This is a genomic window from Devosia faecipullorum (genome assembly GCF_015158295.1).
Taxonomy (GTDB): Bacteria; Pseudomonadota; Alphaproteobacteria; order Rhizobiales; family Devosiaceae; genus Devosia; species Devosia faecipullorum.
Map to the genome: position 1 here is coordinate 257,501 of NZ_JACDXV010000002.1, position 57,671 is coordinate 315,171.

Annotated in this window: 48 protein-coding genes (1 of these 48 cut by a window edge); 14 read left to right on the top strand and 34 right to left on the bottom strand. The window is 62.2% G+C overall.

Features of this window, described 5'->3' with window-relative positions; translation table 11 throughout:
- Window positions 1–1,275: 1,275 nt before the first annotated feature.
- The 10 genes from H0482_RS07100 to H0482_RS07145 form a co-directional block, all read right to left on the bottom strand.
- Complete coding sequence (locus tag H0482_RS07100; protein WP_193729349.1) at window positions 1,276–1,635, bottom strand: RidA family protein; 360 nt, start codon at window positions 1,633–1,635, stop codon at window positions 1,276–1,278.
- Window positions 1,636–1,710: 75 nt separating this feature from the next.
- Complete coding sequence (locus tag H0482_RS07105; RefSeq protein WP_193729350.1) at window positions 1,711–2,088, bottom strand: DUF427 domain-containing protein; 378 nt, start codon at window positions 2,086–2,088, stop codon at window positions 1,711–1,713.
- A 78-nt stretch (window positions 2,089–2,166) separates the two neighbouring features.
- Window positions 2,167–3,720 (bottom strand): ABC transporter substrate-binding protein, encoded by a 1,554-nt coding sequence (locus H0482_RS07110; protein WP_193729351.1) that lies wholly within the window; start codon window positions 3,718–3,720, stop codon window positions 2,167–2,169.
- Between the two features lie 31 nt (window positions 3,721–3,751).
- Entirely contained in the window at window positions 3,752–4,738 is a 987-nt protein-coding gene (locus H0482_RS07115) for an oligopeptide/dipeptide ABC transporter ATP-binding protein (protein ID WP_193729352.1), read from the bottom strand.
- Window positions 4,735–5,706 (bottom strand): ABC transporter ATP-binding protein, encoded by a 972-nt coding sequence (locus H0482_RS07120; protein WP_193729353.1) that lies wholly within the window; start codon window positions 5,704–5,706, stop codon window positions 4,735–4,737. The genes H0482_RS07115 and H0482_RS07120 overlap by 4 nt, the downstream gene beginning before the upstream one ends.
- Entirely contained in the window at window positions 5,699–6,562 is an 864-nt protein-coding gene (locus H0482_RS07125) for an ABC transporter permease (protein WP_193729354.1), read from the bottom strand. The genes H0482_RS07120 and H0482_RS07125 overlap by 8 nt, the downstream gene beginning before the upstream one ends.
- Window positions 6,563–6,567: 5 nt before the next feature.
- Window positions 6,568–7,524: an ABC transporter permease gene (locus H0482_RS07130; RefSeq protein ID WP_193729355.1), complete on the bottom strand. Its 957-nt coding sequence runs from the start codon at window positions 7,522–7,524 to the stop codon at window positions 6,568–6,570.
- Window positions 7,525–7,798: 274 nt separating this feature from the next.
- Window positions 7,799–9,016, bottom strand: coding sequence for an MFS transporter (locus H0482_RS07135; RefSeq protein ID WP_330998221.1), 1,218 nt, complete (start codon window positions 9,014–9,016; stop codon window positions 7,799–7,801).
- Between the two features lie 28 nt (window positions 9,017–9,044).
- The gene (locus H0482_RS07140; RefSeq protein ID WP_193729356.1) at window positions 9,045–10,601 is read right to left on the bottom strand and encodes an aromatic amino acid lyase; all 1,557 of its coding nucleotides are present in this window, start codon (window positions 10,599–10,601) and stop codon (window positions 9,045–9,047) included.
- 105 nt (window positions 10,602–10,706) lie between these two features.
- Entirely contained in the window at window positions 10,707–11,900 is a 1,194-nt protein-coding gene (locus tag H0482_RS07145; RefSeq protein WP_193729357.1) for a LysR substrate-binding domain-containing protein, read from the bottom strand.
- Between the two features lie 280 nt (window positions 11,901–12,180).
- Here H0482_RS07145 and H0482_RS07150 point away from each other — a divergent pair, with 280 nt between their 5' ends.
- Window positions 12,181–12,573, top strand: a complete 393-nt coding sequence (locus H0482_RS07150) for a VOC family protein (protein WP_193729358.1) — start codon at window positions 12,181–12,183, stop codon at window positions 12,571–12,573.
- A gap of 154 nt (window positions 12,574–12,727) precedes the next feature.
- On the opposite strand, the gene H0482_RS07155 is transcribed toward H0482_RS07150, so the two are convergent.
- The 6 genes from H0482_RS07155 to H0482_RS07180 all read right to left on the bottom strand — a co-directional run bounded on the left by H0482_RS07155 (window position 12,728) and on the right by H0482_RS07180 (window position 21,950).
- Window positions 12,728–14,392, bottom strand: coding sequence for a urocanate hydratase (locus H0482_RS07155; protein ID WP_193729359.1), 1,665 nt, complete (start codon window positions 14,390–14,392; stop codon window positions 12,728–12,730).
- A 34-nt stretch (window positions 14,393–14,426) separates the two neighbouring features.
- Complete coding sequence (locus H0482_RS07160) at window positions 14,427–15,515, bottom strand: DUF917 domain-containing protein (protein ID WP_193729360.1); 1,089 nt, start codon at window positions 15,513–15,515, stop codon at window positions 14,427–14,429.
- Window positions 15,515–16,804 (bottom strand): Zn-dependent hydrolase, encoded by a 1,290-nt coding sequence (locus H0482_RS07165; RefSeq protein ID WP_193729361.1) that lies wholly within the window; start codon window positions 16,802–16,804, stop codon window positions 15,515–15,517. The genes H0482_RS07160 and H0482_RS07165 overlap by 1 nt, the downstream gene beginning before the upstream one ends.
- Window positions 16,801–18,156 carry a dihydroorotase gene (locus H0482_RS07170; protein ID WP_193729362.1) on the bottom strand — a complete coding sequence of 452 codons (1,356 nt, stop codon included), beginning with the start codon at window positions 18,154–18,156 and terminating at the stop codon, window positions 16,801–16,803. The genes H0482_RS07165 and H0482_RS07170 overlap by 4 nt, the downstream gene beginning before the upstream one ends.
- A 259-nt stretch (window positions 18,157–18,415) precedes the next feature.
- Window positions 18,416–19,396: a zinc-binding dehydrogenase gene (locus H0482_RS07175; RefSeq protein WP_193729363.1), complete on the bottom strand. Its 981-nt coding sequence runs from the start codon at window positions 19,394–19,396 to the stop codon at window positions 18,416–18,418.
- A gap of 169 nt (window positions 19,397–19,565) precedes the next feature.
- Window positions 19,566–21,950 carry a transketolase gene (locus H0482_RS07180; RefSeq protein WP_193729364.1) on the bottom strand — a complete coding sequence of 795 codons (2,385 nt, stop codon included), beginning with the start codon at window positions 21,948–21,950 and terminating at the stop codon, window positions 19,566–19,568.
- 114 nt (window positions 21,951–22,064) lie between these two features.
- On the opposite strand from H0482_RS07180, the gene H0482_RS07185 reads away from it, so the two are divergent.
- Window positions 22,065–22,553 carry an Lrp/AsnC family transcriptional regulator gene (locus H0482_RS07185; protein WP_193729365.1) on the top strand — a complete coding sequence of 163 codons (489 nt, stop codon included), beginning with the start codon at window positions 22,065–22,067 and terminating at the stop codon, window positions 22,551–22,553.
- A gap of 134 nt (window positions 22,554–22,687) precedes the next feature.
- Here the strand turns inward: H0482_RS07185 and H0482_RS07190 are convergent, their stop codons facing one another.
- From H0482_RS07190 to H0482_RS07200, 3 genes are read right to left on the bottom strand one after another with little or no spacing between them, the layout of a single operon-like run.
- Window positions 22,688–23,068, bottom strand: a complete 381-nt coding sequence (locus tag H0482_RS07190) for a response regulator (RefSeq protein WP_193729366.1) — start codon at window positions 23,066–23,068, stop codon at window positions 22,688–22,690.
- Complete coding sequence (locus H0482_RS07195) at window positions 23,065–25,368, bottom strand: sensor histidine kinase (protein ID WP_193729367.1); 2,304 nt, start codon at window positions 25,366–25,368, stop codon at window positions 23,065–23,067. The genes H0482_RS07190 and H0482_RS07195 overlap by 4 nt, the downstream gene beginning before the upstream one ends.
- Window positions 25,349–25,780, bottom strand: coding sequence for a MarR family winged helix-turn-helix transcriptional regulator (locus H0482_RS07200; protein WP_193729368.1), 432 nt, complete (start codon window positions 25,778–25,780; stop codon window positions 25,349–25,351). The genes H0482_RS07195 and H0482_RS07200 overlap by 20 nt, the downstream gene beginning before the upstream one ends.
- Window positions 25,781–26,038: 258 nt before the next feature.
- On the opposite strand from H0482_RS07200, the gene H0482_RS07205 reads away from it, so the two are divergent.
- Window positions 26,039–26,926, top strand: coding sequence for a DUF3592 domain-containing protein (locus tag H0482_RS07205; RefSeq protein ID WP_193729369.1), 888 nt, complete (start codon window positions 26,039–26,041; stop codon window positions 26,924–26,926).
- Window positions 26,927–26,975: 49 nt separating this feature from the next.
- Here the strand turns inward: H0482_RS07205 and H0482_RS07210 are convergent, their stop codons facing one another.
- A complete protein-coding gene (locus tag H0482_RS07210; protein WP_193729370.1) occupies window positions 26,976–27,620 on the bottom strand; it encodes a hypothetical protein in 645 nt (214 codons plus the stop codon).
- A gap of 25 nt (window positions 27,621–27,645) precedes the next feature.
- Window positions 27,646–28,818 carry an SEL1-like repeat protein gene (locus tag H0482_RS07215; RefSeq protein WP_193729371.1) on the bottom strand — a complete coding sequence of 391 codons (1,173 nt, stop codon included), beginning with the start codon at window positions 28,816–28,818 and terminating at the stop codon, window positions 27,646–27,648.
- 319 nt (window positions 28,819–29,137) lie between these two features.
- On the opposite strand from H0482_RS07215, the gene H0482_RS07220 reads away from it, so the two are divergent.
- Genes H0482_RS07220 through H0482_RS07250 form a run of 7 tightly spaced genes read left to right on the top strand, consistent with a single transcriptional unit; the run spans window position 29,138 to window position 37,759 of the window.
- A complete protein-coding gene (locus H0482_RS07220; protein ID WP_193729372.1) occupies window positions 29,138–31,306 on the top strand; it encodes a NosR/NirI family protein in 2,169 nt (722 codons plus the stop codon).
- Between the two features lie 20 nt (window positions 31,307–31,326).
- The gene (nosZ, locus tag H0482_RS07225; protein WP_193729373.1) at window positions 31,327–33,249 is read left to right on the top strand and encodes a TAT-dependent nitrous-oxide reductase; all 1,923 of its coding nucleotides are present in this window, start codon (window positions 31,327–31,329) and stop codon (window positions 33,247–33,249) included.
- Between the two features lie 3 nt (window positions 33,250–33,252).
- Entirely contained in the window at window positions 33,253–34,581 is a 1,329-nt protein-coding gene (locus H0482_RS07230) for a nitrous oxide reductase family maturation protein NosD (RefSeq protein ID WP_193729374.1), read from the top strand.
- Window positions 34,547–35,446: an ABC transporter ATP-binding protein gene (locus H0482_RS07235; protein ID WP_193729375.1), complete on the top strand. Its 900-nt coding sequence runs from the start codon at window positions 34,547–34,549 to the stop codon at window positions 35,444–35,446. The genes H0482_RS07230 and H0482_RS07235 overlap by 35 nt, the downstream gene beginning before the upstream one ends.
- The gene (locus tag H0482_RS07240; protein WP_193729376.1) at window positions 35,443–36,264 is read left to right on the top strand and encodes an ABC transporter permease; all 822 of its coding nucleotides are present in this window, start codon (window positions 35,443–35,445) and stop codon (window positions 36,262–36,264) included. Before H0482_RS07235 ends, H0482_RS07240 begins: the two co-directional genes overlap by 4 nt.
- Window positions 36,261–36,842 (top strand): nitrous oxide reductase accessory protein NosL, encoded by a 582-nt coding sequence (locus tag H0482_RS07245; protein WP_193729377.1) that lies wholly within the window; start codon window positions 36,261–36,263, stop codon window positions 36,840–36,842. The genes H0482_RS07240 and H0482_RS07245 overlap by 4 nt, the downstream gene beginning before the upstream one ends.
- Window positions 36,839–37,759 (top strand): FAD:protein FMN transferase, encoded by a 921-nt coding sequence (locus tag H0482_RS07250; protein WP_210319105.1) that lies wholly within the window; start codon window positions 36,839–36,841, stop codon window positions 37,757–37,759. Before H0482_RS07245 ends, H0482_RS07250 begins: the two co-directional genes overlap by 4 nt.
- Window positions 37,760–37,818: 59 nt before the next feature.
- Here the strand turns inward: H0482_RS07250 and H0482_RS07255 are convergent, their stop codons facing one another.
- The 11 genes from H0482_RS07255 to H0482_RS07305 all read right to left on the bottom strand — a co-directional run bounded on the left by H0482_RS07255 (window position 37,819) and on the right by H0482_RS07305 (window position 48,955).
- Window positions 37,819–38,508 carry a hypothetical protein gene (locus H0482_RS07255; protein ID WP_193729378.1) on the bottom strand — a complete coding sequence of 230 codons (690 nt, stop codon included), beginning with the start codon at window positions 38,506–38,508 and terminating at the stop codon, window positions 37,819–37,821.
- A gap of 19 nt (window positions 38,509–38,527) precedes the next feature.
- A complete protein-coding gene (locus H0482_RS07260) occupies window positions 38,528–39,496 on the bottom strand; it encodes a Gfo/Idh/MocA family protein (protein ID WP_193729379.1) in 969 nt (322 codons plus the stop codon).
- Window positions 39,493–40,476 carry a Gfo/Idh/MocA family protein gene (locus H0482_RS07265; protein WP_193729380.1) on the bottom strand — a complete coding sequence of 328 codons (984 nt, stop codon included), beginning with the start codon at window positions 40,474–40,476 and terminating at the stop codon, window positions 39,493–39,495. Before H0482_RS07265 ends, H0482_RS07260 begins: the two co-directional genes overlap by 4 nt.
- A complete protein-coding gene (locus H0482_RS07270) occupies window positions 40,476–41,237 on the bottom strand; it encodes an ABC transporter ATP-binding protein (RefSeq protein ID WP_193729381.1) in 762 nt (253 codons plus the stop codon). Before H0482_RS07270 ends, H0482_RS07265 begins: the two co-directional genes overlap by 1 nt.
- Window positions 41,234–42,073 (bottom strand): ATP-binding cassette domain-containing protein, encoded by an 840-nt coding sequence (locus H0482_RS07275; RefSeq protein WP_193729382.1) that lies wholly within the window; start codon window positions 42,071–42,073, stop codon window positions 41,234–41,236. Before H0482_RS07275 ends, H0482_RS07270 begins: the two co-directional genes overlap by 4 nt.
- On the bottom strand, window positions 42,070–43,500 hold the full coding sequence (locus H0482_RS07280) for an ABC transporter substrate-binding protein (RefSeq protein WP_193729383.1): 1,431 nt from the start codon (window positions 43,498–43,500) through the stop codon (window positions 42,070–42,072). The genes H0482_RS07275 and H0482_RS07280 overlap by 4 nt, the downstream gene beginning before the upstream one ends.
- A gap of 96 nt (window positions 43,501–43,596) precedes the next feature.
- Window positions 43,597–44,466, bottom strand: coding sequence for an ABC transporter permease (locus H0482_RS07285; RefSeq protein ID WP_193729384.1), 870 nt, complete (start codon window positions 44,464–44,466; stop codon window positions 43,597–43,599).
- Window positions 44,463–45,392, bottom strand: a complete 930-nt coding sequence (locus tag H0482_RS07290) for an ABC transporter permease (RefSeq protein WP_193729385.1) — start codon at window positions 45,390–45,392, stop codon at window positions 44,463–44,465. The genes H0482_RS07285 and H0482_RS07290 overlap by 4 nt, the downstream gene beginning before the upstream one ends.
- Window positions 45,392–46,309, bottom strand: coding sequence for a dihydrodipicolinate synthase family protein (locus H0482_RS07295; protein ID WP_193729386.1), 918 nt, complete (start codon window positions 46,307–46,309; stop codon window positions 45,392–45,394). Before H0482_RS07295 ends, H0482_RS07290 begins: the two co-directional genes overlap by 1 nt.
- Window position 46,310: 1 nt before the next feature.
- Window positions 46,311–47,924 carry an FAD-dependent oxidoreductase gene (locus H0482_RS07300; protein ID WP_193729387.1) on the bottom strand — a complete coding sequence of 538 codons (1,614 nt, stop codon included), beginning with the start codon at window positions 47,922–47,924 and terminating at the stop codon, window positions 46,311–46,313.
- Window positions 47,921–48,955, bottom strand: coding sequence for a LacI family DNA-binding transcriptional regulator (locus H0482_RS07305; protein WP_193729388.1), 1,035 nt, complete (start codon window positions 48,953–48,955; stop codon window positions 47,921–47,923). Before H0482_RS07305 ends, H0482_RS07300 begins: the two co-directional genes overlap by 4 nt.
- A gap of 280 nt (window positions 48,956–49,235) precedes the next feature.
- On the opposite strand from H0482_RS07305, the gene H0482_RS07310 reads away from it, so the two are divergent.
- The 3 genes from H0482_RS07310 to H0482_RS07320 are packed head-to-tail and all read left to right on the top strand — an operon-like array spanning window position 49,236 to window position 53,033.
- Window positions 49,236–50,264: an extracellular solute-binding protein gene (locus H0482_RS07310; protein ID WP_193729389.1), complete on the top strand. Its 1,029-nt coding sequence runs from the start codon at window positions 49,236–49,238 to the stop codon at window positions 50,262–50,264.
- Between the two features lie 31 nt (window positions 50,265–50,295).
- A complete protein-coding gene (locus tag H0482_RS07315) occupies window positions 50,296–51,381 on the top strand; it encodes an ABC transporter ATP-binding protein (RefSeq protein ID WP_193729390.1) in 1,086 nt (361 codons plus the stop codon).
- Window positions 51,378–53,033 carry an ABC transporter permease gene (locus H0482_RS07320; protein ID WP_210319106.1) on the top strand — a complete coding sequence of 552 codons (1,656 nt, stop codon included), beginning with the start codon at window positions 51,378–51,380 and terminating at the stop codon, window positions 53,031–53,033. The genes H0482_RS07315 and H0482_RS07320 overlap by 4 nt, the downstream gene beginning before the upstream one ends.
- A 114-nt stretch (window positions 53,034–53,147) precedes the next feature.
- Here the strand turns inward: H0482_RS07320 and H0482_RS07325 are convergent, their stop codons facing one another.
- Window positions 53,148–54,602, bottom strand: coding sequence for an exopolysaccharide biosynthesis polyprenyl glycosylphosphotransferase (locus tag H0482_RS07325; RefSeq protein WP_193729391.1), 1,455 nt, complete (start codon window positions 54,600–54,602; stop codon window positions 53,148–53,150).
- Window positions 54,603–55,030: 428 nt separating this feature from the next.
- On the opposite strand from H0482_RS07325, the gene H0482_RS07330 reads away from it, so the two are divergent.
- Window positions 55,031–56,413, top strand: a complete 1,383-nt coding sequence (locus H0482_RS07330) for a TolC family protein (protein WP_193729392.1) — start codon at window positions 55,031–55,033, stop codon at window positions 56,411–56,413.
- A 10-nt stretch (window positions 56,414–56,423) separates the two neighbouring features.
- Here H0482_RS07330 and H0482_RS07335 read toward each other — a convergent pair whose 3' ends face one another.
- On the bottom strand, window positions 56,424–57,671 hold the end of the coding sequence (locus H0482_RS07335) for a type I polyketide synthase (RefSeq protein ID WP_193729393.1). It continues 5,133 nt past the right edge of the window; 1,248 of the gene's 6,381 nt are visible here — the last part of the coding sequence; the start codon falls outside the window, past its right edge — the gene reads right to left on this strand; it ends in the stop codon at window positions 56,424–56,426.

The window sequence follows — 57,671 nt, forward strand, 5'->3', positions numbered from 1 at the left end:
GCCTATCGCCGGGCTGGGGTTTCGGCCCGGGTTTCACCAAACATATCGGCACTTTGGCTGTGCTATTGCGTGATCTGGCTGGTCCGCCCATCGAACTGCTGCTGTAACTCGGCAAGGGGTATCTCGCCCTTGAGTGCCGCCAGCGCCACGTTCACCTTGAACGCCGTCCAGACTTTGCAAGGACGGTTTCAAATGATGTGGTGCTGTTCCGATCAGGCGCGCTATCGTCGATCACGGTCAGCGATCCGATTGGCAGGTTAGTGTCGATGTCAAAACGGCCGACACAAAGGCTACGTTCGACATGGTGTCGGCCAGGAGGCTGCTGATCATTCACATCATCTCTCTTGCCTGCTTGCAGGTGCCGCCTCCGGCTCTTGGTGGGTGGGCCGGCACGTGCCTCCACACCGACCAAGAGCGCGCCTCCAGGAGGCTCAGAGAGGCGGCCGCCGAAACGCAAAACCGGTTCCCTTTCGCCAGACGCTTGCCGCAACAGATCCAGCGTCTCATGTATGATCCAGACGCTGACGTCATGGGGCTGAGCGAAGGCGCGAACGGTCTGGTCCCTGATGCTCTGCTGATCGGCGGTTTGCTTCCCGCCAACGACTTGACGTCGCGTCCTTCGAATTTAGCCACGGGAAGATGCTCATCACCGGTCGCTGTCCCATGATTCACTCCCTCCTGGGAGCAGCGTGGGAGACTGTAAACGATGGGATCTATACCCCGCGACCAACCATCGTCAGCGCCGGACTGGGGGGCGGCATCTACCTCTCCGCTGCGCAAGGTGGTTATTTGATCGTGGTAGTCGTTTGCGCGCCACTGAATGGATGACGACTACGGGGATCAATTCAATGGAAATTGAGCTCTGCCAATGGCGCGCAGATTCAGCGATTGGCTCAAGCTGGTTGAGCGTCGGATTGCGCGTGCCGCTACCAAAAACTTAAAAGGTCGTAGAAAAGGTGTCGTTCTCTGCTTCGGCCGGTTTGGCCTGCGCGTTTTGCCTCGTGCGCTTTTTATTACGTACACGCGCTCTTACGGAGAGTTTGCACTCCGTGCGAGACTTTCCACCAGTCGATCTGTTTCAAATTATTGATAATGCTGCTGTTTTTATGAACTCAGATCAGCAGGTCGTTTGCCACAGGCCTTAGGCGGCCATGTGGCGTGAGTGTCTGGCTCTGGCAAGGAATTGAGCGTTTCGCATCCCTGGGTTGTCCCCTGGACCTCGGCCAGAGCGTGGGGGCGCCGGCGTGGTCATCCCGCCCGCCCGGCGAGGAAAGCTCAGTCCCCGACGAGGGCGAAAACCTGAATCTCGACGCGAATGTCGGGGGCAGCCATGCGCGCTTCGACGCAGGCGCGAGCCGGTGCGTTGCCGGGCGAAACCCACTTGTCCCATTCGCTGTTCATCAGATCGAAATCGGCAATGTCACGCAGCCAGATATAGGCATGGGTGATCCGGCTCTTGTCTGTACCGCCGGCAGCCAGCAAGCGGTCGACCTTGGCCAGGACATCCCTGGTCTGGCCAGGCACGTCGAGGCTGCGATCATCGGGAACCTGGCCGGAAATGACCACAATGCGACCATTGGCGGGATAGGTTACGACCTGGCTCATGCGGGGGCCGGGCTGAATACGTTGAATCATTGTCTTTCCTAGCGACGATGGCAATCGGGAAACGGGGAATACGGCTCTTTGTCGAGTGCGTCCAGACCGGAAGGGCTATTCCTCAATGGAGATGGAATCGACGCGGTCGGGATAGAAGGCCAATCGACCCTTGATCGGTGCGACGGCCTCATAGGGATTTTCATAGCTCCAGACCGCGTTGATCGCGCCCTCGCCGCCCATCGGGATGCTGTAATAGCTGGCGTCGCCCTTATAGGCACAATGGGTCTCATGGGTGCTTCGAACCAGCAGGTCCATCCTGACATCCTGGCGCGGAATATATTGCACCGGGCCGTATTTGCTTTCGCGCAGCGTCAAGGCGTTCCGCGTGTCGGCGATAACGACCCCATCCAGCATCACAACGACGCGGCCCGCGTTCTCCTCGATCGCGATCGGATGGTCGGGACCAGGAATCTTGACCAGCTTTTCGGCCATTTCCAACACCTCAATTGCCGTGTGCCTATCGGAAAAGGCTCCTGCCGGCGCAGTCGGCAGGAGCCCGGGAATTAGCGGTCAGACCGCCTTGAAGTAGTTGAACTGCCAATTGTTGCCGTCGGGCAGGAAGGCGGGCTCCACCGAGCTGCGGTAGCCGAGGGCGAACACTTCATTGGTCAACCAGACCATGGAAGCCGTTTCATCCATAAGCTTTTGCAGTTCAATGATCTGCTGCACGCGGCTGTCGCGGTCGAGATTGCGGCCGCTTTCTTCCTGGATACGAGCAAATTCCGGGCTGTCCCAACGCTGCCAGTTCCAGTCGCCGATCTGGTTGGGCAGGAACCAGCGGGCATTGTAGGTCGGGTCTGGATTGGCATTGAAGCGCAGGATGAACAGTTCGAGCTGTTCCCCCGATTCCGCCTTGCCAGACGACCAGAAGGTGCCGGCCTCACGCTGATCGATTTCGACATTGATGCCCACCTCTGCCAGAAGAGCCTGGGCGACCAGGGCCATGTTCTGGAAGGCCGGCTCGTTGAGAATGGTGAGCTTGAGCGTCATGGGCATCGTGACGCCGGACGAGGCCAGCAGCTGGCGCGCTTCCTCGACATTGCGCTCATAGACCGGGGCGTCGGCCCAGTGACCGAGCAGACCCGGCGGCAACATGGTATTGAGACGCTGGGCATTGCCCTGATAACCCGCCAAAACCATCTGCTCGACATCGAGGGCGGCACGGATCGCCTGGCGCACTGCCAGATTGTCGAGCGGCGCCTTCTGCATGTTCATGCCAAGCCAGACAAAGCGCTGGCCCGGGCGCTTGTCCACCACGACACCCTCGATGCCGGCCAGTTCATCGGCGGAATCGACGGACAGTTCGGTGAACTGGATTTCGTCAGCCCGCAGCGCCAGTTCGGCAGTTTTCTGGTTGGCGATATAGACCAGGTTGCAGGTTTCGAAATCCGGCGTATAGGCGGTGAATTCGGGGTTGCGCTTCAGGGTTACACCACGGTGCTCCTCAAACGCGGACACCATATAGGGGCCCGAACCGATCGGCCTGCGGCTATGTTCAGTTCCCAGTTCGGTTACGGCCTTGCGCGACTGGATAACGCCCGATGTGCCGGCCAGCACCACTTCCCAGAGGCTGGGCGAGGGCGTGGACAGGATCAGGCTGCCCGAATAGGTGTCATGCACCTGCACTTCTACCAGTGCTGCCCAGTCCTGCTTGTAGCTCGACACCCTTCCGTCCGCGTCGGGCGTATTGTACCGCTCGAACGAGAACTTGACGTCATCAGCGGTCATTTCACCGAAACCTTCGGTGAACATCTGACCCTTTTTGAGCGTGAAGTCGATCTGGAGCGGGGAAACTTGTTCGATGGTCTCGGCCGCGTCCAGCTCATATTCATAGGAGTTCGGCACATAGGTGACGAGGCGCTGGAACACCGAGCGGATGATATTGCTGTCGGTGGTGCCCGTCATGAACGGGGGGTCGAGGTTCTGGACTTCGCGGCTGATGCGAACGGAAAGGCTCCGCTGCTCCTGCGCCCAGACCGGGCCGCCGGGCAGCATCGCGGCGCCGGCAACGCCTGCAAGACCGGCAAGAATGGATCGGCGGGTAAAGGTTGTGCTCGTTAACATATCTAGGCTTCCATGATGTGGTGTCAGTGGTCTAGTCGGCAGAGCCCCCGGCCTGCTGATGCGCACTCGTAAGCGCGAGGGAATAGGGGAAATGGCATCGCACGAGCGAGCCGCTATCCGTTTTGGTCAATTCCGGCATGGTCTGGGCGCAGGCGGGCTGAGCCACGGGACAACGCGTATGAAAGCGACACCCCTTGGGCGGATTGGCATTGCTCGGTATCTCGCCCTGCAGGATGATTGGATTGGCGGCACCACCCGCCGACAGCAGCGGATTGGTCGATAGCAGGGTGGTGGAATAGGGATGGGCCGGCCGCTGGAATAGCGCTGCAGTCGGCGCGTCTTCAACGATCTGGCCGAGATACATGACGATCGTGCGGCGTGTGACGCGCTTGATCACATGCAGATTGTGGCTGACCATGATGAAGGTTAGGTTCATCTCGCGCTGGAGTTCCAGCAACAGATTGAGCAGTTCGCCCTGGACGGACACGTCCAAACCCGCTGTCGGTTCGTCCGCCACCAGCACCGAAGGGCGCAGGAGCAGAGCACGGATCACTCCGACCCGGCGTGCCTGGCCGCCCGAAATTTCATGCGGATAGCGATCAAGGATAGATTTGGGCAGGCGCAGGCGTTCCAGCAAGGCCAGGATTCGCGCCTCGGTTTCCTGCCGGTCCAGGCTGTGAATGGCCACCGCTTCCCGCATCAGACTGCCGATGGTCATGCGGGGCGAAAGCGTTGCCACCGCGTCCTGCATCAGCATCTGTATTTGCCGCCGAAATGCCTTGGCATCGGTCTTGAGCGCAGCGGTTACCGACTGTCCCTCGACGGAAACGGCGCCATCGGTGGGGCGGGTCAGGCCGACCAGAAGGCGGCAGAGCGTGCTCTTGCCCGAGCCCGATTCGCCGACGACGCCGACAGTCTCTCCCGTCCCGATCTCCAAAGAAACGCCGTCGAGCGCCCGAACCACATCGAGATAGACCACGCTTGCCTTGTCCAGGCTGACGGAGGGGCGGGAGGTCATGCGATTTCCTCGAGCCGCACACAGGCGGCCATTTGACCGTTGAAGGGCCGCAATGCCGGCATGGACCGCTCGCATGCCGTGGTGGCATAATTGCAGCGCGGCGCGAAAATGCAGCCGGTCGGATTGTCGAGCGTTTCGGGCACTTTGCCAGGAATGAAAGCCAGCGGCACATCCAGGGGCTGGTCGTCGATCTCGCAGCCAATCAGCGCCCGCGAATAGGGGTGCAGGGGCTTGGCCAGCACATCGCGCACCGCACCGACTTCGACCAGGTGCCCGCCATACATGACCGCGACCTCGTCGCACAATTGCATCACCGTGCCCAGATTGTGGGAGATGAAGATGATCGAGCCGGAGAACTCGTTGCGCAGACGTCGCAGCAGGTCGATGATCTGCGCCTCGATCGTGGCGTCGAGCGCCGTGGTCGGCTCGTCGGCGATCAGAATGTCTGGCTGGCACAGCAGCGCCATGGCAATCATCACGCGCTGGCGCATGCCGCCCGACAATTGGCCGGGATAATCCTTCATACGCCGCGCAGCATCGGAAAGTCCGACCTTGACCAGCGCATCGCTCGCCCGGCGCACGGCCTCCTCATGCGAGGTGCCGGGATAACGGTTCAGGACCACATCCACCAATTGCGTGCCGACACGGAAGACGGGATTCAGCGCCGTCATCGGATCCTGGAAGATCATGGCCAACTTGTTGCCGCGCAAAGCCGCCATTCCGGCGCTGTCGAGACGCAGCAAATCGACGCCGTCGAGCGTAATGGATCCCTCGGTCCGCAGGCCGGGAGCCAACAGGCCCATTATGGTGCTGACAAGGCTGGACTTGCCCGAGCCGGACTCTCCGACAATGCCAAGGATATGGCCCCGCTCGACGTTCAGATCGACCCCCCGCAGGATGGTCGCCGTGCCACGGTCGGTCTGGGCGGTCAGGCGCAGATTGGAGATGCTCAGGAAGGGCTCAGCCATGCTTTCCTCCTCGCTGCGATCTGGGATCGATGGCGTGGCGCAGCGCTTCACCCAGCATGGTGAAGGCCAGGGTCGCAATCGCCAGCGCCCCGCTAGCAATCAGCACCGGCATCACGGATTTGGACATGTTCTGATAGCCGTCCTGCAACAATCCGCCCCAACTGGCCAAGGGTGGACGCAGGCCCAGCCCGAGGAAAGAAAGGCTTGCCTCGATGGCAATCACGATCGGAATATCGAGCGAGGCGATCACGACCAGCGGCGCCAGGATATTGGGCACGATATGGAAGAACAGGATGCGCAATTGGGAGGCGCCGAAAACCATTTCGGCCTCGATATAGGGTTCGTTCTTGACCGAGAGCACCTGCGCCCGCGCCACGCGGCCATAGTGAGGGACCAGACTGGTGGCGATGACCACGACCAGCATGGGCAGGGACGAACCGAGCACTGCAACCGCGGCCATGGCCAATATGACGCTGGGAAAGGATGACACGGAATCGAAGGCGATCAGAATGATGCGTTCGACCGGCCCGGGGACATAGGCCGAAAGAATGCCCAGTGCCATGCCGGCCGCCAACGCAATCCCGATCACCGACAGGGCAACGACGATGGCCACCTGCGTGCCAAAAATCTGTCGGCTCAGCAGGTCGCGTCCCAATTGGTCCGTGCCCAGCCAATGTTCAGGCGACATGCCGGCGAGGCGGTTGACGACGTCGAGCTTGTTGGGGTCGTAAGGAGCCAGAACGGGTGCAAAGATCGCCACCAACAGGATCAGCGACACCAGCACCAGACCGATGGCGCCGCTTGGATAGCGCGCCGTTTGGCGCAGCGTTTTAAGAAGGATGGAAATAGCTCTCATCTTGCTCACCGCCTGTTGTGCTGAATACGAGGGTCGAACAGAGAATAGCTAAGCTCCGTCAGTAGGTTGACCACGACGAAGATCACCACGACGACGAAAACCGCACCTTGCAGAACCGAGAAATTGCGTGCCTGCAGGGCATCGTAAAGCACGCTGCCCAGGCCCTGTCGGGCAAAGATGATCTCGATCAGCACCGCGCCGCCCAGCATGCGCCCAAAGCCCATGCCGATGATCGCCAGAGTGGGGATGACGGCGTTCTTGAGGGCATATTTGTAGTGGACCAGGTTTTCCCGCAGGCCGTAGGCCCGGGCAGTGCGTATGTAATTCTGTCCCAGCGCTTCGAGCATCGAGGTGCGCACCAGCCGGGCGATCAGACCGATCCAGCCCAAGGCCAGCGCTACCGTCGGCAAGATCATCCGCACAAGCTGGTCGGCCAGGCTGGCATTGTCGGAAACGCCCAGCACCGGCAACCAATTGAGCCAGACTGAAAAGACGACAAGCAGGAAAATACCGAGGATGAAGCTGGGGACGGAGACGAAAACCACCGAGATCATGGCCATCAGCGTGTCGCCGACCGATCCGCGATGCACCGCCCCGTAGACGCCGGCCGGAATGCCGATGAGGCAGGCCAGCCCCATGGCCGCGAAGGCCAGCGCGAATGTATGCGGCAAGGCAGCCCAGACGATCGCATTGACGCTCCGGCCCGAAATGACATCGGTGCCCAGATTGCCCATCGCTACCTGGGTGAAGAAGCGCCAGAGACGAACAGGAATAGGCTGATCGAGTCCCATTTCGACAATGAAGCGCTGGGCATATTCCGGAGTCGCCAGGGGGCCGAGCAAAGCCGTCGCGGGATCGCCCGGCACCATGTCCAGCAAGACGACGATGACCAGCATCGCCCCGAAGACCGACATGGCGGCAGTCAGAATGCGATTGAAGACGTAGTTTTCAAGTAACCGCATTAGTCAGCCCCTTCCGTTCGCAGCATCCGACACGCAACACAGAGCCCTTCGTTTTCCACCGGCCCGGAAGGCAGTAGCATAATGGGATGATAGCGCGGCACTCGCTGTGGGTGATATCCCAAATCCGGAACACTGTATCTCAAAAATCCTGGCCTGATCAAAAAACAAGCAATGTATTCAGGGCCTTGCGCTATTGCCGAGCCGCCTGGCCGAACCGAGCGTCCCGATAGAATGGCAATTGCCGGCCGAAGCCATTGCGTAGGGGTGTGGCCGCTCAGCGTTGCGCGGGCGGGTGGCGCCTGGCGAGCGCGATACCGACGATGGAGCAGAGCGTGCCCCCGGCAATGAAAGTTGATGGCATGCCCAGAAAGTCGCCCGCAAGGCCGACAATGAGCGAGCCGAGCGGCACGATCCCGAGCAGCGTCATGGCATACATGGCCATGATCCGGCCACGCAGGGCCGGCGGCGTGAAATGCTGCAAAAGTGTATTGGATGAAAGGTTCTGCGACAGAATGGCGAGGCCCAGCGGCAGCGCCAGAAGCGCAGTTACCCAGTAGATGTCCGAAAATCCCATGCCGATCAGCACCAGCCCCAAGACCAGCGTCGACCAGGCTGGAAAGACTTCGAGCTGGTCGACCCGGTCCCGCATGGCGAGCACCAGGCCGGCAAGCAAGGCGCCAAGACCCGTAAGGCTCATCAATAGCCCCGCCGCATCCGCTTGCTGGCCCAGCATCTCGCGCACCAGCACCGGCAGGAAGTAGAAATAGGGCACCGAGCAGAAACTGCAGGTGGCGACCAGCACCAATAATCGTCCCATTTCGGGGTGCAGGCGCAGGAAGGCAAAGCCCTCTGCAATATCGGCAAGAAAGCTCGTGTTCGCCCGGTGCTGGCGCGGCGGCAGGCGCATGCGAAACAACACGACAAGCATAGGAAGGTAGGCCAGCGCCTTGAGCAAGAAGCACCAGCTCTCGCCCGCCAGCGCCACCACACTGCCGCCGATGGCGGGGCCAATGAGCCGAGCCAGATTGAACAGCATGGAATTGAGCGCGATGGCATTGCCAAGATCGTCCAGGCCGACCAGTTCGGCCACGAAGACCTGCCTTGCCGGATTATCGAAAGCCGCAAGAACGCCAAGGCCCAGTGTAATTATCACCAGCAGGTCAATGCTGATCGTGTCGGTGAATGTGAAAACGATCAGGGCGCCGACCAGCAACACATAGCCGAGCTGCAGAGCCAACAGCAGTCGCCGCAGGTTCACCCGGTCAATGATGGCCCCGGTAAAAGGAGTCAGTAGCAGCGTCGGACCCAGCTCGCATGCAGCCAGCACGCCCAGCATCCAGGGCGAGCCGCTCAACCGCCACATCAACCAGCCCAGCGCGATGGAATGTATCCAGGTCCCGATCAGCAGCGGCACCTGCGCAAGAAAAAACCGCCGATATTCGGGATGGCTCAGAGCGCGGCTCCCTGATGCCCAACGATTGTTTCGGCTCACCCTCAGACCTGTTATCCCAAGTCCCGCCTCAACCTTGTCCCGCCAGGGGCCGGTCAAGAGCGAAGAATTCGTCAATTTTGGCGAGCGGCGACAAGCTCAGAAGCGCCGACAGACAATCTGAATTGGCCAGCGCCGCCGAAATCGCTTCCAGAGCCTGCGACAATGGCCGGTCCGCGTGCGAGAAACCAAACTGACCGCGCACCGTGTCGAAGGTCAGTTTCGCCACGCCCTGGGGCGTGTCCTGGGCCAGATCGATGGCCTGGGCAGCGAGCAGAGCTTCGAGCGCGGCGAGCTGGTGAAGGGCCAGAATTTGCTGCTCGAACCGTTCGACCACCAGAGGCAGGAAGGTTGCCTCGTCCTCCATGCCGCCCGCCACCACCAGCGCTTGTGCGGAAACCGGCGACGATAGCGCCAGCACTCGCGCGAACAATTCGCCCGCCAATTTGACGACCGGCCCCATGCCGGTGGCGATCACTCCAGACGGGACCAGGTTCACCGGCAGATCGCGGCGCCCGCCATTGCCCAAGATTATGCAGCGATTGAGCCCGTTGCGAGCCAGATGCGCGAGAGCCAGTTGCACGGTCTGCATGGCCAGCGTGACCTCGAGAGGCAGCGACCCGCCCGATGTCATGACCTTGCCCTCTATCACCACGGGATTGTCGTCGCTGCGTGATGTGGCGGCCACAACCGCATGTCCGGCGGCGACCAGCGCATCAAATCCGGCTCCGTATATCTGCGCCATCATGCGCAGGCTCAGCGGATCCTGCACATGGGTTGCCTCTTTCCAGTTCCACGCGGCGGCATTGCCGGTGAGCCACGCGCCGGCCATGGCTTCGTGCGAGCTGCCCAAATGGCTGGCGGCCAGCCACGGATCGCGCGACGCGCCCAGCGCGCCCGCCGTAGTCAGCCCAACCGCCAGCGCCGTGCGGACCACGCTGGCGGCATCACGGAGCGCATGAGCGGCGGCAGCGTAGACAACGGCATTGGTGGACAAGGAGGCCAGGCTGTCGCGCGGCGCGAATATCATCGGCGCGATCCCCGCCTGCGTGAGCGCCGCTGCGGCCGACATGCGACGGCCCTGAGCATAGACCTCCCCCGCTCCGGTCAGCACGGCACCAATCTGGCCCATCAGGCCGATATCGGCGCAGCCGATCGAGCCGACGCGCCGTACAACCGGCACGATGTCGGCCGCGATCATGGCGAGATACATCTCGACCAGCTCGCCCGTGACACCGACCTGGCCATTCAGCATCACATTGGTGCGGATCGCCATGGCGCTGCGAACGATGCTGGGCGCAAAGACGTCGCCAATGCCAAAACTGTGCGCGTGCACTAGCCCCACATTGAACTGGTTCTGGTCGGCAAGCGTCCAGGATATGTCCTTCATGGCGCCGACACCGGTCGTCGCGCCATAGACGGGCTCACCGCGCGCAATGTGATTTTCCAGCACTTGCCGAGCCGCGCGTACGCGAACCATGGCATCAGCATTGGCCGTCAAGACAACCCTGCCGGTCGAAATATCGGCCAGTTGCGCCAAGCTCAGTGGCTGGCCATCAAGTTCGAGCGTCGTGCATGCAACCGGCATGGCCCAAATTATCCCCAGTGGCGACCCAGCACTAGCGGATCGGCCCGGTACGGATGATATCCTAAAAACGGTACGGCAGATGCGTCGTGGCCGGGCCGAGGACGGCTAGGCCATTTCGGTATGGGGAGGTGGCATGGGAACGCCTTGCATCAGGCTGACGATACCCTCCACCAATGGCGGGGGAAGCGCGCTGGCGCGCCAGACCAGCGTCAATTGCTGCCGATAGCTGTCCGGCAGCGGCCATTTGCTCAACCGGTATGGCAGGCGTTCCACCGCGCTTTGCGGCATCACGCTGAGATAATTGTAGCGCGCGACCATATTGACGATCACCGGCACGGAGTCGATTTCCACGATGCGCTTGGGGCCATGGGCCAGAGACGCGGCGACCTCGCGCATATAGCGGTCCGCCGCCTGGCGAATGCCGCTGCGCACGCTGGGTAGAACCAGGGTACAGGCGCCGAGCACCCCGTCAATGTCCGCCGTGCCGTCCAAGTCCGGCGCCCCGACCAGCCAAAGCGCGTCGGTTCTGATCGGCCGACACTCAAAATCGGGTGGCACAGATTGATGGTCGATCAGGACCAGATCGAAATGGCCGGTCTTGAGCCCTGACAACAGCTCGTCCGCGGTGGCGCCGGAAATCGCCAGATGCTGGCGCGGCCGGAGTTTCTCCCAGCCGGCGGCAATCGCGGCCAGCATATGGGCGATGGAACTCTCGTGTCCCAACGGCATCACCGACCCCATTCGCCAGGTCTCGATATTCTGTCGGAAGCGGGCGGCCGCAGCCTGAGAAACGGCCTCCCAGTCCTCAATGATCTGCTCGGCGATCGGCAGAGCGGCATGGCCATAGGTCGAGCATGACACCCCAGCGCCGCTGCGTTTGAGCAGAGGGAAGCCCAGGTGGCGCTCCATATCGGAAATCTGTCGCGTCAATTGTGGCTGGCCGACACCGAGCGTTCTTGCTGCCTTGCGGATACTGCTTGCCCGGGCCACTTCCGTGAAGCGGATCAGACCCAGAATGCTGATCGGCGCAATCGGCTTGTCATCGGGCGCGCCCGCCAGGCTCATCAATTGCCGCGACGCCGCTGCAATACGGTTGATGGCATCGAGCCGCCGTTCCGCCTCCAGCGTCAGTGTCATGCTGGCCCCCTCGCGACGAACCAGGGGCACTGCGACAGCCGCTTCGAAACGCGACAGCGCCGCGCTCATCGTTGCGGGAGGCCGCCCCTCGATACGCGCAGCCTCTCGGACGCCGCGCACCGCAAAGATCGTCCTAACGGCGCTGATGGTGGCAATATTCAAAGCGATGCTTCCTTCGGAACGGGCAATTGTCCCGAACCTTTCAGTCAGGCCGAGGCATTTGTCCACAACCCCGTTCCACAGAATGCATCACCCGGAGCGACGGCGCCGACGCCAGATTGCTGTCAACAGCCTGGCCGGCCTAGCCCTGTGCCGGAGCAATCCAGCTCGACGCCGATATATAGTGTCCATGTTTTGACATCTTTCGGGTCGGTGGCCGCTGCACTCTCATCGGCTTCACGCTGCCCAGGATGGGCTATCCAGCACTGCCACAGGACCAAGCATGTACGAGATCAACCACATTCATCTGCGTTCCTCAACGCCCCGCGAAACGGCGGATTGGTATGTAAAAGCCTTCAATTTCGAGGTGGTGCGGGATTGGGTGCGCCCGATTGGCGACCGCTTCGTGCGGTGTCGCAGCGCCGGTGGCCTCATGGTCAATATATCAGGTCCCCGGACCGGTGAAGTGCTGGCCCCCGCTACAACCGAAACCTATCTCGGCCTTGAGCATTTCGGCGTTACCGTCGACAAGCTCGAGCCGGAGATCGAACGGCTTCGAGAGCTTGGAGCGCAGCTGGTAGGTGAACCGGCGGTGGTCGATACCGGCGTGCGCGTCTGTTTTCTCATCGTGCCGGGCGACGTGCGAATCGAGTTGATGGAAGTGTTCGACGTCTGAGCGAGTGCATTGGGCCCGGAGCTTTCCGGGCCCCCATGGAGCGCTGCCCTTCCCAGATCGTTTCGGTGTCTAGAAGAAACGCTGCAATGATCTAAACGTTTGTCCTATCGCGTTTTCGATCCGGAAGTCAGGTATCCACTGTTCCTGAAACGCTTTAGAGGTCCACCCGAATGTGGCCGATGCCCTTCCGCTCGATTTCATCAAGGCTCTCGGCGTAGCCCGCATCGGCATAGCGCATAACGCCCAGGGCCGTGTCATTGGTCAACGCATGGTCGAGCCGCTCGTCACCCTCAGGCGTGCCGTCAGCGATCACGGTCACCCCTGCCGAAGTCATGTATCCCGCATAGCCGCCGCCGCCGGAATGGACCACGACCAGGTCGGCCATGGATGAGCAGAGCAGCATGGCGTCAAGCAATGGCCAATCGGCAATGGCGTCCGAGCCATCCTTCATGCGCTCGGTCATGATGTTCGGATGCGCCATCGCCCCGGCATCGAGGTGATCACGGCTGAACGCCACCGGCCCTTTGAGCGTGCCATCGGCGACCATGGAATTGACCATACGGGCCAGCGCGGTGCGTTCACCATGGCCGAGCCAGGCGATGCGGGCGGGCAGGCCTTCGAATGGCACATGCTGGCGCGCAAGGCCAATCCAGTTGGTGACGATCGCATTGTCGGGGAACATTTCGAGCAATTTGTCGTCGATCCTGGCAATGTCAGACGGATCGCCCGACAGCGCCATCCAGCGGAACGGGCCAATAGCCCGCGCAAAGAGCGGCCGCAGATAGGCTTCGGTGAAGATCGGGATATCGAAGGCATTTTCGACGCCACCCGCCTGGGCGTGTGTGCGGATCAGGTTGCCATTGTCGAACACTTCGGCACCCGCAGCCTGGAAGGACAGCATGGCACGCACATGATCCACGATCGATGCGCGGCTGGCGGCCATCAACTGGCTCGGACCTTCGATGCGCAGGCGCCTGACCTCGTCAAGCGACATGCCCTTGGGCACATAGCCATAGACGAGGTCATGAGCGGATGTCTGGTCCGTCACGATATCGGGCACAATGCCGCGACGGGCGATCTCGGGGTAGATTTCAGCGGCGTTCCCAACCAGGCCGATCGATGTGGCGCGTTTGTCGCGGACGGCCCGGTCGATCATTGCCAGAGCGGTGTCGAGATCGGGTGCTATCTCTTCAAGATAGCCGATTTTCTTGCGCATCCGCGCCCTGTCGGGATCGATGTCCACGCAGAGGATGGCCGCGCCGGCCATGCGCCCGGCCAGCGGCTGCGCGCCGCCCATGCCGCCAAGCCCCGCCGTCAGGATGAACCGTCCCGCCAGATCGCCGCCGAAGCGGTTGTCGGCGATGCGCATGAAAATCTCGTATGTGCCCTGAATCACCCCCTGGCTGCCGATATATTGCCAGGCGCCTGCCGTCAGGCCGCCCCAGCAGATCAGGCCTTTGCGCTCCAGTTCGTAGAAGGTCTCGGCCTTGGCCCATTGCCCGACGATGTTGCAATTGGCCATGATCACCAGCGGAGCCTTGGCGTGGGTCTTGAGCAGACCGATCGGCTTGCCGGACTGGATGACCAGCGTCTGGTCTTCGTCCATGCTCGACAGCGCTTCGACGATGGCCTTGTGACTCGCCCAATTGCGTGCGGCCTTGCCCAAGGCAGCGTAAACAACCAGCTCGTCGGGGTTTTCCCCAACGCTCAGCACGTTTTCCAACAGGCGCAGCAGCGCTTCCTGGCGCCAGCCCCGGGCCCGCAATTCGGGACCGCCTGGAACGGGGAAACCGGGATGGCGCGGGTTTGGTGTCGGCATGGAAAAACCTCGTTCGTTCGGCGCGAAACCGGGACTAGCCCAGGGCATAGGTTTTAAGGTCGATCCCCATTCGGTCTTCGACGAAGGGATAGACGGTCGGGTCAAGCACGCTTGCACTGAGCGGAATAATGGATTTGGGCACGTGCAGAACAAAAATGTCCATGCCCTCGCGCAATTCTCCGACGGAAAGCGGCTGGCCTTCGGCGTCGAGCGTGGTGATTACATCGGGGAAAGTCGCGACCCGACGACCATCGGCATCGTCCACTGCCATATATTCGTTCATCACATGCAGGGTCGCCGCCCTGGTGCCCATACCGAGGGTGACGGTGCCGATATCGAAGGCTTCCTGGGTATAGATCACGTCCTTGGCCTGTACCCGGCCCTGTGTCAGGATTGTGCCGCCGGTCGCCTTGACGATGGCATCGATCACCGCCGTGCCGCCACGCTTTTCTGCTGCCAAAATGGCCTCCCCCAGGTCCAGGGCCAACGAAATGCCCCCCAGAGCTGCGTGCCGGCGCACATAGCTGGCGCGCAGCGGATTGCGACAGGAGGCGATGAAACCACCCGACTGGTCGGCAGCAGCGCGCAGCACCGGCGACACCCTGGCGGTCGCCCCCTTGACCACCAGTTCAATATAGCGATTTTCGTCGCGATTGCCGCCCACGGCGGTCTGGATCATCGGCAAGGGCGAGCCCGCCATGCCGATGGACCCCATATCCCCGGTGGGATGAGCACGCACGTCGCCGACCGCATCGAGCACCTTGATGCCCAATATGGCCGACGGCAACCAGCCGTTGAGCGTTGAGGATTTGCCGTTCTGTCCGATCATCAGGGCGCTGAGCTTTTCGCCCAGCGCGTCCTGCAACAGCGAAACCGCCTTGACGTAGTCGATGCCCTGCATTTCCCAGGGCGTGGTTGAAGCCGGCGCGCCGATGGCTGCGGCCGTAGCCACCCAGTCATCGCCATCCAGTTCATCCACGCTCACCAGTTCAGGCTTGCCAACGCTGACTGCGGCATAGCCGAGCGTCCTGCCGTGATCCGCCCAACCACCGCCGCCAGCCGCATATACCGATCCACCCTTGACCGCGGCTTCGACGTCTTTTTCAGTCAAAATACGGCCCATCAACCGATCTCCTGCAGTTTTCTGTCTAATGCCACAACGGCATCCAGCAGGACCGACGCGCCCAGCGCGATGTCCTGGTTGGTGGCAAATTCGTCCGGGGTATGGCTGCGGCCATCCAGGCAGGGCACGAAAATCATCGCAGCCTTGGTGATGCGTGCCATCCAGGCCGTATCGTGCCCCGCGCCCGAGGCCATGCGACGATGCCGCGCTCCCGCGGTGTCGCAAGCAGCATCAAGCACATCGAGCAAATCGGGATCGCCGGGTGTCGGGTGGTTGTCGGAAAGGATGTGCGGGGGGCCGGCAGGCACCCCGGTTGCAGCAGAAATTTCTGCCACCGCGCGCTCCAGCCCGTCGATGAAGTGGTCCATGTCCGCGCGGCGCTCGGCGCGGGCATCGATGAGCAGACGCACATGCGCCGGCACCACATTGGCTGCGTTCGGCGTCATTTCGAATTCACCGACAGTTGCAGCAAAGTGATGCGCGCCCCCGGCCAAGGCCCGGCCCAGCGCCTCGACGCTGATCGCGATCCGGGCCGCCGTCGTCAATGCATCCTTGCGCGATTGCATCGGCGTCGTGCCGGCATGGTCCTCCCGGCCCTGCACCACGATCTCGATGCGCGTAATCCCGGCAATCGCCGTCACCACGCCGATATCGAGCGCCTGATCCTGCAAGACCGGCCCCTGTTCGATATGCAGCTCGAGGAAAGCGCTGATATCGTCGCGCCGAGCCGATTCGTGAGGATTGCCTCCGACCGTGGAAATCGCCTCTTCCAGCGTCAGCTCGCCATTGTGGCGCGCGAGCCATTCCGCCGGCCGCGTTGCGCTCATTCCCCGGCTGCCGATGCAGGAGACGCCAAAGATCGAAACTTCCTCCGCGAGAAAGTCGACGATCTCGAGAGCATGATCCAGCTCGATCCCTTGATCGCGTAGGGCCCGGGCAAGTTCCAGACCCGCCACGATGCCGGCAATACCGTCAAAGCGGCCGCCATCGGGCACGGTGTCGGAATGCGAACCGACCATGATCGAGCCGAGATCCGGGCGCTTTCCGGCAATTTTGCCGATCAGATTGCCGGCCGCATCGATCCGCGTTTCGGCGCCCGCATCGCGCATGGCCTGTTCCAGCCATTTGCGACCTTCGAGAAATATCGGCGTAAAGGCCCGCCGCGTCCATGGCCGGCCCGCCTCGGTCAAGGCTGCCAAGGCGTCGATATCGGCGCCGATGCGCTCGGCGCGGATCGCGGAATTGGTCCGTGCGGGATCAAGCCCGGGCGACGGTTTCCGGTCGATCATGCCAGCTCGCCCGGCCGCACGAACCGCCCGGTACCGGGCCCCGCTACATGGGTGCCGTCAAACACCTGCTGCCCACGCAAATAGGTCAACCCGACCGTCCAGGGCAGCTCGATACCATTATAGGGAGACCAGCCGACCACGTTGTGCCCGCTTGCGGCCGCGTCATAGCGCTGGGGGCGCGCAAACAGCACGGCAATGTCGGCATCCTTGCCAATAGAAAGCGCACCCTTGCGCCCGAGGCGGAAATGGCGCGCCGGATTTTCCGCCATCAACCTGGCTGCCCAGCTCAGTGGAATGTCGCGCGCCAACGCACCCTTGACGAATAATGGCAACATGACTTCCAGCCCCGGCACGCCGGAGGCATTGGCCAGCATGTCCGGATCGGTCTTGCGGTTCTCAGACCAGCTCACATGGTCTGTCGAAACCATGGTGACATTGCCCCGTCGCACATGGTCCCAGAGCTTTTCGACTTCGGCACGGGAGCGGACAGGGGGGTTGATCTTGGCTTTGCCGCCAAGCCGCGCCACGTCATGCTCTTCGTCGAGGGTCAGATAGTGAATGCAACACTCTATGGTGGCGTTGAATCCCTGATCGCGATAGCTCCGCGCGATGTCATAGCCGCGACTCAGCGAACAATGCACCACGTGGGCAGGACATCCCGTTGCGGCACCGGTTTCGTAGATTTGCAGCGAGGCCAGCAATTCGGTGAGTGGCGGCCGGCTCAGTGCGTGGGCCCGGTAATCGGAAATACCCGAGGCGCGAACCTTGGCCATGGCTGCACGGACCGCCTCGTCATCCTCATTGTGCACGCCGGCCGTGAGCCCGGTCTGCGCAATTGCGGCAAAACACTCTTCGAGCAAAGCGGGCGGGATGCGCGGGAAGCGCACGGGGTCAGTACCAAAGGTGGAAAATTTGAACGCGGCGACGCCTGCCTCGACCTGTTCGGCAATCCGGGTCGCCCCCTCTTCGGGTACAATGGTGCCGTAAAGCGCAAAATCCACGCGCGCTTGCGGTTCGGCATGCGCCACCTTGCGGCGAACGGCCTCGGCGGAGGCCACCAGATTGCCCTCGTCATAGGGCATGTCGACGATGGTGGTAACACCACCGGCCGCCGCGGAACGGGTCGACCAGACAAAGTCTTCCTGGTCCTTCTGGCTCAGGGAATGGACCTGTGCATCGATCGCGCCGGGCAGGACAAGCGCTCGCCCCAGATCGTGGCGTTCGCGGGCCGCGGGCGCGGCACCTTCGCCGACATGCACGACCTTGCCGTCACGCACCGCCACATGGCCATTCTCAATGACACGATCGGGCAGAACGATCGTACCGCCCAGACTGAGATCGAAATCGGACATCTACAAAACCTTCGACGCAATTGCGATCAGGCCGGCATTGCCGGGCGAACCAGGACGAGCGGCTGCGTGCCTTCCAGCGCGCTGGGCGAATGCCCAACCACCCTTCAAATCTTGCTGAATCAACTGTATGGGATGCCCCCCGATCCCGGGATATCCCATTTCCAAGACAAGATATTCGCACCTTGACCTGCGATTGCGCACGACAATCGCGACGCTGGTGCGCCGCGATTATCGCCTTGCTGCAGATGAATTGCGTTCGTCAGACGATGTCGATGACGATCTTGCCGCGCCCCTTGCCGGAATCGAGCAATGCATGCGCCTCTGCGGCGCTCTCCAGGTCAAAAAGGTGCGGATCGAGAAGGGGCCGCAGTTTTCCGGCTTCCACCTGGCCTGCGACATCCCGCAGGACAATGCCATGCGCCGCCCGGCCTTGGCCCGTCAGCAAAGGCAACAGCATGAAGATAACATGCAAAGACAGCGCCTTGCCGTGCATCTGCCCCAGATCGATCGTCGTCCGGGCATTGGTGGTCGCAACGCGGCCACGCACCATCGTCGCCTCGAACGAGAGCAACAGGTTCTCCCCGCCCACCGTATCGATAACGGCGTCAAATCCTCTGCCGCCGGTATGTTCGGCGACATAATCGGCCACCGGCGTGGATCGCAAAACGGCAGCATCCGCGCCCAGTTCGCGCGCCACCTCGCCGGCTTCGGGCGTGCTCACCGTCGTCACGACATAAGCGCCTGCCGCCTTGGCCATCTGCACCGCGATATGGCCCACGCCGCCGATCCCGCCATGCACCAGCACTTTCTCGCCCGGGACGATGGCAAGCCGCTCCATCACATTGGCGGCGGTAATCGCCACCAGCGGCAGCGCGGCCGCTTCGCGGAATGTGAGATTGGCCGGCATTTTGGCGAGCAATTGAGCGTCGGCCGCGACATGACTGGCAAGTGTGCCCCCCAGCCCCTTGACGCCGCCGACGCAGCCATAGACGGCCTCGCCAATGGCAAAGCCGCGAACATCGGCCCCCACCGCCTCCACGACGCCCGCCATGTCTGCACCCAGAATGGCTGGAAGGGACGGTCCGATCGGCAGACCATTGCGTATCTTGGCGTCGACCGGATTGAGCGCTGCAGCGTGAATGCGCACCAGTACTTCGCCAGCGCCTGGAGTCGGTGTATCGACATCCGCCAGGGTCAGCTTTTCCGGCCCACCATGTTCCCGAAGCACAATTGCACGCATTGCAAGACTCCCTTGTCAGTTCGAAGAAGGCCCAGACACGGGCCATTGGAAACACCTGCGTTCAGGGGGTGCCCGCGTCAATCGGGCGAGCCCACTCTTGTTTGCGCAATATTGTACGCCTTATGCCCAATGCTGGACGAAACCCGCGCCGGGCGCGGGTTTCTGGCGGCTAGGCCTGATGGCGGCGTGCACCGATCAGGCTGCGTGCCGCATTTTCAAGGGCGGCGGCATCGATGCCGAAATGCGCATAAAGATCGTTCACGGTACCGGTCTGGCCAAAATGCTCGACGCCGAGAGTAATGGTGCGATGGCCCCGCACGCTGCCCAGCCAGCCCAAGGTCGCCGGATGGGCGTCGATGGCCGTGACGAGACCGGCCTGGTGTGGAATGTCGGCCAGCAGGGTTTCGATATGGCAGGTGGCACTGGCGTCGCCGTGCAACCTTGCCCGCTGTGCGCCGTGCCAGCCCGCATTGAGCCGGTCGGCCGAAGTGATGGCGAGCACGGCGACATTGCGCCTGTCGCCGCCGATGCGGGCCGCCGCTTCGATGGCTTCGCTGGCGAGCACGCCCTGATAGGCGATGACCACTTCGCATTGCGGTGTTGGAGGATTGAGCCAATAGGCACCGCGAATAATGGAATCGGCCAGATCCTTGTCCATGTTGCGAGGGGGTTGCTCGATGCCGCGGGTGGACAGGCGCAGATAGACCGAACCGCCGGTGACGTCGCGGGGCCAGTCGGCCAGATCCGGGCGCGCATCGCCAGAGCGCTGCATATAGTCGAAGGCCCAATCCATGATGATTGACAATTCGTCCGCAAAGGCCGGCTCAAAGCTGGCCAATCCGTCCTGCGCCATGCCGATCAGCGGCGAAGCGATCGACTGGTGAGCACCGCCCTCGCCAGCCAGCGACACGCCAGAAGGGGTGGCGACGAGCAGGAAGCGCGCATCCTGGTAGCAGGCATAATTCAGGGCATCGAGGCCGCGCGCAATGAAGGGATCATAGAGGGTGCCGATGGGCAGGAGGCGCTCCCCGAACAGGGAATGGCTGAGGCCAGCCGCGCCCAGCGCCAGGAACAGGTTCATTTCGGCGATGCCGAGTTCGAGATGCTGGCCCTGAGGGGTGAAGCGCCATTTTTGCGCGCTGGGAATGGCTTCCTTCTGGAACGTGTCGGCCATTTCGCGGCTGGCAAACAGATTGCGCCGGTTGACCCAGGTGCCCAGATTGGTGGACACGGTGACGTCAGGCGAAGTGGTGATGATGCGCTGGGCCAGTTCGCTGTCAGTCTTGGCAATCGCATCCAATATCTTGCCGAACGCCGTCTGGGTGGAGGTCGTGCCAGTGCCGACGAATTGCGGGCCGATTGTGGCGATTGCCGGTGAGGAATGGCGGCGGGAAGCGGATGTGTTGAACGGTACGTAGGCAAGGAAGCGCGCAATTGCCGCCGGATCGAGAAGACCCTCGAACTGGTCCCATTCGTGGCCGGGCCGGACATTCATCGCCGCGCGCAGGGTGTCGATCTGTGCAGCCGTCATCTGGCCGGCATGGTTGTCCTTGTGGCCCGCCAATGGCGTTGACCAACCCTTGACCGTATAGGCGATGAAGACGGTGGGCCTGTCGCTGCCCGCGGCGCGGAATTGCTCGAGCAGGCTCGGAATGCAATGGCCGCCCAGATTGGCCATCAGCTCGGCCAATTCGGCGTCGCTGCGGCGGGCGATCAGGGCGCTCACCGGCCCCTGGTCGCCGATTTCGTCGTTGAGGCGCTCGCGCCAGGCTGCGCCGCCACGGAACATCAGCGCCGAATAGATGGCATTGGGCGCCGCATCGATCCATGCCTTGAGGCGCTCGCCGCCCGGTTCGGCAAACGCCGCGCGTTGCAGAGCGCCGTATTTGAGGGTGACGACATTCCAGTCGAAGGCGCGAAAAATGGCCTCGATCCGGTCGTAGAGACCTTCACGGACCACGCCGTCCAGGCTTTGTCGATTATAGTCGATGATCCACCACGTATTGCGCAATCCATGCTTCCAGCCCTCGAGCAGGCATTCATAGACATTGCCCTCGTCCAGCTCCGCATCGCCAACCAGGGCAATCATGCGGCCTTCGGGGCGGGATGTATCGGCCCAGGGCTTGGCGCGGACATAATCCTGGACCAGGGAGGCGAAGGCGGTAAACGCCACACCCAGGCCGACCGAGCCGGTGGAAATATCGACGTCGTCGCTATCCTTGGTGCGGCTGGGATAGGATTGGGCGCCGCCAAAGGCCCGGAAATTTTTGAGATTTTCCAGACTCTGTTTGCCGAACAGATATTGGATTGCATGGAATACCGGGGCGGCATGGGGCTTTACCGCGACGCGATCCTCGGGATTGAGCACGCCAAAATACAAAGCCGCCATGATCGCGGCCATGGAGGCGGAACTGGCCTGGTGGCCGCCGACCTTCACCCCGTCGACATTGGGGCGGATATGGTTGGCGTGGTGGATCATCCAGTTGGAGAGCCACAAAATCTTGCGGGTCAGGGCCTCGATGCTGGTATGTGTGTTGTCCGCCGACCCGTTCATTCTGCCGTCATCCGTTCATAGGTGCATGATCATCGAGAGCTTGCATCTTGCGGCCGGGCGTTTCTTGCCTATTCTGACCCTAATTTCGGGCGTTTGCGCAGGATTTAAGAGAAAATGACTAAAAAATTGGCAAAATCTGCTGATTTTGTGCTGACAGCCATCGACCGTAAGATATTGCGGGCCCTGCAGGAGGATGGGCGCATGACGGTCCAGGCGATAGCCGAACGAGCGGGCCTTAGTGCTTCTCCCTGTCTGAGGCGCATCCGGCTGATGGAAGCGAGCGGGATTATTGCGGCCTATAGTGCCGTACTGGACCAGAAGGCGGTGGGACTGCCGGTCTCGGTTTTCATTTCCATCAAGCTGGAACGGCAAAGGGCGCAGGAATTGGACGCCTTCGGCACCGCCATCAGCCGTTGGCCCGAGGTCATGGAATGCTATTTGATGACGGGGCAGTTTGACTTCATGCTGCGCGTAGTCTGTGCCGATCTGGAAACCTATGAACAATTCCTGCGCGAAAAGCTGACCCAAGTCGCGGGCGTCGCTTCCATCGAGAGCAGCTTTTCACTTGGGCAAGTCAAATATTCACGAGTGCTGCCGCTATAGAAATGCCGAGGTCGGTCGGGCTGAAATCGGTGCCTTGCCGGGCGGGATGCACCATTCCGCCGCGATCCCGCCGGCCTCGATCCAAAATGGTCCAAGAATTGCGCCGGACGGCACACAGGGCGGCCAAATGGGCGCTATGCCGGGTTCGGTGCGGTAAGCGCCGCGATCAAGGTCGCATCGTCAAAGGGCTTGTAAAAAACCTGCCTTGCGCCCCAGATTTCCGCCAAGGTCAGCATGGCCTCGGTACTGATGCCGGGGCCGCCTCCGGTCATGCCGAAGACCTTCAGATCGGGCTGGGACTGCCGGCAGGCCTTGATCAGCGCGACGCCATCGACGCCCGGCATCCACAGATCGGTCAGCAGCACGTCGAATGTCCGGCTCGCCAGCATTTGCAGCGCCGCCTCGCCGCTTTCGGCGGTTTCGACATGCCAGCCGGAAGCGGCCACGCTGATGGCCAGCGATTGGCGCACTGCGAAGTGATCGTCGACGATCAGGATGGATAATCTTGGCGTCATGGCAGATTTCCGGTGTCGGCAGGAAAGAACATGGTGATCCGCGTGCCATCGCCCGGCTGGCTGGCAATGGTAAGTTTGCCGCCATGCTGGCTCACCAGGCGCTTGACCACGACCAGGCCTATGCCGGAGGCGCGGCCATCGATCTTGGTGCTGACATGGGCCTCGGTGGCCCGGGCCGCCAATGCCGCGCTCATGCCCGCGCCATGGTCGGTGACCGATAGCAGGGCGCCGCCGGGGGCAGAAGCCAGATCGATCTGGATCGCGCCGCTATCGCCAAGCGCCCGCCGCGCATTGGCGACGACATTGATCAGGATTTGCAGGATGTCGCCCGCCCGTACGCTGATCCCGGGCACCGTATCGATGCTGGCCTCAATCAGCAGGTCCGGTGGCAGCGTGAGGCGGAGCGTGGCGAGAGCGTCCTGCACCGCAAGGTCGATATCGCGCCGGGTCGCCGTCGGCTCGGGCCAGCTGCCGCCGAGTTTGAGGATCTGGTCCACCAGCACGATGGCCTGCTGGCTGGCGAGGTCGATGAGATCGAGCATGCGCCGCGCCGCAGGGGCCGCCTCGACATGGGCGCGCAGCCCCTTGGACATATTGACGATCGGCTGGACCACATTGTTGATTTCATGGGCGACCGTGGCCGCCATGCTGCCCAGCGAGATCAGATGCTGCTCCTGCTGGCGCTGGTTCTCCTGTTCGATTTCAGCGGTGACGTCGCGCAGGATCGCGCGGAAATGTTGTGCGTCCTCGCCGGAAGCGCCACTGAGGCTGAGCCAGCGCGGCGTCTCGGCATCCCCCACGGGGACAATGTCGTTGCGCAAGGTCCGGCGCCCAAGTGCGGCGGCCGTCAAGGCCGTTTGCACCCGCTCGGGAAGTCCGCTCGCGGCCATGCTTTCGGGCGCATCGTCGTCTCCCAAAACGACATCGCTGCCCTCGCCAGCCAGATAGACCACCCGCCCGGATGCGTCGGTTTCGACATAGATGTCGCGGCCGATGCGGGCGAAGCTTTCCAGCCGCTCCAGCAGGGCCTGAGTGCGCCGCCGCAAGGTCAGTTCCCAGCGATAGAGCTCGAGGGGCGTCACCACGGCAAAGAGCAGCAGGGACAATGCAAGGCCGAAATAAATGCCGTTCAGCGCCATCGTGCTTGCCGCCTGGCCGATAAGGGTATCGAGCTGGATGCGCATGATGCCGGTCACCAATAGCGGCAGCCACAGGATGGTGAAGAGGATGGCGCGGCGCGGCGTCCGCAACAGGCTGAACACCAGCAGAAAGGCGAGGACGGCGCCGCTGGCGAGGCCGATATAGGGGAGCACCCGGCGCAGCAGGCCGGTATCGGCCTGGGCATCGATAAAGGCAGCAATGCCGAGCAGCGCCAGGGCGAGGGCAAGCCCGTCCAGATTGCGCCGGAGCCGGCTGCCCTGCCGGCCGATATGCAGGAAGCGGACGGAGAAACTCAGAAACGCGCTATAGAAGAAGACGGTGGACGACAGCGAGACGGACCGCGACAGCGCGACGGCCCCCGGGAGAAGATAGGTTTCCAGCAGAGCCTGATCGCTCGCTACATAGAGGGCCGCAAACAGCATGGCAGCACCCAGGCTGAAATAGATGCTGCGTCGCAGCGCCATGCCGAGCGGCAGCAGATATGCCGCGCTCGCGGCCATGAGCCCCAACAGAACGGAGAGGCCAACGATGCTGCGGCCATAATTGGCGGCGAAGCTGGCTTCCGACGACAGGTATAAGGTGGCGCGCATGGACGAGCCGGTGGTGATGCGGGCATAAAGAACTTCGCCTGCCAGCGCGTCTGCGGCCAGTACGAAAGCGGGAAAGCGATAATCGGTCCAGGCATCGCGCGCGAAATGCTGCGCGCTGATGGCGCCGGCTTCATCCACAAGATAGAGGTCGACCTTGCGGAAGCGCGGCTCTTCCATGGAAAGAACATAGGGCGCCGAAGCCTGCCAGGGCGTGGCGGTGCGGAGCGCCGCCAGCGGCAGCCGGAGCCAGAAGGCGGTTTCCGGCGTGGTGCGCACCCCCAGATTGGCGGCGCTGCCATTTGCCGGCGGGAAGAAGTCGGGTTGGGCCATGATGTCGGCCAGTTCCAGGCTTCCGGTCGGGTCGGCATAGGCCTGGGCAAGGCCGCCAATGTCGAATCTTTGCCCCGCCGACAGGTTGAGCCAATAGACGAGCACCACCAGCAGCGGCAGCGTTGCCAGCAATAAAACGACGATGCTTCGCCGCTCGATCCGCGCGGAAGGATCGGTCTGCCGTTCTGGTGTCGCGACGCTAGCGGGGCTCATCGTCATGCAATATCCGCACGGTATCTTCCAGAAAGCGCGCGATGATTTCGCGCTCGGGGCCGTCATAGCGCTCGAACACCGTCCTGAGCTTGAGCAAGGGATCCTGGCGCAGCAGCGCTTCGCCTTGCGGCGTCAGTTCCAAGGCGGTGGCGCGCCCTCGCCCTGCCCGTCCGGCGGGTTGGAGATAGCCTTTGAGGACGAGCGTGCGCACGGTGCGGGCGACGGCACTGTGTTCCTGCCCCTGGAAGCGGGCGAGATCGGAGGACGTGCGCAATTCCAGCGGCATGCGCGCGATATAGCGCAGGGCCGCCCATTGCGCCGGGAACAAATCCAGCGCGTGCGCCTGCGCATGCAATCGCCGCGCGACCTGTTCGAGCAGATTGGCAAGCGGTGGTGTTGGGATCAGCAAATCTGCCAAGCGGTCTGCCCCTGAACTGCGCCCGGCCCTGGCCACGCGCCGGAACGAGCAAGATATGACCTGATTATGCCTTGCTGTCACGTCTTGACGGCCCGCGCATGGTCTAAATATGTTCACTGAACATTTGTTGGGACGGTGGAGGTTGTCTTGGAACGATCAGGGGGTAGGGGACGATCGGCAAGAGCGGGACGGGCAGCCCTCAGGGCTCTGGCATGCCTTGCGGCATGGGGGGCAATCCAGGCCGTTTCGGCCCAGGATTTGAACAGCGGCTCCGCCCTAGCCGGGATCGAATGGCCTGTCTCGGCCTATGATTGGTCCGATGATCCGGACGGGCCGCGCCATGGCCTTTTGGAGCAGGGCGCCGCCGATCTGGGCATGCATTGCGGTGCGGCACGGGAATTCAATGTCTGGAACCTGGAAAACGAGGAAGACCCCGAAGGGTTCAGGACGGCCATCCTGGGGCGCTATGAGGCGGCGGGCTGGACCTTGACCGAACCCGTCGTGGTCGAGCCCGCGGTCTATCTCGCGACCCGTGGGGCCGAGCAATTGGTGGTCTGGCTCAATCCCATTCCTGAGGAATTTGCCCTGGCTCTGTTCAGCTGCAAGCCGCAGGCCGATCCGGTATCGGCCGCGGACATTGTCGCCGCTGCGCCGCCGGAACCCACATCTTCCGGCCGCTTGCCGATTGTCGGAGAAATGGGGCTGGGCATCATCGCCCTTGGCGGCTTGGCTTTGTTTTTGGGGCTATGGCGGCGACGCAAGGCCAATGCGGCGCGCAACTGGGCCGAAGTGTCGGCGCTGATCCTCAAAAGCGAAGTGCAGGAAAGCGAGTTCATGGGCGATTCGCCGGGCGAAAGAGAAATCGGCTATTCGCCCAAGGTCGAATATAGCTACAGCTATGAAGGCGCCGATTATCGCAGCTCACGGGTGCATTTCGGCCCGGCAATGACGATGGACCAGCAGGTTGCCGACAAGATCATCACGCAATATCCCGCAGGCGCGACTGTCAATGCCCGCGTCAATCCCGCCCAGCCCAATGAGGCCACGCTGGCGGTCGAGCCACAGCCGGTCGGCCAGTTCGTGACGCTGCCCATCATCTTTGCAGCGACCGGTATCCTGTTGGTTGTGGTGGCCTATACTTATTGATGCGCATCAGACGAAGAGGCCCGCCGATGACGGGCCTTTTCGTATCCGATCAGGTGCCGAGGGCCGCGCACGTGTCCCAATCGTAGTTCAAGTCTTCGCCCGCCTGCACCTTGGCGCCAATCGACTCGCCATAGAGCTGTCCGATCTGGAAGCGTGCATCGTCGCCGTACCCCGCTTCCATCATGAGATCTTCGGCGTAATTGGCGAGCTGCTCGCCCAACGCCTCCAGCTTGGCCGCTGTGTCGCTGTCGCCGGCGTCCTGGCTAACGCTCGCAGTGGCGAGGAAACCGGCGCCGCAGGTCATGTATTTGTCGATTTCGGCATCCAGCGCCGCAGCTTCGGCATCCGCCACCAGCACTGCGCATTGGTCGGGATCGAAACCAAGCTCGGTATTGTTGTCGAAGGCGGCATCGACTTGCAGCGTGTAGCGCCTGCCGATCTCTTCGCGCTCCGCGGTTGAAACATTTTGCGCGGCGAGGGTGTCATCGGCAAGGTTGAGCAATATTTCGCCCATCTGCCTCAGCCTTGCTTCCTCCTGCTTGGTGTTTTCCATTGCCGGATCGGCCGATACCAGCAGATAGCCGACGCCGCAGAGCAGCTGCAATTCGGTATCCGCGTGGATCTCGAGGGCCTGTGCGGGCTGCGGGAAGGCGAGCGCCGTGCTGAGAAGCAGGGCAGGAAGAATTGTCTTCATCTTGGTTGATCCTGATAGGGGATAGCTAAGGAGCCTGCTTTTCGAGTTCGGTTACGTCCGCCAGACCTTTCCGCGCCAACAGGATTCCGGCATCGACGGCTTGTTGGTAAAATTGGCGCGCCAAGCCCAGGTCGCGCGGCACGCCCAGCCCTTTTTCATAGTGATTGCCCAGATTGTTCCAGGCCATCGGATCGCCCAGATCGGCCGCCTTCTGCGTCCATCGGAACGCTTCGGCCTGGTCCTCTGCGACGCCATCGCCCTGCGAATAGAGAAAACCAAGCGTCGTCATCGCCGTCTTCTCACCCAGTTCCGACGCCTGCAGCAAAAGGCTCGCCGCATAGGCGGTGTCCATGGCCACGCCGCGACCGAGGACATAAATCTGGCCCAGATTGGCGATGGCCAGGGGTTCTCCCGAAGCCGCGGCGCGTTCGAACAGGGCGATGGCCCTGACCATATCGACCGGCGTGCCTAAGCCTTCGGCATAGAAGTGCCCCAGTTCATTGGCCGCGAACGGGTCGCCCAGATCTGCCCCATGCTGGTAAAGTCGCAGGGCTTCGGCGTAATTCTGCTCCACGCCCTGCCCGCTCTGGTACAGCCAGGCCAATTGATAGAGCCCATAGGGATCGTTCTGCGCTGCCGCCATTTCGGCCCAATGGAGCGAACGGCCATAATCCTGCTCCACGCCCAGCCCCAACTCGTAAAGCGAGGCGAGGGCGGCCTGCGCCCGCGAATAGCCCTGGTCGGCGGCAAGGCGGTAGTAATGTGCGGCCTGTTGTGCGTCGACGTCCACGCCAAAACCGAAATCATAGGCTCGGCCCATGCCATGTTGGGCGATCGCCAAGCCGCTTTCGGCCAGCGGCCGGAGCAGCGCCACAGCGCGTTCCGGCTGCGCTGTCAGGTGGCGGCTGTCGAGCAGATAGGTCGCATAGAGTGCGGTGCCGATCGGGTGTCCGCCGGACATGGCCCGCTCCAGCGCCGCAATTGCCGCCGTGTGGTCAAAAGCTTCGGCATGGGCGCGGCCCAGCCAGGCCGCAATGTCGGCGGCATCGGGGCTGGCTGCCAGGGCGTCTTCGCAGACGGCAATGGCGTGGCGTAGATCGGTAATACGCTGCGGGTGATCGGCGAAACCCGCCTCGAACGGCGAGGCCGCCAGCGCGGCGCAGGACCCGCCTGACGATGCCAGAACAGGCTGGGCCATGGACACGAACATCCCCGCCAAGCCGATACAAGTCAGTAGCCGTGCCCTCATCGCGCCACCTTATATGTTCACTGCACACTTAACAGCGAAATGCGGGCTTAGCAATAGATTGCAGATCATGTGGCGAGCCGCTGTGGTCGATCGCCCGGCGCAGTGCCGACGGGACTTTCCGGCGCTCGACAGGGCCATCATTGCTGCAACGGGCAGCTATAATCGCCACTTGGGTCAATGGATCATCATCAGTTTGATCTGCATCAACGAATTGATTGGCCGAGTGATGGAGGAATGCCTCCGCAATCAATTGCTGGAATGGCGTGGAATGTCGATTTTCCGTTTTCTTCTCGCGCTTTGCTTCGGTCTGTGTCTCGCGCTCTCCGCCAGCACAATATCCAGCGCCAGCCCGGTATTGCAGGATTACCTGCCCAGTGTGGCCGCTGCCGATCTCGTGCCTGGCGCCGACAGTTTTGGCCCGGTGCGCGACGACATCGCGGTCGCGCCGGTGCTGAGCGGCGACGAGGTCGTGGCCTGGGCTTTCGTCACCTCCGATTTTGTCGGCACGACGGGCTATTCGGGCAAGCCGATCCATACGCTGGTGGCGGTGGGGCTAGACGCCAAGGTCATCAGCGTAAAGCTGGTCAAGCATTCCGAACCCATCGTTCTGATCGGCATTCCCGATGCCAAGGTGCAGGCGATGGTGGCCGGCTATGCCGGACTCGATCTAATCGCGGAGGCGAAATCCGGCGGCACGGCGCATGAGGTGGACATCATCTCGGGCGCGACGGTGACCGTGATGGTGATCGACGATTCCATCGTTCGCTCGGGGCTCAAGGTTGCCCGCGCGCTTGGCCTTGGCGGCCTTGCCCGCGAGACGGAAAGCACCGGACCGCGCTTTGAAGTGAACCCGGATGCTGCTGCCGCGACCGACTGGATCGAGGCCGAAGGCGACGGCACCGTGCGGCGGCTTTCGCTGGATGTGGCCCAGGTCAATGACGCCTTTGCCGGCCATGCCGATGATCGGGCGCGCGAACGAGCGCTGACCGAAGCGCCGGAAACCAGCTTCATCGACATGTATGCTTCCCTGGTTTCGGTGCCGGCGATCGGAACGGCCGTGCTTGGGGAGGCCGAGGCTGCCAATCTTGGAACCTGGCTGAAAGAGGGCGAGAGCGCCATCGCGGTGATGGGGCGAGGCCTCTATTCCTTCAAGGGGTCGGGCTATGTGCGCGGCGGCATTTTCGACCGTATCGTGCTCATTCAGGATGATGTCTCGGTGCGTTTCCGCGACCGTGACCATCGGCGCCTCAATCGCATCGCACTCGATGGCGCGCCCGCCTTCACCGAAATGGACATGTTTCGGATCCCCGCCGAACTGGGCTTCGATCCGACAAAGCCCTTCCGTATCCAGTTGCTGGTGCAACGCGAAGTTGGTCCCATCGAAAAGGTCTTCCACACATTCGAGCTCGGCTATCAATTGCCGCAACAATATCTGCGCGCCATCGCCGCGCCGGTGACGGAAGTGGTTGTTCCCGCGGCTCAGACCGAGCTGAGCGCCCAGGCCGAACTCTGGCAGCGCATCTGGCTCGATTCCAAGCTCAAGATCGGCATTCTGGCCGCGATGCTGGTGGTGCTGACGGGTGTGTTCTTCTTTCAGACCTTCGTCGTCAAGAACGCCAAGGCCTTCTATATCTTCCGCATTGCCTTCCTGACCTTCACGCTGGTTTTCCTAGGCTGGTATGCCAATGCGCAGCTCTCCGTCGTCAACCTGCTGGCGCTGTTCGGCAGCGTCGTGGAAGGGTTCAGCTGGCAGGCTTTCCTGCTTGATCCTCTGACCTTCATCCTGTGGTTTGCCGTCGCCGCCGCCCTGCTGTTCTGGGGGCGCGGGGCCTATTGCGGCTGGCTGTGTCCATTCGGCGCCCTGCAGGAATTGACCAACCAGATCGCGCGCAAGCTGCGCATCCCGCAATGGACGCTGCCCTGGGGCCTGCATGAGCGGCTGTGGCCGGTCAAATACATGATCTTTCTGGGGCTGTTCGGCGTGTCGCTGATGAGCGTCGAGCAGGCCGAGCATCTGGCCGAAGTCGAGCCGTTCAAGACCGCGATCATCCTCAATTTCGTGCGTGCCTGGCCGTTCGTTGCCTATGCGGTGGCGCTCCTGGTCGCCGGGCTGTTCGTCGAGCGGTTCTATTGCCGCTATCTCTGTCCGCTTGGCGCTGCCCTCGCCATTCCGGCGCGAATCCGCATGTTCGACTGGCTGAAGCGGTACCGCGAATGCGGCAATCCCTGCCAGACTTGCGCCAATCAATGCCCCGTCCAGGCGATCCACAAGACCGGTGAGATCAATCCGAACGAGTGCATCAACTGCTTGCATTGCCAGGTTCTCTACCAGTCCAAGACGGTGTGCCCGGTGGTGATCAAGAAGGAAAAGGCGCGGGCCAAGCTCGCCGCCAGTCCCGGCCGTCTCCCCGACCCGGCTGTCCGAATTCAAAATTAACTCACGAAGGAGAGACGATTATGGAAAACAGCGAAAATAAGGGGCTCAGTCGCCGCGCATTGTTCGGCGCCACTGCCGGGGCGGCAGTGCTTGCTGGAACCATGGGGCCCGCCGCGCTTGGCCTCGGCGCTGCCATGCTGACGACGCCGGCACTGGCTGCCGGGGGCGATGGCAGCGTGGGTCCGGGCCTGCTCGATGATTATTACGGCTTCTGGTCTTCGGGGCAGACGGGCGAAATGCGCATTCTCGGCATCCCCTCAATGCGCGAATTGATGCGGGTGCCCGTATTCAATCGCTGCTCGGCCACGGGCTGGGGGCAGACCAATGAATCGATCCGTGTGCACCAGCGCACGATGTCGGAGAAGACTAAGAAGCAGCTCGCCGCCAACGGCAAGAAAATTCATGATAATGGCGATCTGCACCACGTCCATATGTCCTTCACCGAAGGCAAATATGACGGCCGCTACCTGTTCATGAACGACAAGGCCAATACGCGCGTCGCGCGCGTTCGCTGCGATGTGATGAAGACCGATGCCATTCTGGAAATCCCCAATGCCAAGGGCATCCACGGTATGCGCCCGCAGAAATGGCCGCGCTCGAACTATGTGTTCTGCAATGGTGAGGACGAAGCACCGTTGATCAATGACGGCTCGACCATGCGGGACGTCTCGACCTATGTGAACATCTTCACCGCCGTCGACGCCGATGCCTGGGACGTGGCCTGGCAGGTCCAGGTCTCCGGCAATCTCGACAATTGCGATGCCGACTATACCGGCAAATGGGCCTTCTCGACCTCGTATAATTCCGAGATGGGGATGAACCTGGCAGAGATGACCGAGTCCGAAATGGACCACGTGGTCGTCTTCAATATCGAGGAGATCGAAAAAGCCATTGCCGCGGGCCAATATGAAGAGATCAACGGCGTAAAGGTTCTGGATGGGCGCAAGGAGGCCAAGTCCCTCTTTACCCGCTACATCCCGATCGCCAACAACCCGCATGGTTGCAACATGGCGCCCGACAAGAAGCATCTTTGCGTTGGCGGCAAGCTGTCGCCGACGGTGACGGTGCTGGATATCACCAAGTTCGACGCTTTGTTCTATGAAGACGCCGAGCCGCGTTCCGCCGTGGTGGCCGAGCCGCAACTGGGCCTTGGGCCCCTGCACACCGCCTTTGACGGCCGCGGCAATGCCTATACCTCGCTGTTCCTCGACAGCCAGGTGGTAAAGTGGAACATCGAAGACGCGGTTCGCGCCTATGCCGGGGAAGACATCGACCCGATCAAGGACAAGATCGACGTGCATTACCAGCCTGGGCACCTCAAGACGGTGATGGGCGAAACGCTGGACGCCACCAGCGACTGGCTGGTTTGCCTCTGCAAGTTCTCCAAGGACCGCTTCCTCAATGTCGGGCCGCTCAAGCCCGAAAATGACCAGTTGATCGACATTTCTGGCGACAAGATGAAGCTGGTGCATGACGGCCCGACCTTTGCCGAGCCGCATGACGCAATCGCGGTTCACCCCTCGATCATGTCGGGCATCAAGTCGGTCTGGGACCGGCAGGATCCGATGTGGGCCGAAACCCGCGCTCAGGCCGAGGCCGATGGGGTCGATATCGACGACTGGTGCGACACCGTCATCCGCGATGGCAACAAGGTGCGCGTCTATATGTCGAGCGTTGCCCCGTCCTTCTCGCTTGAGGAGTTCACGGTGCAGGAAGGCGATGAGGTCACAATCATCGTCACCAATATGGACGAGATCGATGACCTGACGCATGGCTTCACCATGGGCAATCATGGCGTCGCCATGGAAGTCGGTCCGCAGCAGACCAGTTCCGTGACCTTCGTGGCGGCCAATGCGGGTGTATACTGGTATTATTGCCAGTGGTTCTGCCATGCCCTGCACATGGAAATGCGCGGTCGCATGTTCGTCGAACCCAAGGCCTGACCCATGCGCTGGCTTGCCCTGTTTCTCGGACTGACCCTGGTGTTGCCCGCTGCGGCGGCCGAGCATCTGGTCGGCCCTGGCCAGGGCAAGCTGGCACTTGCCATCGCCGGGGCTTCCCCCGGCGATGTGCTGGTCCTTGAAACCGGCGCCTATTCGGGCTCCATCATCATCGATCGTCCGCTGACCATTACGGGGCCCTCCGGCGCCGTGGTGGACGGCGAGGGCATTGGCAGCGTCATCACCATTGCCGCTCCCGATGTGACGCTGACCGGCTTTGCCGTCACCGGTTCGGGCGACCGCAATGAAGATCTCGATGCCGGCGTCAAAATCCTGAAGGGCGCGGACCGAACCCGCATCGAGGCGCTTTCACTCCTCGACAACATGCATGGGATCGACGTGCATGGCGGCCGCGACGCGCAAATCCTGAGCAACAGCATTATCGGCCGGCAGAACCCGCACATGAATGAGCGCGGCAATGGCATTTATGTCTGGAACAGCCCCGGCACGCTGCTCGATGGCAATGACATCCGCTATGGTCGCGACGGCATTTTTTCCAATGCCAGCGCCGACAGCATCTATCGCAGCAATATCATGCGCGATCTGCGGTTCGCGGTGCATTTCATGTACACCAAGAATACCGAGGTATTGGGCAATATTTCGATCGGCAACCATCTCGGCTTTGCCATCATGTTCTCGGACCGCGCGAAAATTCTCAACAATTTGAGCCTGGGCGACCGCGAACACGGACTGATGCTGAACTATGCCAACAATGCCGATGTCGCCGGCAATCTGGTGCGCGGCGGCACCAAGAAATGCCTCTTCATCTACAATGCCCACAAGAACCTGATCTGGGACAATCGCTTCGAAGGGTGCGGTATCGGCATTCATTTCACGGCCGGTTCGGAGCGAAACGTGCTGACCGCCAATGCTTTCATCGCCAATCGGGAGCAGGTCAAATATGTCGGCACCCGCAACATGGAATGGAGCCATGAGGGGCAGGGCAATTTCTGGTCCGATCACCCTGCCTTCGACCTCAATGGCGACGGCATAGCCGACAGCTTCTATCGCCCCAATGATCTCATGGATCAGATTCTGTGGTCGCAGCCTGCGGCAAGCCTGTTGATCGGCTCGCCCGCCGTGCAATTGGTGCGCTGGAGCCAGCGGGATTTCCCTGCGACGCTCCCCGGCGGCGTGCGCGACAGCGCGCCTTTGATGCGACCGCTGACCATCTCCGTCCCGCCCGAGATCCTCAGCCTCGAAGCTGAAGCCGAAGGTCGCTGGGAAGAAGGAAACTACGATGACGCCGACCCTGAAAATCTCGCAACTCACTAAGCGTTTTGGCGAGGTTGAGGCGCTGAAGACCGTTTCCCTGTCGCTGGAAGCGGGCAAGCGCGCGGCGCTGCTCGGCCACAATGGCGCGGGCAAATCCACGCTGATGAAAATAGTTCTCGGCCTAATACCCTTTGACGGCGGTGAGGTGATCGTCTGCGGCACGACGCCGGGTTCGTCCGCCGCGCGCAGCCAGGTGGCCTATCTGCCGGAAAATGCCGCGTTTCACCCGGCTTTGACCGGCGAAGAGCAACTCCGCCACTATCTGGCCCTGCGTGGCGAGAACCCCAAACTTGCCATGGACCTGCTGGCCCGGGTCGGGCTGGAAAAAGCGGCGCGGCGGCGGATCGGCACCTATTCAAAAGGCATGCGTCAGCGCGTGGGGCTGGCCCAGACCTTGATCGGACGCCCGCGCCTGCTGGTTCTGGACGAGCCGACCTCCGGGCTTGATCCGGTGTCGCGGCGCGATTTCTACAATCTGCTCGATGGGCTTTCCGCCGAGGGGACAGCCATTTTGCTGTCCTCCCACGTTTTGACCGAAGTCGAGGCGCGCACCGACACTATTCTCATCCTCTCCGGCGGAAAGCTGGTGGCGGAAGGCACGCTCGGCGCCCTGCGTGCCCAGGCCGCCCTGCCGGTCAGCATGCTCGTTCGACCTGCTGACGGCCAAGCGAGCTCCCTCGCTTCGGCGTTGCCCGAAGCGGTTTCGGGAAATGATGGGCTGTTGCATCTCACCTGTACGCAGGCAGAAAAGCTCCCCCTGCTGGCTCGCATCACCGCGCTCGGAACAGGGGTCGCCGATCTCGATGTCATCCCACCCAGCCTCGAAGACATCTATAGCCATTTCAGCCGGAGGGACGGGCAATGAGCCGCATTCTTGCCACGGCGGCCAGCGAGTTCCGCATCGCCTTTCGCAATCGCTGGGTCACCATCGCCACAGCCATGATGGTGCTGTTCGCCCTGGTGCTCGCCGCTGCCGGCTCCGCGCCGACGGGTGATGTCGGCGTCGACCGGCTCTCGGTGACCGTTGCCTCGCTGACCTCACTGGCGCTCTATCTCGTGCCCCTGCTGGCGCTGCTGATGAGTTTCGACGCGGTGGCGGGCGAGGTCGAACGGGGTACGCTGCCGCTATTGCTGACCTATCCGGTGTCGCGTCTTCAGGTTCTGCTGGGCAAGCTCATCGCCCATTCGGCCATCCTTGCCCTTGCGGTCACGCTCGGCTATGGCGCGGCGGCTCTGGTGGCCGTCTGGTCCGACCCCAAGGCAGTGCAGGGGCTCGGCTCGTTGTGGAGGCTGATCTGGACGTCGGTATTGCTTGGCGCCACTTTTTTGTGCGCGGGCTATGCGCTGTCGGCCCTGGCGCGCCGTCCATCGGGGGCGGCGGGCCTCGCCATCGCGCTCTGGCTGGTGGCGGTGGTGCTCTATGATCTGGCGCTCTTGGCGCTGATCGTCTCGGATGGCGGTGGAGCCCTGACCACCCAAGCCTTGCCCATTGCGCTCCTCGCCAATCCCGCCGACGCCTTTCGGGTCTTCAACCTGGCGGCGGCGCAGGCGGTGGCCATTGCCGGAGGCATTGGCGGGGCGGCGGACGCCATTCCGCTTTGGCAATCGGCGGCATCGCTCGTCCTCTGGCCATTGGCCGCCCTTGCGCTGGCCGTCGCGGCGTTTCGAAAGGTGACACCATGAAAAAGAGCCTTCGCGCAGCATTGCTTCTTACAGCTGTCACGACGCTTGCGGGCTGTCAGCAGGAGGTGGCGCAAGACCTTACGCCCCGCGAGATGACCGCGGAAACCCTCGGCCACTATTGCCAGATGAACCTTCTGGAGCATCCCGGTCCCAAGGCGCAGGTGTTCATGCGGGGCTATGCGGCGCCGCTATTCTTCAGCCAGGTGCGCGACGCCATCGCCTATACCCGCGCGCCGGAGCAGGTGGCGCCGATCCTTGCCGTCTATGTCAATGACATGGGCGCGAGCGAGGCGACATGGGATCTGCCCGGCGAGGGCAATTGGATTGCCGCGGACACTGCCTTTTTTGTGCTCGGCTCCGCCGTCGAGGGCGGCATGGGCGCGCCGGAAGCCGTGCCCTTTTCCAGCCGTGAGAGTGCTGAGGCCTTCATTGCGGCCGAGGGCGGCCATGTGCTTGCACTGGCCGAGATCGCCGACGAAACCGTTCTGGCGCCGGTCGAGACCATTGCCGATAGCGATGAAAATGACGCAGCGTTCAACGAGCGCCTGCATGCCCTGCATAGAAAGGTCGGAGAATGAGTATGCCGATAAATCGCCGTCGTCTGCTTGCCATATCTGCCGCCTTCGCGCTGCTGCCCGCCGCCCGTGCCGCAGGGCTGTCCGGCCCCAGCCATGTCTGGACCGGGCATGCCATGGGCGCACGAGCCTCCATCCGCATCGCGCACCCCGACGCCGAAGCGATCGCGGCGCGCGTCATGGAGGAAATCGACCGGTTGGAAAATATCCTCAGCCTCTATCGCGCCGACAGCGCGCTCTCGCGCCTCAACCGCGAGGGGCAGCTTGCAGCGCCGCCCTTTGAACTGCTCGAATGCCTGTCCATGGCCGGCGCGGTCAATCGCGCCAGTGGCGGACGGTTCGATCCGACGGTCCAGCCGCTTTGGACATTGTGGGCGGAGGCGGCGATGGCTGGCACCCGGCCCGATGCAAAGGCCATTGCGGTGGCGCTGGGCAGGACAGGCTGGGACAAGGTAACGCTCGATACAGATGCAATCACCATGCGGCCCGGCATGGCGCTGACCCTTAACGGGATCGGGCAGGGCTATGTCGCCGACCGCGTTGCCGCACTATTGGAAGCCGAGGGGCTGAGCAATATTCTCATCGATACAGGGGAGTTTCGCGCCCTGGGCGGCAGGCCAGATGGCGCGGACTGGCCGATGCAGCTCGATGGCGGCGACAAAATAGGGCTGCGCCAACGTGCGCTGGCGACATCGGCGCCTCTGGGCACCACTTTCGATCAGGCCGGAAGCGATGGGCACATTCTCGATCCCGCGACCGGCAGACCCACGGCAGCGCCCTGGCGCACCATATCGATCTCGGCGCATTCAGCCGCCATCGCCGATGCCCTCACTACCGCCGCCTGCCTCTTGGCGGAGCCGGCGGCAATAGAGGCCATGCTCGGAAATTTCGAGGATGCCCGGCTGGAGGTCTGCGCCTGACGGCTCTTGCACTTTTCTTGACCGGCGTGGCAAGGCCCGAAACAGCCCTTATCGACCGGCTATAGAACGAGGGCCATTTTTCTGACGGCGTCATACATGCTTTGCGGCGTGGATCCGGTGACGATGGCGCCGAGCAGGGGAGCGGCAATGCCGGCCTCCTTGAGACGGGCCATGTCTTCGGGGACGAATTTGCGCTGGCTCGGCGCTATGACGGGTATGCCGGCCGACGAGGCGATGGCGCGATAGCGTTCGAGGTCTTCGTCTTCGAGGGGCAGGCCATAACCCGAAAACTCGATGATCGAGGCCTCGACCATGGCGCCGGGAATGCTGGCGATGCGAGCTATTTCCTGAGGGCTGCTCTCAGACGAAAGGGCCGGCATGGGGCGCAGGCGCGATTGAAGGAGATGAGCCTGAAGGTGGTCGATATAGACGTTGAACCCCTCAAATCCGAGATCGGCGAGATTATCCATCTCCTCAGCTGACGGGACAATGTCCTGTCCGGCCATGACCAGAAGCGGGGCGCCGAGCTTGCTCAATTCCTCGTAGAACGGGCGCTCCTCGGCAAAGTTGCCAAAGGTCGTGCCGGTGGCGCGATGATAGGCGTTGAGGTGGGTCTTGAGGGCAAAAGCGCCGCCATCCAGGGCTGCCTTGGCCAGGTCGATATCGTGGCGGGCGAGCGAAACGACGATCGGGAAGGCGCCATCGGTGATGGCCTGGTAAAATGGGGTTTCCGGATAGGGTCGGGTCATGGTGTCCTCGGGCGTGGATTTAGGCGGCTGCCTGGTAGATGGCGTCGACGAGACGTTGGGCGGCAAGCAGATCCGAAAGCCTGGCCATGGCATGAGGCCGGTTCTGCGCCATGTGCGAAAGCACTTCGCCAAAAGCGGCATATTGCTGGGATGAAGGGGCGCTTTCGCGCTGCACCAGCCCGTTCTCGGACCTTACGGTCAGAAGCCCGCGGTCTTCGGTAATGGCCCAGCCCGGGCCATGGATGCGCCATTGCTTGTCGGCGGTGGTTTCGGTGGGCATGCAATAGCCGGCTTCGATGGTGATGGTCCGGCCCTCTGCGGTGATCAGCGAGGCCATGGCAAAGTCGTCCACCTCCAGATTGTGCAGCACATTGGACGTAGTGGCGCAGCCAATGGTCAGCGCCACGCCATTGGCAATTGTCAGGGCGGCGTCGGCGGCGTGAATGCCCAGATTGCGCAGAGCCCCGCCCCCATAGCGGCTCCGGCTCAGCACCCAGGGGACGCCATCGCGCAAATACCGCTGCGGGGGGCCAGCAAGGATGCGGAAATGAGCGTGGGTCCAAAGTAGAAATCGCGGATCTTGCCGGGCCAGTTCACCCCAGAAACTCATCAGGCGATTGACGAAGGGCACGGCCGTTGCAAGGCCCGAGGCGGCGGCACCAGTCGCGGCGCTGGCCAGGGCGGCGCCATCCACGGTACCGGGCTTTTCGAGCACGAAAGGCATCGCGCGCGCGACCAGGGCCGCAAGCACTTCGGGCGTCTCGTCGGGCGGCGTCAACACGAAGGCCACCGCGTGTGGATAGGCGTCCAGCATGTCGGCCCAGCGCTCGAAGCGGCGATAGGTCTGCCCGGCGGCCAGGCGTTCGATGGCCGCAGGATCGCTATCGCTGACGGCCGCGATGGAGCAGCCGGCGGCGATGAGCGCATCCCGGTGCCAGGGCGCGTGCCAATGCTGCGATCCGATCATGATGAAGGGGCGCGGGTTCATTGAATTCTCACTTTCGCGCCGGTGGCGGCGGAGCGCAAAACCGCTTCCACCGTGGAGACGACATATCGGCCATAATCGAAACCGACCTCGGCGGGAGCGCCTTCGATGCAGTCGGCGAAAGCGGCGATCTCGGCATCGATCATGCCGTTCCAGTGATCGGGGACGGGCTCGAGCCGATCCTGCCATCCCTGCCCGAGATCAACTACGAGTTCGCCTCGATGGGAGACGCGCATCTGTCCGCGCGTGCCGAGAAGCTCGGTATGGACCTGCGGCGCCAGACCGCGCGTGCCGGCAACAAGCAGGCGCGCATGAATGGAGCCGAAACTCAATTGCGCCATGCCCAGATCGTCGGCGCTCTGGTCGGCGTGGAAGCGCGTTTCAGCAAGGCCGAAGGCGTCCTCGGCGCGGGCCCCGAGCAGGAAACTCACCTGATCGATGACATGGACGCCCTGGACCAGCCACATGCCGCCTCCGGCGGCGCGCGATTTCTGCCATGGCCGGCGATTGGCTTCATTCCAGTCGATGACGCGCCGGCTGTCGACGGCGACGATCTCGCCGATCATGCCCTCCTCGATCAATTTGCGGGCCTGCCTATGGGCGGGCGCCCAACGCATGAGATGTCCGACCATGGCGCGGGCCGACGAGGCGTGGCTGGCGGCGATGAGGTGCTCGCATTCGTCGGTGCTATTGGCGAGCGGCTTTTCGATAAGCACATGCTTGTTCGCGCGGAGCGCGTCCATGCCGAGGCGGTGATGGCTGGCATGGGGCGTCGCGATGATGACGGCGTCGACCGCGTCATCGGCCAGGACATCATCGAAGCTGGAATAGGCCAGGACGCCATACCGGCTCGACAGTTCGAGGGAACTGGCCGGTGTCGAACCGACAAAACCATGGAGCCGCAGCCGCGTCTGGCGCAGCAGGGCGTCGGCATGGGTGGTGGCAAAGGCTCCGGTGCCGACAATGACGATATTGGCGGCCATCAGATATTCGCCATGTCCAGGGCCGAACCCAGCAGGGATCGGGAATAGTCGTGCCGAGGGTTCTGGAACAGCGTTTCGACCGGCTCCATTTCCACGATTTCCCCGCGATACATGACCGCCACGCGATCCGAAATCTGCCGCACCACGCCCAGGTCGTGGGAAATGAAGATCATCGCCAGGTTCAGTTCCGCGCGGATTTCCGCGAGGAGCTTGAGCACCTGGGTCTGGACCGAGACGTCCAGCGCCGAAACGGCTTCGTCGCAGATCAGCAGGCGCGGAGAGACGGCAAGGGCGCGGGCAATGCTGACCCGCTGGGCCTGCCCGCCTGAAAGTTCGGAGGGACGCCGGTCAAGATAGGCGGTGCCCAGACCGACCCGTTCCAACAGTTCGGACGCGACCTTGCGCGGGGCTTCGGGCCGAATGGCCTTGTGGGTCCGCCATCCCTCCTCGATCTGCTCAAAGACGGACATGCGGGGATTGAGGGAGGAGCGCGGGTCCTGGAACACCATCTGCATGCTGCGGCGCTGCTCGCGGCTCCGCCGATGGGTGAGGTCGGCCCCCGACATGATGATCCTGCCGCTATCGGGGCGCGACAATCCGACCAGGCACCGGGCAAGGCTGGATTTGCCGCAGCCCGATTCGCCGACGATCCCGAGCACTTCCTCTTCAGCGATTGCCAGGCTGACGGATTTGACAGCGGGGACGCGCCGGCCGTCGCGGACATAGGAAAAATTCAGAGCATCAACCTGTAGCAGATTCACGAGGCTTCCCCCAGCATACGACGGTGCACGGTTGGAACGTTGGCCACCAGGTGGCGGGTGTAGTCGTGGCTGGGATTGGCCAGAACCTGCGGCGCAAGCCCGGTTTCAACCACCTGGCCGTTGCGCATCACCACCAGATCGTCGGCGTAATGGCTCATCACGCGAAGGTCGTGGCTGATCAGGATCATGCCGAGGCCATCCTCGGTCTGGAGGCGGCGCAGCAAGTCGAGGACTTTCGCCTGCACACTCACATCGAGGGCCGTGGTCGGCTCGTCGGCAAGAATAAGGCGTGGACGACCGGCGAGCGCCATGGCGATCACCACGCGCTGACGTTGGCCGCCGGAAAGCTGGTGCGGATACATGCGAGCCTTAAGCTGCGGCTCGGGCAAATCCACCCGCTCGAGCAGTTCGACGGCGCGGGCGCGCGCCGCGCTGCGCGACAGGCCCTGCCGCTTGCGAAGGATTTCACCTACCTGGTCGTCGATGCGCATCACGGGATCGAGCGCAGCCAGGGGGTCTTGAAAAACCATGGCAATCGCGGCGCCGCGCAATTCGCGCAGGCTGTCCGGGGCCATCGTGGTCAAGTCCTTGCCTTCAAACCTAATGCTGCCTTGGGTACGGCGCAGTGCAGCGGGAAGCATGCCCAGAATGGAGAGGGCGGTCATGCTCTTGCCGCTTCCCGATTCGCCGACAATGCCGGTGGTCCGGCCGGCGGAAACCGCCAGAGAAATCGAGTCGAGAATGGTCTGTCGACCGGCGCAGACCGACAGCCCCTCGATCTCAAGCAAGGGGGATGCGCCGGGGGGCGCATCCTTCTGGTTTTCCCAAAGGTTCATTTTGCGAATTGGATTTGGCTGAGATTCGGCCGGTAGACCGGATCAAGCTGGACGCCTTCGAGCTTGGCGTTCCAGGCCCAGACCTGGTTCACATCCATGGGGAAGAGACCAATGGCATTGTCCCAGATGATCTTGCCGGCTTCCGCGTAAAGCTCGGCGCGCCTGGCCTGGTCGGAGATCGAGCCCGCTTCGCTCAGCAGCGCGTCGAGCGCGGGGTCGCAATAGGTCGTGCGGTTGGCCGCGCAGGTATAGAGACGACCCAGATTGTAGTCGGCATCGCCCGTATTGGTGATGATCGGCTGGATGATCGAGATGTCCCAGTCGAGGGCCAGCAAACGCTGGGTGCCGACGGCGGGCTCCTGCAAGTCGACTTCGCCCTTGACCCCGATACGGGCCCAATCGGCCAGGATCGCATCGACCAGCGGCTTGTAGGTCGAATTGTTCATCAGCACCTTGATTGTGGCGTCGAAGTCGAAGCCCTTGGCTTCGAGCGCGGCCTTGGCGGCTTCCGGATCATATTCATAGGGCGTCTGCTTGCTGGCGCCGAATACGGTGCCGGGCAGAGGGCCTTCCATCTTGGTGCCGGTATTGGGGTAGAGCGTGCCGATGATGGCGTCGAAATCAACCGCTGACCAGAGAGCCCGGCGGGTGTCGGCATCCTCGAACGCGCGCTGGGTGTTGAACCAGAGCACGATATTGGACATCGTCGTCACTTTATCGACGACCAGATCCGGATTGTTGCTCAGCTTGCCGACCTGGTCATCGGGAACGGTCCAGGTCAGGTCGATCTCGCCGGTTTCAAGCGCGGTGATACGGGCAGCCTGCTCGGGAATGAGCTTTACGGTCACCTGGTCGAGTTTGGGGGCGCCGCGCCAGTGATCGGGATTGGCCTTGAGGGTAACGCCAAGGCTGGGATCGAACTCTTCCACAATGAAGGGGCCGGTGCCGACCGGGCTGAGTCCGAAATCGTCGTCGAGCTGCTCGGACGGGCCGATGGCCAGCATGAACAGCTTGCCCAAAAGTGCGCCCTGGCCGACGTCCGAGGAGATCACAATCTCGTTGGGGGAGACGACTTCGAGCGTCAACGGCTTGAAGATGCCGGCAAGCGGGCCGGCAAGGGTGACGACGCGCTCCATCGAGCTGCGGACGTCTTCGGCGTCGAAGCTGGAGCCGTCGGAGAAGGTCACGCCGTCACGCAGCTTGAAGGTCCAGCGCGTGGCATCTTCATTGGCCGACCATTCGGTCGCCAGGGCCGGAACATAGGCACCATCGACAAAGTCGACCAGGGTGTCGAAAATCTGGGCGTTCATCTGCAAGTTGCCCTGCACATTGGTCAGCGCGCCATGCGGATCGAGATTGGCGATCGAGGCGACCGGAATGCCCACGGTCAGGTTCTGTTCGGTCTGCGCCAAGGCGACCGACGACATCAGAGCCGCCAATGTTACGGCGCCACTGGCCGCAATCATCCGGTTTCCGAAATTGAAATGTCTCGACAAAGCATCCTCCTGGTTCGAGATTTTAGTTCATGAACGATGGCCTTTGCTGGCGAAGCGCTCGGAAAGCGCGTCCCCAACAAGACCGATGGCGATCACCAACAGAACGAGCAGCAGGCCGGGCCCGACGCTGATCCAATAGGCTTGATCGATATGTTCGCGACCTTCGGAGATGATCTTGCCCAAGGAGACCATCGAGGCCGGCAGACCGATGCCGAGAAAGCTCAGGCTGGCTTCAGTCATGACGAAGGCGGCGAATTCGAGCGTGGCGACGCTGGCGAGCGGGCCAGCCAGGAACGGCACGATGTGACGAAAGATGACGATGGCGTTGGGTACGCCCAGAACCCGGGCGCCGCGCACCCATTCCCGCTCGCGCAGGCTGAGGGTCGAGGCGCGCGCGACACGGGCGAAAACGACCCATCTCGTGACCACCAGCACGATGACCAGATTGAGCAGGCTTGGCCCCAACAGTCCCGCGATGACAATGGCCAGCAAGATGGCTGGAAAGACCAATACGATGTCGATGGCGCGTGAAATGGCGGCGTCCACCCAGCCGCCCCAATAGCCTGCTGCAACACCGATCACCGTGCCGACGAGGCACGAGATCAGGGTGGCCAGCACTGCGACTAGGACCGAGGTGCGCAGGCCATGCACGGCAAGAGTTGCGAGGTCACGGCCCATCGCGTCCGTGCCCATCCAGGCTATGGAGCCGTTTCGCAGCACGGTGCCGGGCGGCTTCAGCCGATCCAGCAGGGAGCCGTCGGCGGCACTGTAGGGCAGGATCAGGGGGCCAATGATAGCGACAAGAGCGATGACGCCGAACACCAGGGCCGTGCCGAAAATGACCCAGTCGATGCGATAGGGCTTGGGCGCATCGGCGTTGATTTCCACCTGGCTCATTGCTGACCTCCCAGGCGGATACGCGGATCGAGCTGGGCATAGACCAGATCGGTGATGACGTTGATGAAAGCCACCATGAGCGCCACCACGATGGCGATGGCCTGTACGACCGCATAGTCTCGCGCGGCCACGCTCGCCACCAGCAGCGAGCCGATGCCGGGCCAGGAGAACACCGTTTCCGTGACCACGGCGCCCCCGACCAGCGTTGTCAGCTGCAAACCGGTCATGGTCACGACCGGAAGCAGAGAATTGCGCACCACATGGTCTGCCAGAACTTCGCGTTCGCGCAGTCCCTTGGCATAGGCCGTCAGCACGAAGGGCTCCCGCAGCGTATCGACCACGGTGGAGCGCGTCAGCCGGATGACAATGGCCAGGAATGGCAATGTCATCGTGATCGTGGGCAGGATGAGATGGGCGAAACTGCCGCTGCCGAAGCTGGGCAGAATACGGAACTGGCGCGCGAAGATCAGGATGAGAATGACGCCGAGCCAGAAGCCGGGCAGGGACTTGCCGAAGAGGGCGAGGCTGGAGACGAGCTTGTCGACCCAGCCGCCCGGACGGCGCCCGGCAAGCGCGCCGAGCGGAATGCCCAGTCCCACCGAGAGGATTGTCGCCCAAAAGGTCAGCTCCAGCGTCGCCGGCAAACGCTCCAGCACGGCATCCATGGCCGGCTTGCCCAGGCGCACCGACATGCCGAAATCGAACTGGACCAGATCTTTCAGAAAGATCGCGTATTGATGGACCAGCGACCCGCCCAGGCCAAGGCGATCCCGCAGGGCCGCGAGTTGGTCTTCGGTCGCGGTTGGACCAAGCATGACCAGTGCCGGATCGCCCGGCGCGAGGCGGATCAGCAGGAAGATCAGGGTCACCGCTCCCCATACGACCAGAAGGGTCGTGCCGAGGCGTTTGAACAGGCCGCGGGACATCAGGCGAATGTCCCGCCGATTTCGTCGAGCATGGGCGCCAGAATTGCCCGCAGTCGTTCCTGTTCGCTCTCTTCATAGGCGCGGAAGGGCGCTGCCGGTGTTTTCGGGCTCAGCCCGAGCAGGCTGAGGGCCGCTTTCATCGAGGTCAGGCCGGGGCGAATGCCGTGAATGGTGGTGAGCGCCGTCAGCTTGTCCTGAAGCAAAGCGACGCGATCCCAATCGGCTGCGCGTGACGCCGCCACGATGTCCATGCACAATTTGGGAGCGATATTGGCCAGGCCCGGCGTCACGCCGCGCGCTCCGACCTCCATGGCCCAGCCGAGCCGCTTTTCATTGCCCTGGCTGACGGCGAAGTCGGGCCGGTCCTTGGTGAGCGCCAGCGATCCCAGCAGATACTCGTCTGAAACGCTGCTGTCCTTCATGCCCACGATATGAGGCATCTGCAGCAGCCGCTCGAGCAGGGAGAGCGTGATCGGATTGCCGGTATAGCGGGGGATATTGTAGGCGATTACCGGCACGCCGAATTGCGCGAAAGATGCGAAGTGATCGGCCAATTCGTCTTCGGTATGCCCGAAATAGAGTGGCGCGGCGACCACGAGCGCGTCCGGTTCGGCCGCCATGAACGCATGCGCATTGCGCAGGCCGATCTCCGTGCCGGCACCGAAGACGGTGATGAAGAGGTTTGCGCCGTTGCTCACGCTGCGCCAGTTCCTGGCCGCCTCCACGGCATAGGGTGTCGATTGCTCGGCGGGCAGCAGAGCGCCTTCGCCATTGCTCCCCAACAGCATCATATTGTCGATATTGGCCGCCGCCATGGACCGCAGCAAAGGCTCTGCAAGTCCTGCATTCGGCACGCGATCTTCGGTCATGGTGGTGACGAGCGGAACAGTCACGCCGTCCAGAATGTGCTTGGTCATCTCAATACCCCCGAACGTCCGGCCAGCGGATTTCGATGCCTTCCGCGTAAAGACGAGATTGGAAATCGGTGAGCAGGGCGTCGTCGGCCTGCACCTGATGCGGCGTGAACCCGTTATTCAGACAATGGGCAGCAAGAAGACCGGCGACCTCCCCGACATTCCATTCGACCGGATGCAGCCGGTAGCAGCCATTGGTGATATGGGTGGTGCCCATGTTCTTGCCGCCCGCAAGCAGGTTTTTGACGCGGCGGGGCAGGAGCGAGCCGAGCGGGATTTCGAACGGCGCGGATTCGACATCGACATAATTGTCGCCACCCGTCGAGGGGTGGAGGTCGATGCGGTACATGCCGATGCCAACGCTGTCCCGGTATTGCTTGGAAAGCGTTTTGCCGTGAATGGTCATCGACACGTCCTGTTCGACGATGCGGGTGACGGGCAGGATGCGGCGGCTTTCGCGGATATAGGGGGCCATGGCAAGGCCATGGTCGGTGCCGGTAATGTCGCCGCGCAGACGCAGGCCGGGGAAGCCCTGGCCGCCATCGAGGCGGGGCGCTTCGGTCTGGAGCCAATAGAAGACGGAATAGGAAAGCTCGGCAGCGGATTTCAGATGCGCGGCCTTGTCCTCTTCGGAGACGTCGATGATGGAGCCGAGCATGTAGTCGATCATCGGCCAGTTCACGAGGCAGATATCGGAACCATAGGCGCTGGGCACGAAATTGCGGCGGGCGGCGATGCGGCGGAAGGTCCAGAGATTGCCGTCGCCGGGATTGCGGCGCTGATCGGCATCGACCAGCAGCGGGTCGTCATCCGGATTCGGGGTGAAGCTGCGCTCGGTAATTTCGAGGGTGCGCGGATGCGGCGCCTTGAAGCCGAGCAGCGGGCCACCCCAGAAATCAGGCTGGTACTGGCGCCAGAAATCGTAGTTGGCCGGCTTGTCGATGACCTGGTTGCCGTCAACGTGGTCGATGGCGAAGCAGACGGAGACCGCCTGAACGTTGTCGGGTTGGGCGGTTTCGGGGGCGCTGGGCTCACCTGTATCCGACCGGGATTCAAAACCCTTGGCATATTCCGTGCCGGTGAGGGGCAGCAGGTCGCCGAGCTCGGTGGCGTCGACGACATAGGCGGCTGAGACGGTAATTTGACCGCCGGTGTCGCGGTGGCGGAGGGTGATGGCGCGGACGATGTCATTCTGCACGTCGGCTGAGATGGGCAGATAGGGTTGGAGGACACGGAGCTGACCGCCGCCGCGCCAGGGAGCGAGCATGGCTTCGATGACAGCGAGGCCGGTGCGCGGCTCGGCGCAGAGGCGGCTGACCCAGCCGGCGCCTGGATTGAGATCGCCCCAGGCGCGGCTTTCCGCCGTCAGCGGATAATGGTCGCGATAATATTGGCGGATGCCGTTCCGGAGCTGACGATAGGAGCGCGTGACGCCGAACTGTTCGACCCAGGAGTGCTCATCGGGCGGGACGGCCTGGCTCGTAAGCTGGCCGCCGAGCCAGTCGAATTCCTCGGTCAGAATGACGGTGCGGCCCGAGCGCAGGGCGCCAAGGGCAGCGGCAACGCCACCCAGGCCGCCACCGACGACGAGAAGATCAGCGGAAAGTTCTTTGGTCATTTGGTCTTCTTGGTTTTGGAGGAGGGAGCGCCCAGGGTGTCGCCCTCGAGCGGCTCGCAATGGAGGAGAATCTGCTCCACCGGGGCATCGTGCTCGACGCGGCGGACTAGCATTTCAGTGGCGGCGCGGGCCATGGCCTCGCGCGGGATGGCGAATGAGGTGAAGCGGCGGCCGACTTCTTCAGCACGGATGTGATTGCCAAGGACGACGATGGAGAGGTCGTCCGGGATGGAGAGGCCACGGCTGCGGGCGGCGTGTTCGATGGCGATGGCATCGACCAGTTCGGTGACGAAGACGCAGGTGGCGCCCGCGGCGAGCAGGATGTCGAGGATTTCGTTGGGGGGCCGGCCGACCTCGAAGATCGAGGTGACGAGTTCGGCTTCGCCGACGGCGCGGGAAAAGCCGTACCAGCGATCGACGGTGGATTCGGCGCCCTCATTGAGGCCGATATAGGCGATGCGGCGATGGCCGAAGGATTTGGCGCGCTCGACCAGAGCGGAGGTGGCGGGGGCATAATCGCCACCGACATAAGGAACGGGCCCGCCGGCATCGTCGCGTCGGCCAACGGCGACGAATGGGAAATCGCCGGCAACGAGACGGGCAAGCTCGGTATTGTCGAACTTGCGGCCAAGAATAACGCAGCCGTCGGCCAGACGGAGACGGACATTGTCGCCGAAAATCTTGCGCTGCTGGCCAGCGCCGGTGAGAAGGAGAAGGTCGTAGCCGAGGGCCTGCGCGGCCTCTTCGATGCCGAAGAGGAAGGGCGTGAAGAAGTCGGCCTGGCCGGAGGGAAAGGCGGGCTCGTAAGTGAAGACGCCGAGAATGCGGTTGAGCCCCTTGACCATTTTTCGGGCGACCGGATCGGCAACATAGCCGGTGTCGCGGATGACCTTTTCGACGCGCTCGCGGGTTTCAGCGGGGATGCGCGAGTGGCTGAGGGGGGTGCCATTCAGAACAAGCGAGACGGTGGCCTGGCTGACGCCAGCCAACTGGGCAATATCCTTTTGGGTCAATCGCTTAGCTGCTGCCAAATTTCCCTCCTGTCGCTAATACGTATTAGCTATTTATACGTATTAGCAGGCATTCCGATTGCCCGTCAACGACTTTGTATGAACGCGCGGGTCTGGCTGGCTGTGTGAATGAATGGCGGAGCGCCAATTGGCATGTCAGCAATCGCGCTCGCACTGGGCGGCATCGCCGGCTATATTGCTTTTTGCCCGATGGGGCCGGAACGAGCGGGCACTTCTAAAACGGGCACAAGCGGACACCTGTCTGCCCAAGACCAACACTGAAATCCGGAGGGATCAAACCATGACCAGTCTAACGAAAATCACCACCACGGCCTTCTTCGCTACCGCGATTTCTGTGATCGCGCCGGCAAGCGCTCAAGCGCAGGGCATTTCCGGGTCAGTTCTGGTGGTCTACACCCCCAACGAAGAAGGCATGCTGCAGAGCCTGATTCCGATTTTTGAGGACAATACCGGCGTGCAGGTGCAACTCATCACCGCCGGCACGGGCGAACTCTATTCCCGCATTCGCAGCGAAGCGGGGAATCCGCAGGGCGACGTGATGTTCGGTGGCGGTGCCGCACAGGCGGCGGTCAATGCCGAACTCTGGCAGCCCTATACCTCTCCCGAAGACGCCGCCATGGTTCAGGGTGGAAAGAACGCCACCGGCGCCTTCACGCCCTACCAGGCCGATGGCTCGAACCTTTTGGTCAACGTTCAGGCCGTAGCGGCCGCGGGCATCGAGATCGACAGCTATGCGGACCTGCTGCAGCCGGCGCTTAAGGGCAAGATCGCCTTCGGCGATCCGACTGCCTCCTCCTCCGCCTTCGCGCAATTGACCAATATGCTCAAGGCTGTCGGCGGCGATTATGAATCCGACCCCGGCTGGAACTACGTGGAGGCGCTGGTCGATCAACTCGATGGCATCTCCATCGGCTCCTCCAGTCAGGTTGCCCAGGACGTGGCCAATGGCGAATATATTGTCGGTCTCACCTATGAACCTTTGTCGCAGAACTTCGTGCTTAGTGGCGCGCCGGTTGAAATCGTATATCCGGCGGAAGGCGCAGCCTTCCTTCCTGCCACCGTCCAGATCATCAAGGGCGGCCCCAACACTGCCGCAGCCGAAGCCTTTATCGACTTCGTCATCTCCGAGCAGGGCCAGACCATCATTGCTGAACAGACGGCCGGCCGTCCGTTGCGCAGCGGCGTGGTCAAGCCCGGCCTGCCGTCACTGGAAGACATCCCCACCGTTCAGGAAGATGGTCCCTATGTCGCCGCCCATCGCGACGAAATCGTCGCCAGGTATCGTTCAATCCTCGAGGCTCGTTCTTGATGCTTGAGGCGTTTCAATCGGAGCAGGTGTGATGACCACTATTGCGCTTCAGTCTCTCCGCAAGGAATATGCCGGTCAGGTCGCCATCCCCGATCTCAATCTCGACATTCGGGATGGCGAGTTCTTTACCCTGCTCGGCCCCTCCGGTTGCGGCAAGACAACCCTGCTCCGGATGATTGCCGGCTTCAATTCCATTGAGGCCGGCACCATCGCTTTCGACGGCGTGGTGATCAATGATCGCCCCGCTGCCGAAAGGAATATCGGCATGGTGTTCCAGAATTATGCGCTGTTTCCGCATATGTCGGCGGCCAAGAATGTCGCCTTCGGTTTGCAGACCCGCAAGATTGGCCGCGCTGAAAGCGAGAAGCGGGTCAATGAGGCGCTGGACTCGGTCCGCATGGCGCATTTGAAGGACCGGCTTCCCGGCCAGATGTCCGGCGGTCAGCAGCAGCGTGTTGCTCTCGCCCGCGCCCTGGTGATCCAGCCGGCGCTCTTGTTGATGGACGAACCTCTTTCAAACCTCGACGCAAAACTGCGCGTCGAGATGCGGGACACCATCCGCCAGGCCCAGCGCGACGCCGGCATTACCACGGTCTATGTGACACACGATCAGGAAGAGGCCATGGCCGTTTCCGATCGCATCGCGGTGATGAATTTGGGCGTGGTGCAGCAGGTCGGTTCGCCGGCCGAAATCTATCGCGATCCGGCCAATCGCTTCGTGGCGGAATTTATCGGCAAGACCAATCTGCTCGAACGCGACCTGCGCCGGGAAAATGGCCGTGCCATGGTGAATCTGGGCGATGACCAGGCGATCGACGTCACCAATAGAATTGTTTCCGAGGCCGGTGGTCGTGTCCAGGTCTCGGTGCGGCCTGAGGCCGTGCGAGCTGCAGATACTGGTCTGGGCGCCGAAGTGGTGGATGAAACATTCCTCGGCTCGCATTCGCAGGTTCGTGCCCGGCTGGAGACCGGCGAGACCGTGGAATTTCTCGAATTTTCCCGTCGCTCCGCATTGTGGCAGCGTGGCGACAAGGTTCATCTGCAATTTGACACCGAGATGCTGACCTATTTCGATGCCGGCAGCGGCATCTCGATCATGGGCGGAGCAAGAGAGTGAACGCGGGCGGCACCAAGCAATATGATGGTTGGACCACGGTCGCATTATTGCTGACCGGCGGTTATCTGTTCATGGTCGTTTGGCCATTGATTACGGTCCTGTTCAGCAGCGTCACCGATGAAGCCGGGTTTTCACTCGACGGCTTTTCGACCTTCTTTTCTTCTCGCCTCTATTACGGCACCTTGCTCAACAGCCTGGTGGTGACGGTCTGCGTGACCGTTCTGGCTTTTGTCATCGCATTCCCGCTGGCCTATTTCATGACCATGTTCCAGGTGCGCGGCAATCGGATCATTCAGATCCTGATACTGGCCTCGATGATGTCGCCTCCCTTTATCGGGGCATATTCGTGGATTTTGCTGCTCGGCAACAATGGTCTGATTACCCGCTGGCTGCAGAGCACTCTCGGCCTCGAATCCCCCAGCATCTATGGCTTTGCCGGCATTGTCCTGGTGCTGACCCTGCAATTGGTGCCGCTGATCTTCACCTATCTCATGGGGGCCTGGCGCACCATTGACGTGGCTTTGCTCGAGGCGGCGGAAAGCATGGGGATCACCGGGTGGCGCCGCGCCGCCAAGGTCATCATGCCGCTGCTGCTGCCCACGGTGCTCGGCGGCAGCCTGCTGGTCTTCGTCCGTGCCTTTGCCGATTTCGGCACGCCCATGCTGATCGGCCAAGGCTTCCGCACCATACCGGTCCTGATCTACAGCTCATTCGTGGGCGAAGTCAGCATCGACCGCAGCTTTGCCTCGGCCGTAGCCGTCATCGTCATCGCAGTGACCTTGGCCGTCTTCCTGATCCAGAAATATATCGTTGATCGCCGCACCTTCTCGATGACGGCCATGCGCCCCATCGAGCCCAAACGTCTGACCGGCTGGCGTGGCCTGCTGATCCATGGCTATGTTTATGGCTTCCTCGTCCTGGCCCTGGCACCGCTGATCGTCGTTGTGGTCAGCTCGTTCCGCAATACGCTTTACGGCCAGTTTGTCGACGGATTTTCGTTCCGTAACTACATCACGGCGCAGCGCGACATTTTCCGGTACATCGGCAACACGTTCAGTATTGGCATCACGGCGCTGGTTCTATTGGTCATGGTGGCCGTGCTGGTTTCGTATCTTACGGTGCGCCGCAAGAACGCGCTGACCGGCCTGCTCGATACCATGACGATGATCCCATATGTGGTACCGGGCCTCGTCATCGGCATTGCCCTGATTACCGCCTATAGTCAGCCGCCCCTGGTGCTGACGGGCAGTTTTGCCATCATGGTTCTGGCGCTGGCCATCCGCCGCCTGCCCTATACGGTGCGCTCGACGACTGCGTTGATGTACCAGTTCAGTCCGAGCATTGAGGAAGCGGCCGTGAGCCTGGGCGCATCCAAGACGAGGACATTGATCCAGATCGTGGTGCCGGCCCTGGCGCCCGGCATTCTCGCGGGTGCCGTGCTGAGCTGGGTGACCATCATCACCGAACTCAGCACCACGCTCTTTCTCTACAATACGTCGACCCAGACCCTGGCGCTGGGCATCTATGCACAGGTCATTCGCGGGCAATTGGGGACGGCGGCGGCGCTCTCGACCATTCTACTGGTCCTGACCATGCTGTCGCTTCTGCTGCTCATGCGCATGTCGGGCGGCAACAGGGAAGTGCGGATCTGATCTGGGATGCGGAGCAGCCTCGCGCAACCCAGAATCCTGCCTGTGGCGATCATCGTGTGGGGCGATGATCGCCGGATCCGAACGCGTCCTGGCTCAGATGGATGGCAGAGGCTGCTAAAAGGCGTTCTGGCGAGTCTTTCTTGAAAAGACGGTGAGCAACACGATCCAGCAATCGAGAAATATCGACCAATTGTCGATATAATAAAGGTCGTGTTCCGTCCGCGCTTCAAGATCGCGGAAATCATTGGTTGGGCCGCGATAGCCATTGATCTGGGCCCAGCCGGTAATGCCCGGCTTGATGCGTTGACGATAGGCATAGTCTTCGAGTTGCACGGCAAGTTCGCCATCATGCATCAGCGCATGGGGGCGGGGTCCCACAATGCTCATCTCGCCCTTCAGCACGTTTACAAATTGAGGCAGTTCATCGATCGAGGTGGCGCGGATGAAACGGCCCACCCGGGTTACGCGACTGTCGCCGATGCTGACCTGGCGCATATTGTTGCCGTCTTCCATGGTGGTCATGGACCGTAGCTTCCAGATGAAGAATGGCTCGCCATTGAAACCGCGCCGTGCCTGGCGGAAGAAGACGGGACCGGGGCCTTCGAGTTTGATCGCGATGGCCGCGACCAGGAAAAGCGGAGAAAGCAGCAAAAGGCCGACCAGACTGCCGACGACATCGAACGCGCGTTTGAGCGCCACCGATGCATGATCGAGCGGCGCGCGCAGCACGCGAATGCCGCCGCCCGTCAGTCCCAGCGGCACAATATCGAGGAAGCGCAGCGAGGTATTGTCGGTGGCCGGCACGCCGATCACGCTGACGGAATAGCGTTTGAATTCCCGGGTCAGGCGTTCGAGATCGTCCAGATCGTTCAACTCCCCCACGACGATGACATATTGCGTCCCCAATGCGATCCAGCGCTGCGCCGTCTCCTGGATGACGTCCTTGCGCAGATTGCCCTCGGCATCCAGAATTTTTTCGAGCGACAGAGACCCGGCAAGGCGGTAGCCGACGCGCCAGAGCTGGCCGTTGACGAGGAAGCGCGCCATGTCGATTTCGCTGCCGATCACCCCGACTTTTCGATATTGCAGGCGACCCTGATGCACGTGATTGCGCAGGGCGGAATAGGCAATGCCTCGCAAGGTGATGAGCACCGGCGCCCCGATCAGGAAGCCCGAAATCAGCGAGACACGCGACAGCGACCCGATCAGGCCCAAGAGGAAGGCGAAGAACAGAGCCACGGCGAAGGCCAAAGTCCAGCCAAGAATACCTTCGGCGATGCCGGATTGTCCGGATTGAATATTGTCGAGGAAGCGGCCGACCGAGATGGCTCCGGCTGCGCCATAAAGAATGCCGACCAGAACGGCAAAGCCGACATAGAGCAACAGGAGACTGCCCTGGAGCGGCATCGCATTGAGATTATGATAGACAAGAGGCGGCGCGATGACGACCAGAAACGCCGAGGCGCCCTCGACCAGGCCCATCAGCCAGCTTAAGGGCGCGCGGTTTATCTCGATCCGCCTGCTGCGGCGCCTTTCGGTGAAAGCGCCCCCAATATGTTCCTGCGCCACGCAATTTCCCTGGCATGGTGTGACTTTGTTCATGGGTTAGCATGTCCGCCCGCCGCGCCCAATCAACCTCGTCCGATTAAGTTAACCGCACCAAAGCGGGTTTTGGCGCAGCGCTGTGACGATGGGCGCGCAAAGGACCGGCAAAGATCGAGGCCGTCTGTTGTCGGAATATTGCCGAATAATGGCATGGGTGGCCCACATTTTGGGGGTAATATTCTTGATGCGCCGAGGTCTTGGCTCGCCGGATTGATGTAATTCCGGTCAAAAATGTAAAATACTGATTTTAGTACTTTTATTTGAACCTTAAGATTTTCTAAATATTGATTTAGAGGTTTGTTTACCCTGTTCATTTACATGTGGTTACCCATAAAGGCTGATCAGCGCGTTCATGCGGGTCGGTATGCCCAGCGTAAATGGGGTATTGTAAGTTGCGAAACCGTCCGATTGCCGTCTCATTTGCCTTGGTGACGCTCGTCGCCGTCCTGTTGTCGGGTTGCGCCCGCAATTCTACACACCAGAGCGCCACTTCTGGATGTCTGGGCACCGCGACGCGCGCCGAATGCCTGCCCCCGGAACTGGGTGACCCTGGCAGCGACGTCTCCGCCTTTGGTCCGATTTCCGCTGCCCCCGAAGTGCGGGCAGCAGAGGCCCGTTCCAGCGCCGCCGCGCGGGAAATCGAGCGCGTGTTGGCCGCCAATCGTCCCGACCTGGTGTTCCAGACCGGGCTGGGGGCGCAAACGGGTGGCATGGGTTATGGTGGCCAGTCGGCCTCCAGCGACTATTCCTATGCGCTGTCGCTCAATGTGCCGATCTACCGCAGTGGCGCGGATGCTGCCGCCGATACCGCCCGGGCGGAATATCGCGTGGCCAGCGCCAATGCCGGCGACCGTCGCGTGGCAACGGCCTATGAAATCGCCATCTCGCTTCTGACCATCAGGCAGCAACAGGAGGTGATCGCGGCCCTCGACAATTACCAGAACGCGGTTGCCAGCCTGCGCAGGGGCGTCGAGGACGAAATTGCCGTCAGCGCCGCCAGCCGTCTCGATCTCGATGAGATCGACCGTCAATTGTCGCGCAACGCCATGTCGGTCGTGGCGGCCAAGCTGGTGCTCAACGAAGCCAGCACCACGGTCAAGCGCTATGGTGTTTCGGCCTCCAGTCGCTTGCCCGATGTCTCCGGCCTCGGTCTTGACAAGAACCAGCAGGCCCTGATCGATATTGCGTTGCGCAACAATCCGCGGGTGCAGAGCCGCACCGCAGCCGTGGACGCCGCATCCTCGCGCGTCCGGGAGGCCGATGGCCTGATGGGGCCGTCCGTGTCGGCCCAATTGCAGCTCTACGGAGAAACCACGAGCCTTTCCGAGGCCGGGTTGGCCAATGGAGCGCGGGCGCAGGTTCAGTTCTCGATGCCGTTCGACTTCAGCGGCGTTGGCGGTGCGACCAAGAACCAGCGCTCGGACGAAATGCTTGCAGCCCAATATGACAGCGAGGCGGCCAAAGCGGGCGTCGCGACGGCGGTGCGCATCGCCTTTGACCGGCGCGAGCAGGCGCGGCGCATGCAGGCGCTGGCCCAGGCCGAACTCGATAGCGCCCAAACCTTTGTCGTTGGCATCCAGGCCGAGCGGAAGGTGGGCGGGCGCACGCTGATGGATGAAGTGCGCGCGCTCGAAAATCTCGGTGCGGCCCGGGTGAGCCTGATCAATGCCCGCTTCGAGCGTCTTGCCGCAGAATATACTCTTGCCGCTGAAACCGGGCTGATCACCAGTCTCTTCGGCTCCAGCATTCCCACGGCAGCATTGAACCTCAAATAGTGGCTGGAGCCTATAGTCCGGGCCCCAGTCGCTTCTTCAGCTTGCTGGCCAGAACCCGCACATAGGGCTCGAGTACCATGCTGTCATGGTCGCCCGGCACTTCCTGAACATCGAGTGCTTCGACATAGGGTGACCAGCCATTGTCGTCGAGCACGACATTGCGCCCGGTCTGGAGACGCCGTCCGCCGCTGAGACGGTAAAGCACTTCCGCTCTCGGCCTCAGCAACAGCACCGCGCCGGAATAGGGCTTGACCTGATAATGCTTCAGCGCCTCGTAAAAGGCCGCCTCGATCCTGGCATTATGGAATTGACTGCCAGACTGTTCCTGGCTGGCGGCCAGCTGCTTTTCCGCCTGCACCCGTTTCCAGTCGCGGCGGCTTTTTAGCCATTCGCCGAAAAAATTAACGCCATGGCGCCGGACATCCTGCAGCTTCATATGGACGCGATCGAGCAGCGATAGTGGGGTCTGTCGGGGCAGCGGCGTATCGAGCATGACCAGCAGGGAAACCTCCTCGCCTTGCTGCCGCAATTGCTGCGCCATTTCATAGGCGATGAGGCCGCCGCCGGAGAAACCGCCCAAAATGTAAGGCCCCTTGGGTTTCACGCTGCGGATTTCGGCCAGGTAATCGCTGGCCGCCGCCTCGAAGGTCAGGTGCGGCTCCTGGTCGCCATAGAGCCCGCGCGCCTGCAATCCATAGACGGGGCGATTGGCGCCGAGTTGCAGGGCCAGCTGGCGCAGATTGAGCAGATTGCCGAACATGCCGGCGCAAATGAAGATCGGCGACGCATCGCCGCCCTTGCCTTGGCTCATCGGCACGAGATGAGTGAGCCGCCTTTTTGCGCCGCTCTCCGGCTGCGCAAGCTCTGCGACATCGCTGGCCGGCGCCTGTGCGGCGATGATCGCGGCGCAGGTGGCAATGGTTGGCGCTTCGAACAGCACTGAGATCGGCAGGTCGAGAGAAAACGCCTTCTTGATCATCCGGAACAACCTGACCGCGATCAGCGAATGTCCGCCGAGATCGAAGAAATTGTCGTGAATGCCGATCCGCTCAATACCCAGCAATTCCCGCCAGAACCCGGCAAGGACTTCTTCGACCGCCGAGCCGGGGGCGACGAATTCGATGTCGAGATCGGGACGCTCAAAGCCCGCATCGGCCTCCTTTGCCGGTTCTGGTCCCATGCTGGTCCGGTGTTTCAGCGCCGCCAGGTCCATCGAACTGATGATGGGCTGGGGCCGGCGGGTCGCGATGGCCCGCAG

Excerpts from the sequence above, each read along its gene's own strand:
- H0482_RS07310 (WP_193729389.1), top strand. The coding sequence starts at position 49,236 with ATGACCAGTCTAACGAAAATCACCACCACGGCCTTCTTCGCTACCGCG.
- H0482_RS07165 (WP_193729361.1), bottom strand. The coding sequence starts at position 16,804 with ATGATCGACCGGAAACCGTCGCCCGGGCTTGATCCCGCACGGACCAAT.
- H0482_RS07300 (WP_193729387.1), bottom strand. The coding sequence starts at position 47,924 with ATGACCAAAGAACTTTCCGCTGATCTTCTCGTCGTCGGTGGCGGCCTG.
- H0482_RS07125 (WP_193729354.1), bottom strand. The coding sequence starts at position 6,562 with ATGAGAGCTATTTCCATCCTTCTTAAAACGCTGCGCCAAACGGCGCGC.
- H0482_RS07290 (WP_193729385.1), bottom strand. The coding sequence starts at position 45,392 with ATGTCCCGCGGCCTGTTCAAACGCCTCGGCACGACCCTTCTGGTCGTA.
- H0482_RS07170 (WP_193729362.1), bottom strand. The coding sequence starts at position 18,156 with ATGTCCGATTTCGATCTCAGTCTGGGCGGTACGATCGTTCTGCCCGAT.
- H0482_RS07285 (WP_193729384.1), bottom strand. The coding sequence starts at position 44,466 with ATGAGCCAGGTGGAAATCAACGCCGATGCGCCCAAGCCCTATCGCATC.
- H0482_RS07245 (WP_193729377.1), top strand. The coding sequence starts at position 36,261 with ATGAAAAAGAGCCTTCGCGCAGCATTGCTTCTTACAGCTGTCACGACG.
- H0482_RS07150 (WP_193729358.1), top strand. The coding sequence starts at position 12,181 with ATGTACGAGATCAACCACATTCATCTGCGTTCCTCAACGCCCCGCGAA.
- H0482_RS07105 (WP_193729350.1), bottom strand. The coding sequence starts at position 2,088 with ATGGCCGAAAAGCTGGTCAAGATTCCTGGTCCCGACCATCCGATCGCG.
- H0482_RS07180 (WP_193729364.1), bottom strand. The coding sequence starts at position 21,950 with ATGAACGGGTCGGCGGACAACACACATACCAGCATCGAGGCCCTGACC.
- H0482_RS07120 (WP_193729353.1), bottom strand. The coding sequence starts at position 5,706 with ATGGCTGAGCCCTTCCTGAGCATCTCCAATCTGCGCCTGACCGCCCAG.
- H0482_RS07210 (WP_193729370.1), bottom strand. The coding sequence starts at position 27,620 with ATGAAGACAATTCTTCCTGCCCTGCTTCTCAGCACGGCGCTCGCCTTC.
- H0482_RS07130 (WP_193729355.1), bottom strand. The coding sequence starts at position 7,524 with ATGCGGTTACTTGAAAACTACGTCTTCAATCGCATTCTGACTGCCGCC.
- H0482_RS07275 (WP_193729382.1), bottom strand. The coding sequence starts at position 42,073 with ATGAACCTTTGGGAAAACCAGAAGGATGCGCCCCCCGGCGCATCCCCC.
- nosZ (WP_193729373.1), top strand. The coding sequence starts at position 31,327 with ATGGAAAACAGCGAAAATAAGGGGCTCAGTCGCCGCGCATTGTTCGGC.
- H0482_RS07315 (WP_193729390.1), top strand. The coding sequence starts at position 50,296 with ATGACCACTATTGCGCTTCAGTCTCTCCGCAAGGAATATGCCGGTCAG.
- H0482_RS07220 (WP_193729372.1), top strand. The coding sequence starts at position 29,138 with ATGTCGATTTTCCGTTTTCTTCTCGCGCTTTGCTTCGGTCTGTGTCTC.
- H0482_RS07240 (WP_193729376.1), top strand. The coding sequence starts at position 35,443 with ATGAGCCGCATTCTTGCCACGGCGGCCAGCGAGTTCCGCATCGCCTTT.
- H0482_RS07230 (WP_193729374.1), top strand. The coding sequence starts at position 33,253 with ATGCGCTGGCTTGCCCTGTTTCTCGGACTGACCCTGGTGTTGCCCGCT.
- H0482_RS07140 (WP_193729356.1), bottom strand. The coding sequence starts at position 10,601 with ATGCCGGTTGCATGCACGACGCTCGAACTTGATGGCCAGCCACTGAGC.
- H0482_RS07235 (WP_193729375.1), top strand. The coding sequence starts at position 34,547 with ATGACGCCGACCCTGAAAATCTCGCAACTCACTAAGCGTTTTGGCGAG.
- H0482_RS07250 (WP_210319105.1), top strand. The coding sequence starts at position 36,839 with ATGAGTATGCCGATAAATCGCCGTCGTCTGCTTGCCATATCTGCCGCC.
- H0482_RS07265 (WP_193729380.1), bottom strand. The coding sequence starts at position 40,476 with ATGGCCGCCAATATCGTCATTGTCGGCACCGGAGCCTTTGCCACCACC.
- H0482_RS07295 (WP_193729386.1), bottom strand. The coding sequence starts at position 46,309 with ATGACCAAGCACATTCTGGACGGCGTGACTGTTCCGCTCGTCACCACC.
- H0482_RS07195 (WP_193729367.1), bottom strand. The coding sequence starts at position 25,368 with ATGACGATGAGCCCCGCTAGCGTCGCGACACCAGAACGGCAGACCGAT.
- H0482_RS07215 (WP_193729371.1), bottom strand. The coding sequence starts at position 28,818 with ATGGCCCAGCCTGTTCTGGCATCGTCAGGCGGGTCCTGCGCCGCGCTG.
- H0482_RS07280 (WP_193729383.1), bottom strand. The coding sequence starts at position 43,500 with ATGTCGTCGGTCGCCTTGGCGCAGACCGAACAGAACCTGACCGTGGGC.
- H0482_RS07175 (WP_193729363.1), bottom strand. The coding sequence starts at position 19,396 with ATGCGTGCAATTGTGCTTCGGGAACATGGTGGGCCGGAAAAGCTGACC.
- H0482_RS07260 (WP_193729379.1), bottom strand. The coding sequence starts at position 39,496 with ATGAACCCGCGCCCCTTCATCATGATCGGATCGCAGCATTGGCACGCG.
- H0482_RS07160 (WP_193729360.1), bottom strand. The coding sequence starts at position 15,515 with ATGGGCCGTATTTTGACTGAAAAAGACGTCGAAGCCGCGGTCAAGGGT.
- H0482_RS07115 (WP_193729352.1), bottom strand. The coding sequence starts at position 4,738 with ATGACCTCCCGCCCCTCCGTCAGCCTGGACAAGGCAAGCGTGGTCTAT.
- H0482_RS07155 (WP_193729359.1), bottom strand. The coding sequence starts at position 14,392 with ATGCCGACACCAAACCCGCGCCATCCCGGTTTCCCCGTTCCAGGCGGT.
- H0482_RS07190 (WP_193729366.1), bottom strand. The coding sequence starts at position 23,068 with ATGACGCCAAGATTATCCATCCTGATCGTCGACGATCACTTCGCAGTG.
- H0482_RS07100 (WP_193729349.1), bottom strand. The coding sequence starts at position 1,635 with ATGATTCAACGTATTCAGCCCGGCCCCCGCATGAGCCAGGTCGTAACC.
- H0482_RS07185 (WP_193729365.1), top strand. The coding sequence starts at position 22,065 with ATGACTAAAAAATTGGCAAAATCTGCTGATTTTGTGCTGACAGCCATC.
- H0482_RS07110 (WP_193729351.1), bottom strand. The coding sequence starts at position 3,720 with ATGTTAACGAGCACAACCTTTACCCGCCGATCCATTCTTGCCGGTCTT.
- H0482_RS07255 (WP_193729378.1), bottom strand. The coding sequence starts at position 38,508 with ATGACCCGACCCTATCCGGAAACCCCATTTTACCAGGCCATCACCGAT.